Here is a 57671-nt window from a genome sequence, read left to right as displayed (position 1 = left end):
GGATTTTATCAGTGTTGATGAAAAAATAATGGATATCGTAAAAGAGGCCGATGTTTTTTTCTATGGAAGCCTTGCCTGTAGAAATGAGGTTTCCCAAAAGACACTTTTCTTGCTATTAGATTCCAATGATACAATGTTTAAAGTTTTTGATGTGAATTTAAGAAAGCCATTTTATAATATTCAGCTTCTGGAAAAGCTTATGAACAGGGCAGATTTTATCAAATTTAATGATGAGGAAATCTTGGAAATTTCTGCAGGGATGGGATTTGAATCTGAGGATCTGGAATCAAATATCAACTTTATATCAGAAAAAACAGACACTAAGGCAATCTGTGTAACTTTAGGAAAACACGGTTCTATCCTGCTATGGAATAATCAATTGTATAGACACGAAGGTTATCCTGTGAAAGTAGCAGATACAGTAGGGGCAGGAGATTCTTTTTTGGCCAGCCTGATTGCGAAATTGCTTTCAGATCAAAATCCTGTTGATGCTCTAAATTTTGCAAGCGCCGTAGGTGCTTTGGTAGCGAGTTATTCCGGTGCAAATCCTAAGATAGAAAGTTCTGAAATCGATGTATTTCTGAGACAGAATGCTTTTTGATTTAATCTTTAATATTCCGATAATAAAAGAAAAAACTCCATAAACAATGGAGTTTTTTTATTTAAGATAGCTATATATTGAATGTACCAAAATTAGTCATTTGTTCTAAATCTTAATCCGGTAAATTTTTAGTGGATTTTTAATCAATTGAAAATTAGTGATTTAAAAACAGTTGTTTTCTGGCATTAATGTCCTTTACTGCTTATTTTAAAGATCTTCAATTTAGCAATCCATTAATTATTCTAACAATTGATTCCTTGACTAAGTTGGTGCAAACATAATTTTTATATCAGTTGATTATAGTCATGTTTTTTTAAAATTTTATTTACGAAATTCGGTTTAATGATAGTTAGTATCATGTTTAGCAAGAATAAAGTTTAATAGTTGAAGTAAATTATTATTATGAAAAAGAACTTTTTTGACAGGTTTGCAGATTGAGCTGCATGTTTTGCAGGAAGCGCAGAAGCTTTTATCGGAGCTAGTATTTTGGTTGTTATCTGGGCAGCAACAGGACCTGTATTTAAATTTTCAGAAGTCTGGCAGATGGTGATTAATACTGGAACTACAATTATTACTTTTTTAATGGTTTTTCTAATCCAGAAGGCACAGAATAAAGATTCAAAAGCAATTCAGATAAAATTGAATGAACTTATCGCTGCACATAAGCATGCCAACAACCGCATTGTTGATATCGAAGATCTTACAGAAGATGAATTAGATGAATTGCACAAGCTCTATGAAAAGTTTGGAAAGCTTCCAAAGAAAAAAGAAGATTCTTCATAGCTTCAAAGAATAACCAACTTCATTTTTTACAATGAATATCTTTTATTCTGAAGATTTGCAAGAGTTTATTGGTAGGTATTTGCATACAACGCATCAAACCATTTCTACAGCAGAGAATACTGCTGTGGGTTTTCTGCAGTTTTCTTTTTCTCAGATAAAAGGTGTTTCAAAATTCTTTAAAGTGGAATAACCGTTTATACTTCAGAAGGAAAAGTGAAATTTTTACACGTAGATGAAAAAAAAGACCGTGAATATAATTCTGTTTCTCAGAATATTTCGAATACAATAGCAACCCATGTAGAGACTCCACTATTAAACTACCTATTTAATAATAAAATTATTTTTTTAACATATTTTTGTTATCTAGGATGCAAAAATGGTAATGAAAAAAACAATCTTACAAGGTATTTTCACATTAAAAAGTGTAAAAAATACACTTTTTAATGTGAAAAAAAATATTTATTTTAATTTTTGTTATCATATTATTTTACCTGAAATTTCTTTTTTTCTTTTTATTTCTATGTGCACATAATCATTTGTTAATTCATGTTTTACAATCCTGTTAAGTGTAATTTTAATGATAACCTTATCATGTTTTTTATGTAATTAATATCATTAAAAATCGATATGTAAATTGTTGATATTTAGACAATAGCATAAAATTTATTTTTTTTATTCAAATGAATTTTTATATTTGTGATGTTACGTAAATGTTAACATTGTAATGAGTCCGAATTTTATACATACATATGTTTCTGTCGATTGTGTCGTTTTTGGCTTCGACCATGAAAACAGATTAAATATTTTACTGGTAGAACGTCATCTTGATGCGGAAAGACAGATAAAGCTTCCGGGAAGTTTGATTTTGAGTGATGAAGATGTGGATGATGCTGCAGAAAGAGTGCTTCATGAACTGACAGGAATTAAGAAAATGGTTCTGAAGCAATTCAAGTGTTTTGCAGATCCTATGAGAGCAAGCAGTCAGGACGACATCAAATGGATGGGAATGGAGTATAAGCACCATATTGACAGGATTATTACGGTGGCTTACCTTTCTCTTTGTAAGATCGACCACAAAATCAACAGTACGAAATACGATACGGTAGATTGGTGCCCGATTGATTTGATTCCATTACTGCCTTTTGACCATAATAAAATTATTAATGAATCTTTGGTTGAGATCAGAAAATGGATCGAATCGGATTTCTCGATTATTTTTGAACTGCTTCCGAAAAGGTTTACGATCAGACAGCTGTATCAATTGTACGGTGCATTAAGTGAAAAATATATTGATATTAAAAATTTTCATAAAAAAATATCATCATTCAACTATATTGTTCCGTTGGATGAGATTGAAAAAAATGTATCGCATCGTGCAGCAAGATATTACAAATTCGATGCTAAAATCTACAAGAAAAACAATACTAAACTAATCAAATAACACCCACTTTTTGAAATTATGTACTTACTAGGCTATGATATTGGCAGTTCTTCTGTGAAAGTTTGTCTCATCGAGGCATCCAGCGGAAAAGTGATCGCATCAGAATTTTCTCCTAAAAAAGAAATGAAGATCACTGCGATAAATCCGGGTTGGGCAGAGCAGAATCCGGGTGATTGGTGGATCAACCTGAAGCTGGCTCACGAAGCTGTCATGCATGAATCCGGAGTACATGCAGAAGACATTAAAGGGATTGGGATTACGTGGCAGATGCATGGGTTGATTTTGGTAGATAAAGACCAGAATTTATTGAGACCTTCAATTATCTGGTGTGATAGCCGTGCTGTTCCGTATGGTGAAAGGGCTTTCAAAGAAATTGGAGAAGAAAAATGTTTATCACATTTATTGAATTCGCCTGGAAATTTTACTGCTTCAAAATTAGCGTGGGTAAAAGAAAACGAACCGGAAATTTTTGAAAAAATTGATAAAATAATGCTTCCGGGAGATTATATCGCCATGAAACTTTCGGGACAGATCGGAATGACGATTGAAGGTTTATCGGAAGGTATTTTCTGGGATTTTAAAAATAATTGTATTTCAGAAGATGTTATTAATTATTATGGAATTCCTAAGAGCTTTTTCCCGGAAATTGTACCTACTTTCGGAATTCAATCGACGGTTTCTGCCGCAGCAGCTCAGGAATTAGGATTGAAAGAAGGAACCCCGATTTCTTACAGAGCAGGAGATCAGCCTAATAATGCTCTTTCTCTTAACGTTTTCAATCCGGGAGAAATTGCTTCTACAGCAGGAACTTCAGGTGTTGTATACGGAGTTTCAGATAAGCTTGAATATGATAAATTATCAAGGGTAAATACTTTTGCTCATGTTAATTATACACCGGAACAGGTGAGATTGGGAGTTTTGCTTTGTATTAACGGAACAGGAATTTTAAATTCTTGGTTAAAACACAATTTCGCCACTTCACTGTCTTCTTATGGAGATATGAATGATATGGCTTCACTTTCACCGATCGGTTCTAAAGGTTTAAGCATCATTCCTTTCGGAAATGGAGCAGAAAGAGTATTGGAAAATAAAGATACAAGCTGTTCGATCCACGGAATTAATTTTAACATCCATTCAAAAGGAGATATTCTGCGAGCGGCGCAGGAAGGAATTGTCTTTTCTTACGAATACGGAATGAATATCATGAGAAATATCGGGATGGATATTCAGGTGATTCGTGCAGGAAATGCCAATATGTTTTTAAGTTCGATTTTCCGCCAATCACTTGCCAGTGTAAGCAATGCGGTTATTGAGCTTTACGATACCGACGGAGCGGTAGGAGCTGCGAGAGCTGCGGGAATGGGAATAGGGTTTTATGCAGATTCTAAAGAAGCATTTTCATCACTCGAAAAAATAGCAGTGATAGAGCCCGAACATGAGAAACAGGAACAATATATAGAAGCTTATTCGAGATGGAAAAATCATCTTAAAGAAATAATCTAAGCCAACTACAACGGAAATTTTCCATTGCACTTATTGACTCTTCTGAATCAATGAGCAGGGAATTTTTACGCTAAATTTTAAAACAAACTAAAAATTAAAACAGATAAATATGAACACTTTAACAGGTACAAAAGAGTTTTTTACAGGTGTCGACAAAATTCAGTTTGAGGGAAAAGAAAGCAGAAATCCTCTGGCTTTCAGATATTATGATGCTGAAAAAATCATCATGGGAAAACCAATGAAAGACTGGACGAAATTTGCAATGGCTTGGTGGCATACTTTGTGTGCAAACGGAAGCGATCCATTCGGCGGACCAACTATTCATCATCCTTGGGATATAGGAAATGATGTCGTGACAAGAGCCATGCACAAAATGGATGCAGGTTTTGAATTTATGTCTAAAATGGGCTTTAATTATTACTGTTTCCACGATATCGATTTGGTAGATCCTGCAGATAACTGGAAAGATTACGAAAAAAATCTTCAGACAGTTGTAGAATACGCAAAACAAAAACAAGCTGAAACAGGAATCAAGCTTTTATGGGGAACAGCCAATGTTTTCACGCATGAAAGATACATGAACGGAGCTTCTACCAACCCGAATTTTGATGTGGTAGCTTGTGCAGGAACTCAGGTTAAAAATTCTATCGATGCAACCATTGCTCTTGGCGGTGAAAATTACGTTTTCTGGGGTGGAAGAGAAGGATACATGAGCCTTTTAAACACAGATATGAAGCGTGAAAAAGATCATTTGGCGCGTTTTCTTTCAATGTCTAGAGATTATGCCCGTCAGCAAGGTTTTAAAGGGACTTTCCTGATTGAGCCAAAACCAATGGAGCCTACAAAACACCAGTACGACTACGATTCTGAAACCGTAATCGGATTCCTAAGACATTACGGATTAGATAAAGATTTTAAATTAAATATCGAAGTAAACCACGCTACTTTAGCTGGTCATACTTTTGAACACGAACTTCAGGTTGCTGTTGATGCAGGGCTTTTAGGAAGTATCGATGCCAACAGAGGAGATTACCAAAACGGTTGGGACACCGATCAGTTTCCGGTGGATTATTACGACATGGTTCAGGCTTGGCTGGTTCTTCTTCCGGCGGGAGGTTTAGGAAACGGTGGAGTTAATTTTGATGCTAAAATCAGAAGAAATTCTATTGATGCTGAAGATTTATTCATCTCTCACATTTCAGGAATGGATGTTTTTGCAAAAGGATTATTGGCAGCAGCCGATATTCTTGAAAATTCGGATTATAAAAAATTAAGAACAAACCGTTACGCTTCTTTCGACAACGGAAACGGAAAAGCTTACGAAGAAGGATCTCTTACTTTGGAAGACCTTCAGAGAATTGCTCACGAAATAGGCGAACCTCAACCAAAAAGCGGAAAACAGGAATTGTTTGAAGCCATCGTAAACATGTATATCTAAAAAAAATAAAAAGGCTGCTAAACACTAAGGATTTTCACAAATTATAATTATTAATAGCCTTTTATTTCAACCCTAATATTTAAAAATAATAATTATGAACCGATTTTATTTTGGTAGTAATAAAGCTGCATTGTTTTTTGCAATGGCTTTGTTACCTTCAGGCATGGTTTATTCCCAGGTTAAAAAAGATACGGTAACAAAAGAGAAGAAGATCGATGAAGTTGTTGTTATTGGATATGGTACACAGAGAAAAGAAGCAGTTACAGGATCTGTTGCTACCGTGAAAGGAGATGTTCTCCGTGAGGTGCCTACTGCTAACATTACGCAGGCATTGCAGGGAAGAACAGCGGGTGTTGATATTTCCCAGACTTCATCAAAACCGGGAGCTACCATGCAGATCCGAATCCGAGGAGCGAGATCTTTAACAGGAACTAATGATCCTTTAATTGTTTTGGATGGTATTCCATTTGTGGGATCTTTAGGTGACATTAGTTCTAATGACATTAAAAGTATTGATATCTTAAAAGATGCTTCTGCAACGGCTATCTACGGATCAAGGGGAGCGAATGGTGTTATCTTGGTAACAACAAACAGAGGTTCAAAAGGACAAAAACCTAGATTCAGCTACAATTCATTCACAGGAGTCCAAACACTATTTTCAAAATATCCGATGATGGATGGTCCTAAATTGGCTAAACTTAGAGTTGACGCAGGAAATGTTTATGGACTAGGAACAGATGAAACGTTGGACACCAATACAGATTGGCAAAAGTTATACTACAAACCGGCTATGATTACGAGCCATGATGTGGGGGTTTCCGGCGGAACAGATGGGGGTAATTATAATGTAGGTTTATCTTATTTTAAGCAAGATGCTCTAATCCCAATTCAAAGTTATGAAAGATTTTCATTAAGAATTGGTTTAGATCAGCAGGTTGGTAAAAGTTTTAAATTCGGATTTACAACCAATACAAACTATACCGTATCTGAAGGAAATGGCGTATCTGGAGCACCAACATTAGGTTACTCTCCTTTAGCCAATCCTTACAATCCGGATGGTACTCTTAAGAGAACAATGAGTACTGCATCAAATATTGATCAATCTTGGATCTATATAAGAAAGACACTTGAAAATCTGGGTGATAAATATGTTGACGAAAGCAAAGGTTTTTCTTCATACAATAATATATACGGAGAAGTAAACCTGCCTATTACTGGTTTAAAATACAGATTGAATGTCGGATTGGATTATCTAACGTCTAACAGCGGAAACTATACAGGGGTGGGTGTATTTAATGTAAATGCAGCAGCACCTTCCAGTGCAGGAAAAGGAAACAATCAGACCTATCATTGGACTTTAGAGAATTTATTAACTTATGACAGAACCTTTGGGAAGCATAAAATTAATGCAGTAGCTTTATATTCGGCAGAAGGAAACAGGTATATCAGCTCATATATGAGTGCTAAGAATGTACCTGCAGACTTTTTCCAGTATTATAATTTGGGACAGTCACCACAGGCTGATATATCCGTAAAACCTGAAGATCAAGTTTATCAAAAAAGAGGACTTTTGTCTTATATGGGACGCGCCATGTACACTTATGATAATAAGTATATGATTACAGCCACGCTCCGTGCAGACGGTGCTTCTGTTTTGGCACCGGGTAACAAGTGGCATACATATCCCGCAATATCTTTAGGTTGGAATCTGGCTAATGAATCTTTTATGCAGAGCATTAAATTTATTAACCAGTTTAAACTAAGGTATGGATGGGGACAAACTTCCAATCAGGCGGTCAGTCCTTATACAACATTAGGATCTTTACAGGTGACTCCTTATAACTTTGGATCTTCAAATACAACAGGAGTTTATATATCATCTGCACCAAATGCAGGTTTAGGATGGGAATATTCTAAAACCAATAACTTCGGAGTTGATTTTGGAATATTCAACAACAGAATCACTGGAACAGTGGAATATTACAAAACCAATACTGAAAAAGTGTTGGCGGGAACAATTTTACCTCCGTCAGGTGGTATTGGAAGTATAACTAACAATATTGGAGAAATAGAAAATAAAGGTTGGGAAGTTTCACTTAACGGAAGTATCATCAATAATCCGGATGGTTTTAGCTGGGATGCAGGAATAAACTGGTATGCTAACAGAAATCAGATTTTAGCCTTATCTTCAGGGACTACACGTGATGAAATTAACAATTGGTTTGTAGGACACAATATTAACGCTATATACGATTATCAAAATATTGGTTTGTGGCAGCAAGGTGATCCATATCTCAATATATTGGAGCCGGGTGGTAACGTAGGTATGATCAAAGTGCTTTACACAGGAGGTTACAATGCAGATGGTACTCCTGTAAGAGCAATTAATGCATCCGATAGACAAATTATTGATACAGCTCCGGATTGGCAGGGTGGCTTTAATATGAGATTTTCATATAAAAACTTTGAACTGAGTACAGTAGGTGCATTTCAACATGGTGGAGTTTTAATTAGCTCTATTTATGGCTCTTCTGGATATCTTAATAGATTAACAGGAAGAGGTAATAACGTAGATGTGGATTATTGGACAGCAGATAATCCAAATGTAAGATATCCTAAGCCAGGTGGTATGATGAGTGGGGACAATCCAAAATACGGTTCTACACTTGCTTATTTTGACGGATCATATCTTAAACTGAGAACAATAACTTTGGGATATAATGTAAAGAAAGAATTTCTGGATGATCTGAAGTTGAATAGTTTTAGAATTTATGTAACGGTGACTAACCCTATTGTGCTATTCTCACCTTATCATAAAGAATCTGGTATGGATCCGGAACCGAACTCTTACGGTAATCAAAATCAGGCGGTGAATGGTAGCCTTCCTTATAACAGCCGTCAGCTGATTATAGGAGCGAATAATCCGTCAACACGTAATTATCTATTGGGAATAAATTTATCTTTTTAAAAAATTACAAAATCATGATCAAGTTTAATAAAAAAATAGTTATAGGAGCATTCTTCTTATCACTTTGCTTATCCAGCTGTAATGAGATTCTGGATGAACAGCCAAGATCAAATTATACGGTTGATTATTTCAACACTCCGGATGGAGTTACAGCAGGTGTTACATCTTTATATAGAAGTTTACGCTTATTGTATGGTAATGGTTACTTTATGAGCAATTGCCAGAATGGTACCGATGAATCTACCTGGGCGCAAAGTGCGGATGGAAACTTCAAGGAACTGGATTTTTCAGGAAATGGTAACGTTACACCAGCTTCCTTTCCACCCAGTATGATTTGGGGGTCTGTTTTTCCTTATATTAATACAGCAAATGGAATTGTAGAGAGAGGTCCAAAATTTGGGGTACCGGAATCATTAATTTCAGAAGCAAGATTCTTCAGAGCATTCGATTACTTTATGCTTGTTCAGACCTACGGAGGAGTTCCATTGGATTTGGGAGCAGGAGAGCTTGCACTCAATGTCAATGCTGTAACAACTTCTAAAAGAAATACTGTTCCGGAAGTTTATACACGAGGAATTTTTCCTGATCTGAAAAAGGCCATAGATAATTTACCAGCATCTCCGAGAGTTACCGGAGGAGTAACTAAAAATGTTGCAAGATTATTTTTGGCTAAAGCTTATCTTACTTATGGATGGTGGCTACAGAATCCAAACAATATCCCGACTTATCCTGAAACTCCGAGAACTGACCCGGATGGTCATAATGCGCAATGGTATTTTCAACAGGCTTATGACACAGCTATGCAGGGAATAAGTACTCCTGGTCCATATTCTTTACAACCTACATTTTATGATGTAAATGTAGGGTCAAACGATAGAAACAATGAGTGTATGTTGTATGCAGATCATACCCAGTCCAGTGTATTTTATAATGAATCAGATCCTGTTGGTTTTGGTTCCGGATGGGCTCCTGACAACTTTGCTGCATGGATGCAAACATGGAACTATGCAAACCTGAAAAGTAGCAGTTCTGCAACAAGCTGGGCTGCCGTAAGTTCTGTACAACGTGCTGCAACACAATCGCTGGGACGTCCATGGGTACGTATGTGTCCTCCAATAGGTGTCATTCAGAATACATTTGCTGATAAAACAACTGACTCAAGATATGATGGAACTTTCGTAACTACCTATAGAGGTAACTGGGATAAAGCAGGGGTTACTAATCCTGTTCTATACAATGCCAATAGTTTAGCTGTACAACCGGGAGGAGCTATTTTAAGTTTTCTTAATGATGATACTCAAGCACCAACTTATCCTTCAGATGCAGGACAAAACGGTGTAGGAGCAGGAACATTGCCGGGAAGAGCTGATTGGGTAATTGCACCAAACGGAATCAGCAGAATTGTTTATCCTGGACTATGGAAAATCGGAACTTACCGTACAGATGATCCTAATGGACTAGGATATCCGAATGCAGGTTTAACAAGACCTTTCAATGTGGCGAAATTCTCTGAGTTCTATTTTATCGCGGCAGAGGCTGCAGTAAAAGGAGCGTCAGGAACAATGAGTGCAAGAGACTTGATCAATGTTATCCGTGCAAGAGCAGGAAAATGGAAGTTTAATAATGCTCAAAATACGACATATATTGCTGATAATAGTGCGGCTATGATTGCGGTAACTCCTTCAGCGATTACCATTGATTATATCCTTGGAGAAAGATCGCGTGAATACTATGGTGAGTTTTACAGATGGTATGATTTAGTTCGTACACAGAAATGGGGAGAATATGCTGCTACTTATAAAATCGGAGGAACTGCTTATGGAAACCATACACCACAAACAGTAACACGTAATATTCAGCCATTCCATTATCTGAGACCAATCCCTCAAGGACAGATAGATGCAATGAGTGGAGCTACTGCTGAAGAAAAAGCAAAATATCAGAATCCTGGTTATTAAAATTAGTTAATTTCACATTCATATATAGTTGACAGGGCAGATCCTAAAAATGTCTGCCTTGTTTTTTAATTAAAATTTTAAAAACTATGGAAAAAACCTGGCGTTGGTTTGGTAAAAAAGATAAAATACAATTAAATATGCTCCGTCAAATTGGGGTGGAAGGTATTGTTTCTGCGCTTCACGATATTCCCAACGGGGAAGTTTGGTCGTTGGAGGCTATCAACGATTATAAAAATTATATAGAAAGTTTCGGTCTTCGGTGGTCTGTTGTAGAAAGTCTGGCAGTAAGTGAAGCCATAAAATATGGAGGGAAAAACAGAGATCAATTAATAGAAAATTATATTCAGAGTCTTGAAAATCTGGGGAAAGCTGGCGTAACAACGGTTTGTTACAATTTTATGCCGGTTCTGGATTGGGCTCGTACAGATTTGTTTTATCAATGGGAAGACGGTTCGTCATCACTATACTTTGATAAAGCCAAATTTGCTTATTTTGAAATTCATATTCTGCAAAGAGAAGGTGCAGAAAACGACTATAATTCAGATATTCTTCAAAAAGTAAAAGAATTAAAAAATACACTGACAGAAGAAGACAACAATAATTTGATCGATTCTGTTATTGTAAAAACACAAGGCTTTGTTAACGGAAATATCAAGGAAGGAGACCTTAATCCGGTAGCTATTTTCAAAAGTTTATTGGCATTGTATGATGGGATTGATAAAAATCAGCTCCGTCAGAATATGAAATATTTCCTTGAAAAAATAATGCCCGTCTGCGAAGAATGGAATATTCAGATGTGTGTACATCCCGATGATCCGCCATTTTCATTATTAGGCTTACCAAGAATCGTGACCAACGAAGAAGACATCGACTGGTTCCTGAATGAAGTTGATAATCCACACAATGGATTGACATTTTGTGCAGGATCTTTGAGTGCCAATCTTCAGAATGACGTTCCGAAGCTGGCTCAGAAATTTGCGCACCGTACAAAATTTGTACATTTAAGAAGTACCAATGTTTTTGAAAACGGAGATTTTATCGAAGCGCATCATTTGGGAGGAAGAGGGAGACTGATTGACGTTATCCGCGTATTTGAAAAAGAAAATCCGGATCTGCCAATGCGAATCGACCACGGAAGATTATTGACAGATGATATTGATAAAGACTACAACCCGGGATATTCATTCCTCGGAAGAATGCTTGCTCTAGGACAAATCGAAGGCGTAATGGCTGCCGTACAAAACGGAATGTCAAAACAATAACATCCGGAACCCGAAGGGCTCAACAACAATGCCGCAGGTGCAACCTGTGGAATTATCATTTATAAATCATCATTGATCAATTATAAAAATAATGAACAACATATTCAACATAAAAGATAAAGTAGCAATCATTACTGGAGCTTCGGGTGTTTTAGGCGGCAGTTTAGCCAAAAGTTTCATTGGAGCCGGTGCAAAAATAGTAGCTCTTGGAAGAAATCAGGAAACTTTGGATGCTCGTGTAAAAGAGCTTACAGAATTGGGTGGTGATGCATTCGCTGTGGAAGCTAATGTAATGAACGTCGAAAGCCTTGAAGCCGCTTCAAAAAAAATCCTTGAAAAATACGGCAAGATCGATATTCTGCTTAATATTGCCGGTGGAAATATTCCTGCTGCAACATTATCTCCGGATCAGTCCTTTTTTGATTTGAAAATGGAAGCCTGGAACGAAGTAACCGACTTAAATATCAACGGAACGGTTTATCCAAGTTATGTCTTCGGAAAAGTGATGGCAGAGCAGGGAAATGGAAGTATTGTGAATATTTCCTCAATGGCGGCTTATTCTGCAATCACAAGAGTTGCTGGCTATTCAGCAGCAAAATCAGCAATTACCAATTTTACACAATGGCTGGCTTCTGATTTAGCTTTGAAATACGGTGATAAAATCCGTGTAAATGCCATAGCTCCGGGATTTTTTATCGGAGATCAGAATCGCGCAATTTTATTAAACCCGGATGGTTCTTTAACTGATCGAAGCAAAAAAGTCATTGCAAAAACCCCAATGGGACGTTTCGGAAATGCAGATGAACTCAACGGAGCTGTTCAGTTTCTATGTTCAGACGCCGCAAGCTTCATTACGGGTGCATTACTTCCTATTGATGGTGGTTTCAGTGCATTCAGTGGTGTTTAGATGAATATTATTTCTTCATATAGTTGCAAGGTCTTAGATGATGTTATAAATTTCAATTAAGGTCTTGTTTTTAAAGGTTTTATAAAATCAAATCAGTTTTTCGACCATAATGAAAAAACAGATGAAACTAAAAGACAATTCAACAGAACCCGAAGGGTTCAATATTAATAGCCGCAGGTGCAACCTGTGGAAAAGAATGGGAAATTTCTGTGATTGGCTTTGGCGGAATGCTGGGTTCGGCAACAGGAATTATTTTTCCGCTTTTCATTTGAAAACTTAAAACATTAAAAACTAAATAATAATCTAAAAAATATACTATGAGACAGAGAATAATGAATCCGATATTTTTAAAAAAGAAAAAAACGTTGACAGCCGCTGTTGCCCTATTAGCTTTTGGTAGCATTTCAGCACAGACTTTTTCAGACTTTTCCTATCATGGAAATGATAAAATATACACAAATAATCCTTTGAAAGATGACGAATTTTATTCTCCAATTCTTCAGGGCTGTTATCCGGACCCGAGTATTACCAGAAAAGGAGACGATTATTATTTGGTAAACTCTTCATTTTCAATGTTTCCGGGTGTTCCGATTTTTACTTCTAAAGATTTGGTAAACTGGAAGCAGGTTGGTCACGTTTTGGACAGGCCTTCTCAGCTTAAAGTGGAAAAAGGTGGCGTTTCTCAGGGAATCTACGCTCCGGATATCAAATATAATAAGCACAACGACACTTTTTATATGATCACCACACAGATTGCTGGCGGAGTAGGAAATATGGTCGTGAAAACCAAAGACCCTGCAAAAGGCTGGAGCGAAGTTCAGAAACTGAATTTTGACGGTATCGACCCTTCGATTTTCTTTGATGATGATGGAAAAGCCTATATCGTTCACAATGATGCACCGCCAAAAGGAACTGAGCAGTACAACGGTCATCGTGTGATCAAAATGTGGGATTACGACTTGGAAAAAGATCAGGTTGTTGCGGGTTCAGATAAAATTATTGTAAACGGTGGTGTTGATCTTTCCCAAAAACCAATCTGGATAGAAGGCCCGCATTTGTACAAAAAAAACGGAAAATATTTTCTGATGTGCGCAGAAGGCGGAACGGGTGGCAATCACAGCGAAGTTATTTTTATGGCTGATTCTCCGAAAGGTCCTTTTGTTCCTGCAAAAAATAATCCTATTTTAACTCAGAGATATTTTCCGAAAGACAGAAAAGAGAAAGTAGATTGGGCAGGTCACGCCGATTTGGTGGAAACTCCGGATGGAAAATATTACGGGGTATTTTTAGCGATTCGTCCCAACGAAAAAGGACGTGTGAATCACGGAAGAGAAACTTTCATTCTTCCCGTAGACTGGAGCGGAACATATCCTGTTTTTGAAAACGGTCTAGTTCCGATGAAACCAAAATTGAAATTACCGGAAGGCATAAAAAATCAGACCGGACAAAACGGATTTTTCCCGAACGGAAACTTTACTTACAACGATAAACTGACCGATAAAAACCTTGATTTACGATGGATTGCAATGCGTGGACCACGAGAAAACTTTATTGCAACAGCTAAAAATGGGGTGAAAGTAACTCCTTTTGAAACCAATATCAAAGCTTTGGCTCCGGTTTCGGCATTATTCCACAGATTACAGCACGAAGATTTTGAAACTTCCGTAACACTGGATTTCAAACCGAAATCTGAAAAAGAATTAGCCGGAATCACTTGTTACCAAAGTGAACGATTCAACTACGTATTCGGAATTACGAAAAAAGATAAAGACTTTTACATTGTTTTAGAAAGAACCGAAAAAGGCGAATCCAAACTGATTGCCAGCGAAAAGATTTCACTTTCAAAAACCATCAAATTGCAGGTGGTTGGTGAAAAAGATGATCTTAATTTCAATTACTCTTTGGATGGTAAAAACTTCAAAAATCTTGGCGGTCCGGTTTCCGGAGACATTCTATCCACAGATGTTGCAGGCGGATTCACAGGAAGTCTGATTGGTTTGTACAGCACATCGTCTAATGATATTGTGCCAAATTAAAGAAATTATCAATAGGAACGGGCTTTAGCCCGTTTGATAAAAGGAAAATGAAATAGGCTTTAGCCAAAACCTAATATACAAATGCAGGTTTTGACTGTAAGCTTAAAAAGTTCAAAACCAACGTTATTATCAGCATTGTCACACTGAGCTTGTCGAAGTGTTCTATTTTAAAATTGGATTAAAAATTTAAATCAACCAATCAAATAATAAAAATTTGAAAATTAATAAATCATTTTATATAGTTTCTTTATACGGATTTATCGGGTTGAATCTCCTTTCGGCCCAGGTAAATCCTGCCCAGAAACAACAGACGACGGCCTTCACCAATCCAATTATTTGGGCAGATGCTCCGGATTTGTCGGTCACCAGAAACGGTGATGATTTTTATCTCATCAGTACCACGATGCACCTGATGCCGGGAGCGCCCGTAATGCATTCCAAAGATCTGGTACATTGGGAAATGTCAAGTTATGTTTTCAATACATTGAATGATAATTCTAAATATGATTTGCTTAATGGAACAGTTTACGGTCGCGGACAATGGGCTTCTTCCATCCGCTATCACAAAGGGAAATATTACGTTTTGTTTTCCCCGAATGACGAGCCTTTCAAATCCTATTTCTATGTGACAGATAACCCCGAAAAAAGAAACTGGAAACTCATTACCAGAACCAGACATTTTCACGATGCTTCGCTGCTTTTTGATGATGACGACAGGGTTTATGTTTTCACCTCCAACAAAGTTTTTGAATTAAGTTCTGATTTTAAAGAAGTGATCGGGAATCCTGAAGGAACGATGGTTTTTGAAAAGGATTCTTCGGAAACCGGACTTCTGGAAGGCAATCAGATTATTAAAAAAGGCGGAAAATATTATATGATGATGATTTCCTGGCCAAAAGGTGGAAAACGTCGTCAGGAAGTTTACAGAGCGGATAAAGTGACCGGACCTTACGAGAAAAAAGTCATTCTGGAAGACAACTTTTTAGGATTTTCTTATGCCGGGCAAGGTGCTTTGATCGATGATAAGAACGGCAATTGGTATTCTCTGATTTTTCAGGACAGAGGCGGAGTAGGACGCGTCCCGATTTTGATTCCCGTGAAATGGGAAAACGATTGGCCTGTTTTGGGCGACAATGGGAAAGTTCCATTAAATGGCGAAGTTCCACTTCCGACATTTAAACCGAAAAATAATATCGTGGAAAGCGATGAATTTTCAGATAAAAAACTGAAAATCCAGTGGCAATGGAATCATAATCCTGTGAATGAAGCCTGGTCTTTGTCCGACAGAAAAGGTTTTATGAGATTGAAAACGAGCCGTATTGTAGATAATATTTATGCCGCTCCGAATACTTTAACACAAAGAATGGAAGGTCCAAAATCCAGTGCGATAGTCGCCTTGGACTTGAAGGGAATGAAAGACGGTGATGTTGCGGGGTTCAACGCTTTCAACGGAGATTCAGGGATTTTATCGATTTCAAAAGAAGGTAATCAGAAGTTTCTCACTTTTTCAACGAATGAAGTCAGTCTTGATAATAAAACGAAAGCGATTACCGGAGTGAAAAAAGAAGAAAAAAAACGTGTTGAAATTAAATCAGATAAGATTTTCCTCCGTATTGAAGCTGATTTTAACCTTGGAAAAGACCTGGCAGATTTTTCTTACAGCACCGACCAAAAAAACTGGACAGAAATGGCAAAAGACTATAAAATGATTTTCGATTACAGAAGGTTATTTATGGGATCTAAATTTGCGATTTTCAATTATGCAACGAAAAGTATTGGAGGTTTTGTGGATGTTGATTTTTTCCGAATTACAGATTCTTCAACCATAAAATAAAATTAAAAAAGGAAAAAATAGTTCTGCTGGATATTATTTTTTTATCTAAATTAATAAGTGTAAAAAATACAAATAAAAATTATGAGGAAGTCAATTATATTTGTTTTAGGTTTTATCTTGTCAGGAATGTCTGTTTCTGCACAAACATTTGAAAAACAGGCTCCACAAGGTTTTGATGTCGAAAATAAAGAAGTTCCACACGGAAAGATTGATACCATAAAATATGATTCAAAAACGGTAGGAACGCAGAGAAAAGCTTTGATTTATACACCGCCGGGCTTCAAAAAAGGAAATAAATATCCGGTTTTGTACCTGCTTCACGGCATTGGCGGAGACGAAAAAGAGTGGTTCAAAAACGGAACGCCACAGATTATTCTGGACAATCTCTATGCACAGGGAAAACTGACACCGATGATTGTTGTTTTGCCCAATGGTAGAGCGATGAAAGACGATAGAGCGACAGGAAATATTATGGCAAAAGATAAAGTGGAAGCATTCGCAACCTTTGAAAAAGATTTGCTGAACGATCTTATTCCTTTTATTGAAAAAAAATATCCAGTAAAAAAAGACCGAGAAAACCGTGCGATTGCCGGACTGTCAATGGGAGGCGGACAAACCCTAAATTTCGGATTGGGAAACATCGACAAATTCGCTTGGGTTGGTGGTTTTTCTTCCGCTCCCAATACTAAAGAACCTCAACAGTTACTTCCGAATCCTGCCAAAGCTAAAGAATTAAAACTGCTTTGGATTTCCTGTGGCGATCAGGACGGATTGATGCCTTTCAGCAAAAGAACGAGCGATTATCTCACTCAAAATAAAATTCCGCACATCTTTTACATAGAACCGGGCGGTCACGATTTCAAAGTCTGGAAAAACGATTTGTATATTTTTTCGCAGTTGCTATTCAAACCTGTTGATAAAAGCAAATTTTTAGAATTTACCGTTTTTGGAAGTCCAGCCGAATCAAACATTAGAAATGCACAGTTTCCACAGATTTTACCCAATGGAAAAGCGATTTTCAGAGTAAAAGCGCCGGATGCACAGAAAGTTCAAATCGATTTAGGAAAAAAATATGACCTCAAAAAAGAAATGGACGGCGTTTGGACAGTTACCACGGATTCTTTGAGCGAAGGCTTTCATTATTATTCTTTACTAATTGATAATGTAGCGGTTGCAGATCCGTCAAGCAAAACATTTTACGGAATGGGAAGACACGCCAGCGGAATTGAGGTTCCTTTTGCAGGAGACGATTATTATGCCCTGAAAGATGTTCCTCACGGAGATATTCGTATTCAGAATTTGTATTCAAAAATAACGAATTCGTGGCGAAGAATTTTCGTTTACACACCTCCGGGATATGATAAAAATTTGAATGAAAGTTATCCGGTTCTCTATATTCTTCACGGTGGCGGCGAAGATGAAAGTGGTTGGACAATGCAGGGAAAAACAAACCTGATTCTGGATAATCTGATTGCAGAGGGAAAAGCAAAACCGATGATTGTGGTAATGCCGGATGCGAATATCGGACCTGCCGGATTTGGAAATTTTGGTATCAGAAACCTCCAGATGTTTGAAAAAGAACTGAAAGAATCTGTGATTCCATTTACGGAATCGGGTTTCAGAGTTAAAAAAGATGCTGCACACAGAGCTTTGGCAGGATTGTCAATGGGCGGAATCTACACATTGTACATAGGAATTCAGAACTCGGAAATGTTTTCTTCTTTGGGCGTATTCAGTTCTGGGTGGATGCTTCCTATGTTGCAGAATGTCGCAGATGATGAGTATAAATTCCTTGCCGAAAACAAAACGAAATTTAATTCCAATATTAAAAATTTCTGGATTGCAATGGGCGGAAAGGATGATATCGCTTACAAAAATGGTCAGATGATGAATAAAAAATTGGATGAGATCGGGATTAAATATTCCTATTCCGAATATCCCGGTGGTCACACCTGGCCGGTTTGGAGAAATAATTTGTATCAGTTTGCCCAGTTGCTTTTTAAAAATTAAAATTAGGCTGAATCTTCAGTTTTTTGAGAAACTGGTCTGTAAAATTTAATTCAAATCCACAATCACACAATATGAATTTCACAAAAATAAATATAAAAGCTTTCATTATCACGATTATCATTATATCGGGAATAGAGCAGAATGTGAGCGCGCAATCTTATAAAAAAACAGATTCAGGTTTGAGTTTTTCTGCAGATAAAATGAATATGGAAGTAAAGTTTTACGGACCAAATACGGTAAGAATTATCAAATATCCTTTGGGAAAATCATTTGTAAAAAACAGCCTATCCGTTGTCAAACAGGAACAAAAAACAAAATTCTCTGTTACAGAAAATAAAGATATTTTATTATTAAAAACTAATAATTTACAACTTTTCATCAATACAAAAAGCGGAGAAATAGCCTATAATACATTATCAGGAAAAGAACTTCTGAAGGAAAGTGGAAGTGATTTCAAACCTTTTAATGATGCCGGAAATCCAACTTATTCAGTAACCCAATCTTTTCAATTGGAAAAAGAAGAGCCAATTTACGGCTTGGGAATTCTTCAAAACGGAAAATTATCCCAACGGAATCAGGACATTAGAATGGTTCAGAACAATACTTGGGATTTTGTGCCTTTCTTCCAGTCTGTAAAAGGTTACGGCATTTTTTGGGACAATTATTCTCCGACTCAGTTTACCGATAATACTCAGAAAACATCTTTTGCTTCCGAAGTTGGAGAAGGCGTTGATTACTATTTTATGTACGGCGGAAATGCTGACGGCGTAGTTACTGAGATGCGCGACCTTACCGGAAATGTTCCGATGTTTCCATTATGGACTTACGGTTTCTGGCAAAGCAAAGAACGCTATAAAAGTCAGAATGAAATTGTAGATGTGGTCAAAAAATACCGCGATCTGAAAGTCCCTTTGGACGGAATCATTCAGGATTGGCAATATTGGGGAAATAATTACCAATGGAATGCGATGGATTTTATCAGTCCGGATTTTCCTGATGCCAAAAAAATGATTAATGACATCCACGGAATGAATGCGCATTTGTCTGTTTCCATCTGGTCGTCATTCGGACCGATGACCAAGCAATATCGTGAAATGGACAAAAAAGGAATGCTTTTCAATTTTGGGACGTGGCCGGAATCGGGCAGGGAAGTCTGGCCTCCCGATATGAATTATCCTTCCGGAGTGCGTGTTTATGATGCTTACAATCCCGAAGCAAGAGACATTTACTGGAAATATCTGAACAAAGGCGTTTTCAGTCTTGGCGTAGATACCTGGTGGATGGATTCTACGGAACCCGACCATCTCAGCCAGAAACCGGAAGATTTAGATACCAAAACCTATTTGGGTTCTTTCAGAAAGGTTAGGAATGCTTATCCATTAATGGCTGTCGGTGGCGTTTATGACCATCAGCGGGCAACGACGAGTGATAAAAGAGTTTTTATTCTCACAAGGTCTGCCTTCGCAGGTCAGCAACGTTATGGTGCAAATACCTGGTCTGGAGATGTTAATTCTTCCTGGGAATCTTTACGCAATCAGGTTCCTGCCGGTCTTAATTTTACCCTGACCGGAAATCCCAATTTCAATTCAGATATCGGAGGATTCTTTGCCGGAACTTATAAAAAAGGGTGGAATGAAAGTTCGGGTTCAAAAAATCCTATGTTTCAGGAATTGTATGTTCGCTGGCTGCAGTACGGAACTTTTACACCAATGATGCGCTCCCACGGAACCGATGTTCCGAGAGAAATTTATCAATTCGGCAAGAAGGGATATGTGGTTTACGATGCTGTGGAGAAATTTATTAGATTAAGATACAGTATGCTGCCTTACATCTATTCCGTTTCGTGGGATGTTTCCAAAAATCAGTCAAGCTTTATGCGATCGCTTACAATGGATTTTTCTTCTGATAAAAAAGTCTGGGACATCAATAACGAATATATGTTCGGGAAATCATTTCTGGTCGCCCCTGTACTGAATGCCCAATATACACCTGAAAAAATAGTGAAAACTGATGAAAATGAAGGTTGGGACAAAAAGGATGAAAGTAAAAAAGAGGGTTCAGTTTCCAATATAGATTTTACGCAAAATAAATCGTTCAAAGTCTATCTTCCGTCTGGTTCTGAATGGTACGACTACTGGACCAATACAAAATATAAAGGCGGACAGGAAATCGAGAAAACAGTCAATATTCAAAGCATTCCATTGTATGTAAAAGGTGGAAGCATTATTCCTTTCGGTCCCGATGTTCAGTATGCAACAGAAAAAAAATGGGATAATCTTACTATAAAAGTTTACCTAGGTTCAGATGCAGATTTTGTTTTATATGAAGATGAATTCGACAATTACAACTACGAAAAAGGCGACTATACCGAAATACCGATGCATTGGAATGACAAATCCCGTACACTAACTATTGACACTCGAAAAGGAAAATATAAGGGAATGATTGAGAACCGAAATTTTACCATAATTCTTCCAGATGGTCAACAGAAAACGGTGGCTTATTCGGGTAAAAACGTTAAAGTGATTTTTAAATAGGATAGTCAAATTCTTGAAATACTAGGACGGAAGAATTACATTCAAAAAAAAAAATTATGATTAACAAAACAGTTTTAAAATATACTTTAAATATCGGGTTGATGCTCACAGGATTATCGCTGTCTGCCCAAAATCCCATCATTCAGACCAAATTCACAGCCGACCCTGCACCGATGGTTTATAAAGACACTGTTTTTCTTTATACCAGTCACGACGAAGATGATGCATTCGGATTTAAAATGAAGGACTGGCTGTTATACACTTCGACCGATATGGTCAACTGGACGGATCACGGCGTTGTGGCTTCTCTAAAGGATTTCAAGTGGACAGACCCGGAAAACGGAGCTTGGGCACCTCAGGTCATAGAAAGAAACGGTAAGTTTTATATGTATTGCCCGATGCCCGGACAGAGAGGAATCGGTGTTTTGGTAGCCGACAGTCCGTATGGTCCTTTCAAAGACCCAATTGGAAAACCGTTGGTTAAAAATTCAAGTGATGATATCGATCCGACTGTTCTCATTGATGATGACGGACAGGCTTATTTATATTGGGGAAATCCCAATCTTTGGTATGTAAAGCTTAATAAAGATATGATTTCTGTGGATGGGCCAATTGTGAAAGACCCGTCGATTGCCAAAGTCAAAGGTTCTCCCGACCCATTTCATTATCAGGAAGGTCCTTGGGCGTGGAAACGTAACGGAAATTATTATATGGCGTATGCCTCAACGTGCTGTCCGGAAGGAATCGGTTATGCAATGGGCAAGTCGGCAACCGGTCCGTGGGAATACAAAGGAATGATTATGGACAGTGACAAACGCTCCAACGGAAATCATCCCGGAATCATTGATTATAAAGGAAAATCTTACGTTTTCGGTTTCAATTACAATTTGGGAAAACAAACAATAAGTAAACATTATGAGCGCCGCTCCATTTGTGTGAGTGAACTGATTTATAATGCCGATGGAACCATTCAAAAGTTACCTTTTTGGAATCCTGAAGGCGTAAAAAGAATTGCAACATTAAACCCTTATGAGAAGGTAGAAGCTGAAACGATTGCGTACAGTGAAGGTTTAAAAACAGAAAAAATGACCGAGTGGGAAAGAAATAATCCTTACGACACCGGCAAAAAAATTACTGACCGAATGGTGATTTCATCTATCAACAATGGCGATTATCTCAAAGTTCAGGGCGTTGATTTTTCTAAAGGAACAAAATTTCTGGAAGTATCAGTTGCCTCAATAAACGGCGGAAGTATAGAAATTCATACCGATGCGGTGGACGGATCGATATTAGGAACTGTTCTGGTAACCGGAAAGGCGGAAGGAGATATTTTTAAAACGATTAAAACTTCCATAAAAAATATTAAAGGCGTGCACGATGTATATTTTGTATTCAAAGGAAACAAAGATCTTTTCTATTTTGATTGGTGGAAATTCAGTTCAAATTAAAATCAAGATTTAAAAAAGATTGAATTATTATGAAAATAAAAAAAAATACCCTAAAAACAATACTGAATGGTGTGCTGATTTGTTGTGGCGGAATTTTGTCTGCACAAAATCCCATCATTCAAACGGCTTACACCGCCGATCCTGCTCCGATGGTGTTCAATGACCGTTTGTATGTTTATACCAGTCACGACGAAGACGATTCTACGTGGTTTACGATGAACAATTGGAAACTGTTTTCAACGAACGATATGGTCAACTGGACAGATCACGGCGTAATACTTTCCTACAACGATTTCGATTGGGCAAAGCGTGATGCTTGGGCAGCACAATGCATCGAAAGAAACGGAAAATTCTTTATGTACGTTCCGATGATTTCCAAAACCAATAACAAAGGTGCAATTGGAGTCGCAGTTGCCGACAGTCCGTTCGGTCCATTTCACGATCCGCTTGGAAAACCACTTGTTCAGAGTGAATGGGGAGATATTGACCCGACGGTTTTCATTGATGATGATGGTCAGGCACATCTCTATTGGGGGAATCCGAAGCTTAAATATGTAAAATTGAATGAAGATATGATTTCCTATTCCGGCGATATTGTTGAAGTGCCGATGACCGAAGAATCTTTCGGAAAACGGGAAGGCAATCCGGAAAGACCAACAAAATACGAAGAAGGTCCGTGGTTGTACAAACGGAAAAATCTCTATTATCTTTTCTGGCCGGGCGGTGCATTACCTGAATTTATCGGCTATTCCACCAGCAAAAGTCCGCAAGGTCCGTGGAAATATGGTGGAATTATAATGCCTGCAGAAGGAAAATCTTTTACCAATCATCCCGGCGTGGTTGATTTCAGAGGGAAAACTTATTTTTTTTATCACAATGGTGCATTGCCGGGCGGAAGTGGATTCACACGTTCAGTAAGCGTGCAGGAATTAGAATTTAATAAAGATGGCTCTATTTCACCTTTCAAAATGACCAATGGTATTACGAAAGCTATTGCAACCGTTAATCCTTACGCATTCAATCAGGCGGAGATGATTTCGTGGTCAGAAAATGTAAAATCTTATCAAAATAAAGTTGCGGGAGTTTTCATTAAAGCAAAGAAAAACGGAGCCTACACAAGCGTAAAAAATGTAGATTTTGGAAAAGATGGCGCAACAAATTTTTCTGCAAGAGTAGGAACCACGCATAACGGCGGAGTTACAATGGATGTTCATTTGGACAGTTTGGACGGACCGATTGCGGGAACTGTAAAAGTCCCGATGACTGGAGGAGATGACCGCTTTGAAACGGTTAAAATCAATTTATCTAATTCGATTAAAGGCGTTCATAATCTGTATTTCGTGTTCAATGGCAAAGCGGAAAAAGACATTATGTTTTTCGATTATTGGATGTTTTCAAAATAAATCAGAATGAAAAAATTTACACTTTTATTTATATTATTAATAAGTTTCTGTTTTTTATCGGAAGTCAAAGCACAAGTTGCCGAAGTTTTCAGTCCGGACGGAAAATTGAAACTGAATGTATTCTCAGAAGAGGGAAAAGCATTATATTCCGTGACTTTTCAGGGGAAAACGATGCTTGAAAAATCTCCGTTGGGTTTAATCACCAATGAATCGGATTTTTCTAGGGGTTTAACATTAATCAACAGTAAAAAGGATTTCGTTTCCAAAAAATACAGCAACGAAAAAATCAAAAAATCCGAAGTTGAGTATAAAGCCAATACGCTGACTGTCAATTTTATCAATGCAGACCAATTCAATATTGGGATTGAATTTCAGGTAAGTAACAATAATATTGCTTTTCGATATGACATTCCGCCAATGAAAGACCGTCTCAGCGTTGTCGTCCAATCGGAAGTGACAGGATATCGATTTCCTTCACAGACCACGACATTTCTCTCACCAATGATGAAGCCGATGACCGGTTTTGCACGCACAGCGCCAAGCTACGAAAGTGGGTATAAAGCCGATGCAGAATTAGGAACAAAAGCCAATTATGGTTATGTTTTCCCAGGACTTTTTCATATCGGAAATGACGGCTGGATTTTACTTTCAGAAACAGGAGTGAGCAGTTTGTACTGCGCTTCTCATCTTGACACCACTTCAGATAAAAATATTTACCGGGTTGCTTATCCGAATATGGCTGAAAACAATGGTTTCGGAAGTTCGGGAGCAGCACTTTCCCTGCCGGGAAAAACACCGTGGAGAACTATTACGATTGGTGATTCCTTGAAACCAATTGTGGAAACTACCATTCCTTTTGATGTGGTAGAGCCACTTTACGAACCTTCGCAGAAATATCAGTTCGGAAAATCTACCTGGAGCTGGATTCTATGGCAGGATAACAGTATGAATTATGATGACCAAAGTCTGTTTATTGATTTGGCATCAAAACTTGGTTATAAATACATTTTGATGGATGCGCTTTGGGATAAAAATATTGGCAGAGAAAGAATGAAAGAACTCGTTCAATACGCAAAATCCAAAAATGTGGAGGTGATGCTTTGGTACAACTCCAATGGAGCTGCCAATGATGCACCAATGAGACCGAGAAACAAGATGAGCACTTCTGTAGAACGCAAAAAAGAAATGAACTGGCTGAAAGAAATCGGTGTAAAAGGTCTGAAAGTTGATTTTTTTGGCGGAGACAAACAGGAAACATTGCGTCTGTATGAAGATATTTTGTCGGATGCCAATGATTTTGGGTTGACAATCATTTTCCACGGAGCCACTTTGCCGAGAGGCTGGGAAGTAATGTACCCGAATTATGCAGGAAGTGAAGCTGTTTTAGCCTCGGAAATGCTTTATTTTTCAGAGGATGTCCGTAAGCAGGAAGCGTTCTTCGCAACCTTACATCCTTTCATCCGAAATACGGTCGGAAGTATGGAATTTGGTGGTACTTTTCTCAATAAATTTTTAACCAAATCCAATAAAGAAAAAAATAAAAGACATACAACAGATGGTTTCCAATTGGCAACAGCTGTTCTTTTTCAGAATCCTGTTCAGATGTTTGGAATAATGCCCAATAACCTGACCGATGCTCCAAAATTTCAGCTTGATTTTATGAAAGAAGTACCTACACTCTGGGATGAGACGGTTTTCATCGATGGCTATCCCGGAAAATATTCGGTCATTGCAAGAAGACATCAGGACAAATGGTATGTAGTAGGCGTGAATTCTGAAAAAACTTCAAAAAAACTTAAACTTAATCTTCCAATGTTGGTAGACAAAAATATTGAACTCATCAATGATGATAAAACCGGAAAAACCTTTACAAAATCAATTTCCATCAATAAAAAAGGAGAGTTTGAAATTGAAATTCAGCCGAATGGCGGATTTGTATTGAAGAATTAATGCAGGAATAATTTGGGCAGCTAATCCGCCTTCCACTCCCAATCTTTTTGTTTTTGAGAAAAACAAAAAGGATTTCCGCTCAAGTCGGGCTGCGTATGATTCGCAACCGATAAGTATTAGACTAAACCTTATAGGTTTTTAAAACCTATAAGGTTTCTATCCAATCAAAATAAAATATAGATTATGAACAGATTACCAATACTATTTCTCATTGTTTTATTGTTGGGTGCTTGTTTAAATGTACAGGCAACAGAACCATTTATCACAACAGAAAAAACAAACGATGCCATTCTTCTGAAAGATAAATCGGTCAAAATTTCATTATTTACAAACAATAATATTGATGCAGGAATATTAAGAGCTGTCAAAAATCTCCAAACAGATTTCCAGAAAGTCACAGGTGAGCAACCAACGATTTTGAATCAGATTTCAGGAATGAATGCTCCTTTAATCATCATTGGAACCGTAGGAACAAATTCTGTGGTTGACGATTTAATTAAACAAAAAAAGATTGATGGAAAATCTTTAACCGGAAAACGAGAAAAATACATCATCCAAAATATCAGCAATCCGTTTCCCGGCGTTTCCGAAGCGATTGTGATTGCAGGAAGCGACAAACGTGGAACGATTTACGGGATTTATGAAGTTTCTCAGCAGATTGGTGTTTCGCCCTGGCATTATTGGGCGGATGTTCCGGTAGAAAAGAAAGAAAATTTGTACTTCAAAAAAGGAATTTATACCGATGGAGAACCTGCTGTAGAATACCGAGGAATTTTCCTGAATGATGAAGAACCTTCGCTTGGCGGTTGGGCAAGAGCAACTTTCGGAGGAATCAATTCAAAATTTTACGAAAAGGTTTTTGAACTGCTTCTTCGCTCCAAAGCCAATTATCTATGGCCTGCGATGTGGGGAAAAGCTTTTTACGATGATGATGCGTTGAGCGGACCTTTAGCCAACGAAATGGGAATCATAATGGGAACTTCGCACCACGAGCCGATGGCACAGGCACAGACCGATTGGCACCGATACATCAAAAGAAATAACTTGCCAAATGTCTGGGATTATTCTAAAAATGCTAAGGTGTTGCAGGAATTTTGGAAAGCCGGAATTGTGAGAAGTAAAAACTGGGAAAAACTTGTCACAGTCGGAATGCGTGGCGATGGTGATGAGGCGATGGGAGAAGGAACTAATATTTCTTTGCTTGAAAATATTGTAAAAGACCAGCGTAAAATCATACAGAATGTTACAGGTAAAAATCCGGATAAAACGCCGCAGGTTTGGGCGTTGTATAAAGAAGTTCAGGATTATTATGACAAAGGAATGAGAGTTCCGGATGATGTGATTCTATTATTTTGTGATGACAACTGGGGTAATGTAAGAAAACTTCCGGACCCTTCAAAGCCTTTACACAAGGGCGGTTACGGAATGTACTATCACTTCGATTATGTGGGTGGTCCGAGAAATTCCAAATGGATTAATATTAGTCCGATACAACGGGTTTGGGAGCAGATGAATCTTTCGTACGAGCATAAAGTTGATAAAGTTTGGGTTGTGAATGTGGGTGATTTAAAACCGATGGAATTTCCAATCAGTTTCTTCCTCGAAATGGCTTGGAACCCGAAACAGTTTAATTCTAAAAATCTTTTGGAATACACTGAAAAATGGTCTGCACAGCAATTTGGAGAAAAACATTCAAAGGAAATTGCCAGAATGATTAATCTCTATGCCAAATACAACCGCAGAGTAACTCCGGAAACTCTTGACAGCAAAACATTTAGTCTTGAAAATTATAATGAATTTGAAACAGTTTTGAATGATTACAGAGCTTTGGCAGTAGATGCTTTACGTTTGAAAGATCAGATTCCGGCAGAATATCAGGATGCGTATTATCAGTTGGTTCTTTATCCTATTGATGCGTGCAGCAATTTGTACGAAATGTACTATGCAGTGGCAAAAAATAAAGAATTGGCAGTCAAAAATGACCTTAAAGCCAATTATTATGCAGATAAAGTAAAGGAATGTTTTGAAAGAAATGCTTACCTCGATAATAAATACAACAATGAGATTGCAGGCGGAAAATGGGCGCATATGATGGACCAGATGAAGATAGGTTACAAAGCCTGGTTCGATGGAAAAGAAAATATAATGCCTGAAGTTACTTATGTTTCTGAAGCAAATGTTTCGAAGGAGAAAGTATTTCAGGAGAAAAACGGTTACGTTTCTATTGAAGCGGAAAATTTTGCAAGAATGAATAATTCTGACCGAATCCATTGGGAAGTTATTCCTGATTTTGGAAAAACAAAATCCGGTATTACGACTTTTCCACAGAATGCCTATCCGAAAGCTGATGAAAATATCTATCTGGAATACGATATTAATTTCGAATCCAAAGGAGAATTTGAAGTTCAGCTTCTTTTAGCTCCGACTTTAAATTATAATCACAATAAAGGATTGCGCTACGAGATTTCCTTTGATGGCGGAATTCCTCAAACTATTAATTTCAATGGACATTACAAAGGCGAATTAGGACAATGGCAGTCTGAACATATCATTAAATCAATCACAAAACATCAGATTTTACAATCCGGAAAGCATACACTCCGTTTCAGAGTGTTGGAACCGGGAATTGTACTGGAAAAGATTCTAATTAATACAGGAGGTCTTAAACCAAGTTATTTGGGTGCGCCTGAAAGTGAGCTTCTTCACTGACAATTACATTAAAACTAATTTACAATCAAATACATTAAATATATGAAGCATCAATCCTAATTACATTAAATTTTTTTAAATACTGTTTAAAACAAAAATGCAAAGGATAAGACTGTTGATTTTGTAAGGACTTTATTTATGTGATAGTTACCTGAAATAAATTCAGGGTAAGTTCTTGATGGTTAGCAAACGTGTTAACTGCCTTGAAAGGGAATTTATTATCTATAAATCAGCTATTTCTGCTGAAAATAAATCGCGGAATATTCGCAAAAAACTAAAACATTATGAAAAAACTTGTAAATCTTATTGTAATACATTTTATATGGCTATTTTTTGGCGGTTCTTTATATGGACAGCTTACAACGGTTAAAATTGATAAGAACATTACTTATCAGAAAATAACCGGATTTGGAGGATTTGTTTGTAGTCCCCAATTTGCTTACAATCACATGTCTACATCAGAAATTCAGACACTTTGGGGTTCTGGAAGTGAGGCTGGATACAATATTATGCGATTATATATTCCTGAAAACAGCAGCAATTGGAGCTCTGTATTACCTACTGCTCAGCTTGCAAAATCTTTGGGACTTACTATTTTTGCCAGCCCGTGGACAATGCCTGCAGCATGGAAAACCAATAATCATGTCAACGCCGTTTACACTGATACAAACGGAGTACAGCAGATAGGGTATCTGAAGCCTGAAAATTATCAGGATTATGCGCTTTATCTTAATAGTTTTGTAACGTATTTGCAGACCAACGGAGTGGATCTTGATTATATTTCAATTCAGAATGAACCGGACGAAATGGCTCAGTATCAAGGTTGTATATGGACTCCGACACAGATTGCTACATTTATCAAAGATTATGGGAATCTTATTAATTGTAAGGTAATTGCACCGGAAAGTGTAGGATTAACAGATAATTTTGCCAACGCATTGCTGAATCCTGCGACAATGGCCAATTTCGAAGTGTATGGTGGTCATCAGTATGGTCTGATGCAGTCCGCTTACAAACAGTTTCAAAATTATAATAAAGAAATCTGGCAGACAGAATATCTTATCAACTGGAATTCATCAAGCAGCCAGACTCCGCGTGATTTTAGCTGGAATATTGATGCTTTTTCTTTTGCTTCCAGCGTAAATAATGCTTTATTGGGAAATGTAAATGCATGGATTCATTATGCTTCAAAGCGATATTACGGATTAATGGGAGACGGAACTTACGGAACTCCTGCAGGAATTATGACTAAAAGGGGTTATATACTTTCGCATTATGCCAAATATACTACAGGGAAAACAAGAATAGATGCCAAATGGGATGATAAAACAGGAGTGTTACAAGGTTCTTCTTATATTTCTACGGATGGTAATCAGGTGGTTCTTATGGTTATTAATTCATCTTCCAACACTTATAATCTTAAAGTGGATTTACCTTTTTATACGACTTCCGGTACAAAAGTACTTACAAATACTACATCCAATATGGTTACATCTCCAATGTCAATGGCTACACCTACATTTCGTCCCGGGATTGAGATCAGTCCTTCAAGTGTGATGACCTTTGTTTTCAATAAAAGTGGCGACAGACCGGTTTCTCTTATGACAGGCAGTAACATTCATTATAATAAAATTGAAACGCAATCGACAACCAACGCTGCTTTTGGTACGGCATTCAATATGAGTAATACGACTGTAACTTTTTCAAATCCGAGTCCTCTTATTAGTAATAATATGACTTCTGCCAACGGATATCTTCAGCTTAATGACAGGTTTAATAAATTAATATTGCATGTTAACAGCTATACAACAGCCGGGCAGAGTTATTCGGATAATACAACATTATATTATATCAATAGTCAGGGGATTGCAAAATCTTATAATTATGGAAGGATAAATTTTCCGACAGGTGGAAATTTCGATATCGTACTGGATATTTCAAGACAGATCCTTACAGACGGATGTAAAGGAATTCTTGGACTTAGGAACTCCAATTACGGTTCTGTTCTCACTCTGAATTTAGGGGATGTTTATTTTAATGTAGGAAACGAAAATGCCTCTAAGTTCGGAGGAACATATTCAGACAGCGACAGTAATCTGATGGATGCTCTTGAAAACGGATATTATACTTCTTTGGACTTCAGAAATACATCGGCAATTACGTCGGCAAATAATTGGCAGCCGGCAAGTGTCAATACAAACAGTATATTTTATATAAATTCCAGTGTAACTTCGTCTGCCAATAATGTAATTTCCGGAACTACGTGCTCGAATCTTGTTCTTTCTGATCAGGGTAAAGATTTTCAGGTTCCTTTTCCTTTTAATGGGAGTACAGCTTCTTATACTAGAGTTTTTAACGGTTACGATATACTTTTACTGCCTTTTGAAGCAAATATCCCTTCAGGAGTGAATGTCTATCTTATGTCACCAAGCTCAACGGGTGTATCCTGCACCGCAGTTTCCAACGGCATAATTCCGGCCAATACACCGGTTCTTGTGAATGCAACGGGAAGTATTACTTTCAATGGTACAGGAAATGTTTCAACGCCGAAAGCAATTACTGTTAATCAGATGAACGGAGTTTACCATTCCATTAAAGTTCCTGCCAACAGTTATGTTTTAAAAAACGAAAGTGGAATAACTGCATTTTATAAAGTTGCAGCAGGAATCGAACCTATGATTAATCCTTTCAGAGCTTATCTTTCAGAAGAAAATATATTTTCAGCAAGCGTTCTTCCTCTAAACTTTACAGTATTGGGTACGGAAAGCAGCATTGTAAATAAAAATGACGTGAAAATATATCCGAGTCCTGCAAAAACGGAAATTTTTATAGAGCTTAAAACTTCAGATGCAACGGCTTCAGTTTTTGATTCAAGAGGCGGACTGATTAAATCCGGATTGAGATTGACTTCAGGAAAAAACCGTATTGAAATAAGTGATCTTTCTGCGGGAGTATATTTTATTGAGGTTTCATCTCAAAATAATAAGATTACCTCACAGAAATTTATTAAACAATAAATAAAGCTACAATTAATTAATTTTCCACAAAGTCATCATATCATACTGATAATGATGGCTTTGTTTTTTAAAGCATAATTAATATTGATTTCTTTATTTTTAAATAATAAGTGTTGTATTTACATTTATTTAAAATAGAATCTTATATTTGTCTTTTATCATAACAGTGTAATAATATATAAACTTTCTTTAACCATAATCTGTTTTTTATATCAATCTTATGAAAAAAATTATATTAAATATATCTATCTTTATTTGTGCATTCTCATCTGCACAAAATTACAAGTATCCCTTCCAAAACCCTAATCTTCCCGTCGAACAAAGAATCGAGAATCTTCTCGGATTATTAACAGTTGATGAAAAAATAGGGATGATGATGGATAATTCCAAAGCAGTTCCAAGACTCGAAATTCCCGCTTACGGATGGTGGAACGAAGCGCTTCACGGTGTTGCAAGAGCCGGAACAGCGACTGTTTTTCCGCAAGCTATTGGTTTGGCAGCAACCTGGGATGTTCCGGAACATCTCAAAACTTTTGAAATGATTTCTGATGAAGCCAGAGCAAAATATAATAAATCTTTCGATGAAGCCAGTAAAACCGGACGTTACGAAGGTCTGACATTCTGGACTCCGAATATCAATATTTTCCGTGACCCTAGATGGGGAAGAGGTCAGGAAACTTATGGAGAAGACCCTTATCTGACTTCTGTTTTGGGTGTTGCTGCAGTAAAAGGTTTGCAGGGAAATGACCCAAAATATTTCAAAACCCACGCCTGCGCTAAACATTTTGCCGTTCACAGCGGTCCGGAATGGAATCGCCATTCTTACAATGCGGAAGTTTCCAAAAGGGATTTGTACGAAACCTATCTTCCTGCTTTCAAATCTTTGGTTTTAGAAGGAAATGTAAGGGAAGTGATGTGTGCTTATAACGCTTTCGACGGACAGCCGTGTTGTGCAAACAACACCTTACTCACAGAAATTCTCCGTGGAAAATGGAAGTACGATGGGATGGTAGTTTCCGATTGTTGGGCTTTGGCAGATTTTTATCAGGAAAAATATCACGGAACACATCCCGATGAAAAGACAGCAGCATCAGACGCATTAAAACATTCGACTGATTTGGAATGCGGAGATACATATAACAATCTTAATAAATCTCTTGCCAGCGGATTAATCACCGAAAAAGACCTCGATATATCAATGCGCAGAATTTTGAAAGGCTGGTTTGAACTCGGAATGCTGGACCCAAAATCGTCCGTGCATTGGAACCAGATTCCATATTCGGTGGTGGATTCGGATGAACACAAGAAACAGGCTTTGAAAATGGCTCAAAAGTCAATCGTTCTGATGAAAAACGACAAAAATGTTTTGCCTTTAAATAAAAGCATTAAAAAAATTGCGGTTGTGGGTCCCAATGCTGATGACGGAATTATGCAATTGGGAAATTACAACGGAACACCTTCTTCAACGGTTACAATTTTAGATGGAATCAAGGCAAAATTTCCAAACGCTGAAATCATTTATGAAAAAGGAAGTGAAGTCGCAGATCCTACGGCAAGAACTTCGCTCTATCAAAATTTTGTCAGTCAGAAAAACGGACAAAAAGGGATGAAGGTAGAATTTTTTAACAATAATGAATTCAAAGGTCAACCGGTCAATACATCAGTCAATAATACTTCAATCACGTATAATAGTTTTGGAGGAACACAACTCGCTGCAGGAGTTGCCAGAGAAAATACTTCAGCAAGAATTTCCGGAATTTTTAAAAGCAGTTATTCTGGTGAAGTGATATTTTCTGCTGCGACATCAGATATTTACACGCTTTTTGTTGACGGCAAAGAAATCGCTACCAGAAAAGGTCCTGACGCAAGACATCCTTCGGAATTTCCTGTGAAAATGGAGAAAGGGAAAGAATATCAGATAGAACTACGTCACAGCCAGAAAGGAAAATATGTAAGCATTGCCTTTGAAGTGTACAGAAAAGACCCGGTAAATTTCGCTTCAGTAAAAGAAAAAGTAAAGGATGCAGATGTCATTGTCTTCGTAGGCGGACTTTCCCCAAATCTTGAAGGCGAAGAAATGTTGGTAAGTGCCGAAGGTTTCAAAGGAGGTGATAAGACCTCGATAGAACTTCCAAAAGTTCAGCGTGAATTATTAGCGGAATTAAGAAAAACGGGAAAACCTGTTGTTTTCGTTTTGTGTACAGGAAGTTCGCTTGGTTTGGAGCAGGACGAAAAAAATTATGATGTGTTGCTGAATGCATGGTACGGCGGGCAATCCAGCGGCACTGCAGTTGCAGATGTTTTGGCAGGCGATTACAATCCGTCTGGAAAGTTGCCGATTACGTTTTACAAAAATCTCGAGCAATTGGATAATGCACTTTCTAAAACCAGTAAGCATCAGGGTTTTGAAAACTATGATATGCAGGGAAGAACTTACCGCTATATGACAGAAAAACCCTTGTATCCGTTCGGTCACGGTTTGAGCTATTCAAAATTTACTTATGGAGATGCTAAATTGAGTAAAAATTCTATTAATTCTAAAGAAAATTTGACTATCACCATTCCGGTTGCCAACATTTCAGAAAGAGACGGCGAAGAAGTTGTTCAGGTTTATGTGAAAAGAAATAACGATGCTTTGGCGCCTGTAAAGACTTTAAGAGCTTTTGAAAGAGTTTTGATTAAATCTAAAGAAACAAAAAACATCCAACTCACAATTTCTCAGGAATCATTCAAATTTTACGATGAAAAAGCCGATGATTTGGTTTCAAAACCCGGAGATTACACCATTTTTTACGGTGGAACGTCTGATAATGCAGGATTGAAAAGTATGCAGTTAAAAGTCAAATAAACTATTCTCAATTTAGGAAACCTTATAGGTTTTTAAAACCTATAAGGTTTATCAATAAACAGAAATACCATTCAATTTAAAAGTTCATTATTAGAGATGTCACACTGAGCATAGTCGAGGTGTCTGTTTGAACAATCAAAAAATAGTATCAATGAAAACTAAAAATAAAATCTTCACCCTTCTTCTTTCAGGTTGCGTTGCATTTTCATCGGCACAAACCTCAAAGTTTACTTTAGATTTGGACGGAACATCTACCAACATCAAAATCCAGCCAACGATGTACGGAATTTTCTTTGAGGACATCAATTTTGCAGCAGATGGCGGTATTTATGCCGAGCTCATCAAAAATCGAAGTTTTGAATTTAATGAACCGTTGACGGGCTGGAAACAGCAAAACACAAAAACACTTTCTCCCAATCTGGATTCCGGTTTTTTGACGATTTATTCGGATAATTCCAAAACCAATAAAAACTACGCGAGAATAACAGTTTACAATGATAAAAATTATATTTTGGGAAATGAAGGTTTCAGGGGAATCGGACTTCATCAGAGCTCGAAGTATGATTTTAGTTTCGACTTGGAAAATGTATCCGGAAACATTTCTGCCGTCAACGCAAGTCTGATTGATGAAAACGGAAAGATAATCTCGACAGTTCCCATTCTCATTAAAGGAAAAGGATGGCAAAAATATACGGCTGTTTTTTCTCCATCAAGAACAGTTGAAAAAGCAAAACTTCAAATCACTTTTACCGGAAACGGCGTGGTAAATATGGATATGATTTCGCTCTTCCCGCAAGACACTTGGAAGGGACGAAAAAGTGGTTTGCGAAAAGATTTGGTTCAGAAATTATATGATTTGCAACCTGGGTTTTTACGTTTTCCCGGTGGCTGTATTGTCGAAGGAAGAACACTTGCAGAAAGATATCAATGGAAAAAAACTTTAGGAAATTTCGCCGACAGGGAATATCTCATCAACAAATGGAGTTCCGGATTTGCCCATCGCCTGACTCCCGATTATTATCAGTCGTTCGGATTAGGTTTTTATGAATATTTCCAGCTTTCCGAAGATTTGGGAGCAGAACCTTTACCGATTCTAAGTTGTGGAATGGCGTGCCAGTTCAACACAGCCGAATTGGTTCATTTGGAGGAATTAAATCCTTTCGTTCAGGATGCTTTGGATTTAATTGAATTTGCCAACGGTGATATAAATACAAAATGGGGTAAAATTCGTGCTGAAATGGGACATCCGAAACTATTCAATATGAAATATATCGGTGTTGGGAATGAGCAATGGGGAGAAGATTATATCGAGCGTTACAAGATTTTTGAAAAAGCCATTCATTCCAAATATCCTGATATTAAAATCATTTCAGGAAGCGGACCGTCGCCCGACGGAGAATTTTTTGAATACGGTTGGAAAGAACTCAAAAAACTCAATGCACAAATTGTCGATGAGCATTATTACAATTCACCGGAGTGGTTTACAAAAAATGCCGGACGCTATGATGTTTATGACCGTTCCGGACCAAAAGTTTTTGCAGGAGAATATGCTGCACAATCGGTTGGTGTAGTAAAACCTGACAATAAAAATAACTGGCAAACGGCATTATCAGAAGCCGCTTTTATGACAGGGCTCGAAAGAAATGCAGATGTGGTAAAGATGACTTCCTATGCACCGCTTTTTGCCCACGCAGACGGTTGGCAATGGACACCGGATTTGATTTGGTTTAATAATTTGCAGTCTTACGCAACACCGAATTATTATGTTCAAAAACTTTTTTCAAACAATAAAGGAACTGATTTAATTAAAATTTCTGAAAACGGGAATGCTGTAAAAGGTCAAAATCAACTCTTTGCATCGGCGGTGAATGACAGGAAAAATAATGAAGTAATCATTAAAATTGTCAATACAGATTCTCACGAAAAATCAATTGAAATCAATCCAAAAGATATCAAATTAGGAAGCAAACTGACTAAAACAACCTTGACAGCTTCTCAACTTTCTGCCGAAAATAATTTCCAAACAGAAAACATAAAACCTCTTGAAGAGAATTCTGTGATTAAAAAAGGGAAATTTTCTGTTCAAATCCCAGCCAATTCTTTCGTTGTTTTAAAGATAAAATAGCTGTTAAATACCATCAATAAAAGAAAAATAAAAAATAAGTGTAATATTTACATTTATTTAAAATAAAAATTTATATTTGTTTAAATCTCTTAATAGAAATGCAACGATTTCGTTCAACCTAGACATTTAGTATTAGAGATGCCACCCTGAGCCAAGCTTGTGCTGAGCCTGCAGAAGTAAAGGGTCTACCAAAATAAAAATTAATAAAAATTAATTCATCGCAACAATGAAGAAATATGTTATCGGGTTAGACTATGGAACAGATTCCGTTCGTGCAGTCCTGATTGATACAGAAAACGGAGCCGAGCTCGCAACATCCGTAAGCTACTACCAAAGATGGAAAGAAGGAAAATTCTGCCAGCCGGAACAAAATCAATTCCGTCAACATCCTTTAGATCATATTGAAGGCTTGGAAAAAACCATTTCCGATATTGTCAAAGAAAGTGGAGTAGCACCCGAAAGTATTGTCAGCATTTGTATTGATACCACTGGTTCATCACCGCTTCCGGTAAACAAAGAAGGAATTGCATTGGCTTTGACTCCCGGATTCGAACAAAATCCAAATGCAATGATGGTATTGTGGAAAGACCATACTTCAATTTCAGAAGCCGAGGAAATCAACCATTTGGCGAGAAATTGGGGCGGCGAAGATTATACCAAATTTGAAGGCGGAATCTATTCCTCCGAATGGTTTTGGGCGAAAATTCTCCACATCAACAGAGTTGATGAAAATGTGAAAAATGGGGCTTACAGCTGGATGGAACATTGCGATTATATCACATTTCTACTTTCCGACCATCAGGATTTGGCAACTTTCAAAAGAAGCCGTTGTGCGGCCGGTCACAAAGCGATGTGGCACGAGTTGTGGGACGGACTTCCGTCAAAGGATTTCCTCGGTCAGTTAGACCCGTCATTGGCTGAACTTCGTGACAGGTTGTACGATAAAACTTACACTTCTGATGAGGTTGCAGGAAATTTAAACCAGGAATGGGCAGCAAAACTAGGCTTGACAACCAACACAGTGATTGCCGTAGGAACTTTCGACGCCCATTCCGGAGCAGTCGGCGCAAAAGTGGAGGAGAATACTTTGATTAGGATTATGGGAACTTCCACCTGCGATATTATGGTTGCACCTAACGAAATTATCGGAGACAAAACGGTCAAAGGAATCTGCGGACAAGTAGATGGTTCGGTTATTCCGGGGTTGATGGGTCTTGAGGCTGGTCAGTCGGCGTTCGGAGATTTGTTGGCTTGGTACAAAGATATTCTTACTTGGCCAGTCCATAATATTCTGATGAATTCAAATATCATTGATGACAATCAAAAACAACTTTTAAAAGAAGAAATAGAAAACAATCTCATCCGAAATCTCACTTTAGAAGCCGAAAAAATTCCTCTTTCCGAAGCCGTTCCTATCGCATTGGATTGGGTGAACGGACGTAGAACTCCCGATGCCAATCAGGAATTGAAAGCTGCTATCAGCAATCTTTCACTCGGAACAAAAGCACCGCATATTTTCAAAGCATTGGTGAATGCCATTTGTTTCGGTTCCAAAAAAATCGTTGACCGTTTCGAAGAAGAAGGCGTGAAAATCGAAAAAGTCATCGGAATCGGCGGTGTTGCCAGAAAATCTCCGTTCATTATGCAGACTTTGGCAAACGTCCTCAATATGCCTATTGTCGTAGCTGCATCCGACCAGGCTCCGGCATTGGGAGCCGCAATTTACGCAGCCGTTGCAGCAGGAATTTATCCGAATGTCCAAGACGCAAGCCAGAAAATGGGTTCCGGTTTCGAAGCAGAATATTTCCCGCAGACAGAACACGTGGAAAAATATACGGAATTAATGAGTCAATATCAGATTCTTGCAGACTTCACGGAAAACAATATCAAATCAAAGAAGAAGTTGATTGTTGACAGTTTATAGTTGATAGAAATCACATTCAATTTTAAAATAACAACTAATAACCAAAGATTTTATGGCAGCTTTATCCGCCCTCCGTTCCCGCTTTTTTGTTCCGCTTTGCTACACAAAAAGAGCTCCACTCAGGTCGGGCTGCAGATTCAACATAAAAACAACGATTAACATAAAAACACAATTTTGTCATTCCGTAGGAATCTAAGTAAATTTTGTAGAGATTCCTACGGAATAACAAAGGCAACTTTAAAAAATAAATAAAAAAACTTTGCGCTCTTTTTGCGTTAAAAAATATAATAAAATGAGCATCTATAAAGAACTTCAGAGAGAATGTTACGAAGCCAATATGCAGTTGGATGCCTTGAAGCTTGTCGTTTACACATTTGGAAACGTAAGTGCGGTCGACCGTGAAAAAGGAATCTTTGCCATCAAACCAAGCGGTGTTCCTTACGAATTGTTGAAGCCGGAAGACATCGTGATTTTAGATTACGATGCCAATGTGGTCGAAGGAAATTTAAGACCATCTTCCGACACCAAAACCCACGCTTATCTTTACAAAAATTGGGAAAACATCGGCGGAATCTCACATACTCACGCTATTTATTCGGTCGCTTGGGCGCAGGCTCAAATGGACATTCCTATTTTTGGAACGACTCACGCAGATCATCTGACAACAGATATTCCCTGTGCACCGCCAATGCGTGATGATTTAATCGAAGGAAACTACGAGTACAACACTGGAATCCAGATTCTGGACTGCTTCAAAGAAAAAAAACTGTCTTACGAAGAAGTAGAAATGGTTCTCATCGGAAATCACGGACCGTTCACCTGGGGTAAAAATGCGGACAAAGCCGTTTACAACAGCAAAGTTCTCGAAACCATTGCAGAAATGGCGTATCGCACCAGACAAATAAATCCCAATGCACCAAGACTGAAAGATTCGCTCATTAAAAAACATTACGAACGAAAACACGGCAAAAATGCCTATTACGGACAGTGAAAACTTTTTGCGGTAAACAAACCTTCAAGGTTTTTAAAACCTTGAAGGTTTAATTATAAAACAAAAACCATTATTATCATTTATCATTTATCATTTATAAAATATGTTAACACCTCTCAATACAAAAGAAATCTGGTTTATCACCGGAAGCCAGCATTTATACGGACCTGAAACATTAGCGCAGGTTGCAGAACATTCACAGAAAATTGTTGAAGCGCTTAATATTTCTTCATCAATTCCGGTAAAAGTTGTTCTGAAACCAACGGTAAAAACTACGGAAGAAATTTTTGAAACCCTTACAGCTGCTAATTTCTCAAAAGACTGTATCGGAATTGTAACCTGGATGCACACGTTTTCACCTGCCAAAATGTGGATTCGTGGCTTGACCGCTTTGCAAAAACCAATGCTGCACCTACATACACAGTTCAATCAGGATATTCCGTGGTCTACGATGGATATGGATTTTATGAACCTGAATCAGGCAGCGCACGGCGATCGTGAATTCGGGTTTATGGTAAGCCGTCTCCGCAAAAACAGAAAAGTAGTTGTAGGACATTGGGCTGATGAAAGAGTTCAAAAACAAATCGGGGACTGGAGCCGTGTTGCGGCAGGTTGGGACGATTGGCAAGGTGCAAAATTCGCTCGTTTTGGCGACAATATGAGATATGTTGCCGTAACCGATGGTGATAAAGTAGAAGCGGAAACCAAATTCGGATTTTCGGTAAACACTTGGGGAATCGGGGATTTGGTAAGCGTTGTCAATTCCATTGGCGATAGCGAAATCAAAACTTTAATTGAAGAATATGAGGCCTCATACAAAATGGCTAAATCTCTCCTTTCAGGCGGAAGCAACAGAAAATCTCTTGAAGCCGCTGCAAGAATAGAATTAGGATTAGAAAAATTCCTGAAAGATGGAAATTTCAAAGGTTTCTCAGATACTTTTGAAGACCTTCACGGTTTGGAACAACTTCCGGGAATTGCCGTTCAGAGGTTAATGGAAAAAGGTTATGGTTTTGCAGGAGAAGGTGACTGGAAAACTGCCGCTTTGGTTCGTGCGATGAAAACGATGGGACAAGGTCTTGAAGGAGGAAATGCCTTTATGGAAGATTACACCTATCATCTCAATCCTTCAAATCCTTCGGTTTTAGGCTCTCATATGCTGGAAGTTGACCCTGTTTTGGCGGTTGACAAACCGTCTTGTGAAATTCATCCGTTGGGAATTGGTGGAAAAGCAGACCCGGTTCGTTTGGTTTTCAATTCAAGAGGAAATCTTGATTCTCTCAATGCTGCTCTTATGGATTTCGGAAATCATTTCAGGCTGTTAATTAACAAAACAAAAGCGTTGGAAATCACTGAAGAATTACCAAAACTTCCTGTGGCAAGAGTTCTTTGGAAGCCGCTTCCTGATTTGTACACGGCTGCAGAAGCCTGGATTTTGGCTGGTGGAGCGCATCACACGTGTTACAGTGAAAACATCAGTGCAGAGCAGCTGGAAGATTTTGCAGAAATTGCAGGAATTGAATCTCTTGTTATCGATGAAGACACAAAAATCCGTGATTTTAAGAATACCCTTCGCTGGAATGAAATTTATTATCGTTAATCTTGCAAAATCATTCAGACTATGAAAAAAATAACTTATAACCTGATTATTATTGCGCTTTTATGTATTTTCGGGTGCAATAAAAAAGAAAATAATAATCAGCCTCAAAAAGAGAATATGGAAAACATACAGGTTTCAGATTACGGAGTAACAGCGAAAGGCGATTCCATCAAAAAATATACTTTAACGAATAAAAACGGGATGAAGGTGGAAGTCATCAATTTTGGAGGCATTATCACCTCACTCACAGCTCCCGATAAAAACGGAAAATATGAAGATGTCGTTTTAGGTTTCACAAAACCGGAAGATTATTTCAACGGAAATCCTTACTATTTCGGCGCTTTGATTGGTCGTTACGGAAACAGAATTGCCAATGCAAAATTCACTTTGGAAGGTAAAACTTACGATATTGATAAAAATGACGGACCCAACAGTCTTCACGGTGGAAAAGAAGGTTTCCATACCAAATTCTGGAATATTGAGCCTGTAAAAGATGCGAAATTTCCAACTTTGAAATTGACTTATACAAGTGCAGATGGCGAAGAAGGTTATCCTGGAAAATTAGCAACAACTGTTTTATATACTTTGACAGACGACAATGCTTTGGAGATTTCTTACGAAGCTACAACGGATAAAGCAACGGTTGTGAATCTTACCCAGCATTCGTACTTCAACCTTTCAGGGAATTTCTCAAAAACGATTACCGATCACGAATTGCAAATCAATGCAGATAAATTCTTACCTGTAAATGAAACATTGATCCCGACTGGAGAGGAAAAAGCGGTAAAAGGAAGTCCTTTTGATTTTACCACTTCAAAACCGATTGGAAAAGATATCAACGCCGATGAAGACCAATTGAAAAAAGGAAAAGGCTACGATCACAACTGGATTCTGAACGGAAGCGGACTGAGAAGTATAGCAAAAGTGTATCATCCTGAATCAGGTAGAGTGATGGAAGTTTTGACAGATGAACCAGGCGTTCAGTTCTATTCCGGAAATTTCTTAGATGGAAAATTCGATACCAAAACCGGCGGAAAAAATGAATTCAGAACAGGTTTTTGCTTAGAAACCCAGCATTTTCCGGATTCTCCGAACCAAGCTTCTTTCCCTTCAACAGAATTGAAGCCGGGACAAAAATATCAGACTAAAACGATTTATAAATTCTCAGTTAAAAAATAAATTATGGGAAACTTAGCAACGATTGATATCATCATATTTCTTGTTTATTTTGTGGTGGTAGCCGGTTACGGAATCTGGATTTACAACAGAAAAAAATCTGCAGCTACTGGCAGTAAAGATTACTTCCTTGCCGAAGGTTCACTTACCTGGTGGGCGATTGGTGCCAGTTTGATTGCTTCCAACATTTCGGCGGAGCAGTTTATCGGGATGAGTGGGGAAGGATTTTTCGTAGGAATTGCTGTGGCAGCTTACGAATGGATTGCAGCGATTGCATTGATTATCATTGCGGTTTGGTTCATTCCGATTTACCTTAAAAATAAGATTTATACAATGCCCCAATTTCTGGAAACCCGTTACAACAAATCGGTTTCGCTGATTATGGCTGTTTTCTGGCTGTTTCTGTATGTAATTGTAAACCTTACTTCAATTCTTTATCTTGGAGCTTTGGCAATTGATACATTGTTGGGTGGAGATAATCTTCATATTATAATGGTCGGATTACTTCTTATGGCTTTACTGATTGGTTTAGGAGGAATGAAAGTAATCGGATACACCGATGTGATTCAGGTAGCAGTTTTGATTATCGGAGGTTTTGCAACGGTTTATATGGCTCTTCAGATTGTTGACCAGAGAATCAACGGCGTGGCTGTAGGAAATGCTTTTGCAGGTTTTCAGACTTTGATGAACGAAGCACCGCAACACTTCAAATTAATGCTTGATAAGCCAACGACAACTACTACAACTTTGGCAATGCCGGAAAATCTGAATGTTCAGAAATATGTGGTTCTACCGGGCTTGGCGATGTATTTTGCAGGGCAATGGATTGTTAACCTGAATTATTGGGGATGTAACCAATACATCACACAACGTGCTTTAGGTGCTGATTTGAAAACCGCAAGAACCGGAATTTTATTCGCAGGATTTTTAAAATTATTTATGCCGATTATCGTAATGCTTCCCGGAATTGCAGCGTATGTTTTATATACAAAAGGGCATTTGCCTAGTTTCAATGGGGTAAAAGATGGTGCTTATTCGGCTATTTTAGGATTTTTGCCAACGGGGCTTAAAGGTCTTGCAGTTGCAGCATTGACGGCAGCAATCGTAGCGTCTTTGGCTGGAAAAGTAAACAGTATTTCGACGATTTTCACTTTAGATATCTATAAAAAATATCTGAAAGCAGATGCAACCGAAATCCAGATGGTAAGAACAGGACGTTGGGCAATTATTATCGCAATGGCTGTTGCTTTGGCATTTACGTGGACGGATGTTTTGGGAATCGGAGGAGAAGGTGGTTTCACATTCATCCAGAAATATACAGGATTTATCAGTCCGGGTGTTTTTGCGATGTTCCTTTTGGGAATGTTTTGGAAGAGAACAACAGGAACAGCAGCTTTGGTCGGCGTTCTTCTTGGCTTTTTACTGGCGATTTTCTTCAACAGTTTTGCTGTCGATATTTTCGGGAAAGAGACTTGGTTGTACACAGCTTTCACGTATGAAAAATTAGAAAACGGCGTGGTTCACACGATTACAGAAATTCCGTTCTTGATTAATATGGGTTGGTCATTCTTTATCACAGTTGTTGTGATGGTGATGATAAGTTTATCCGGCCCGAAAGTGAATCCGAAAGCTTTTGCGATTGATGCAACGATGTTCAAAGTAGATAACAGAACTTTGGTTATGATTGTCGTAACGGTTCTTTTACTGACCGCACTTTATGTGAGATTCTGGTAATTTTAAAATCAATAAAAAATAGGATGTCATTATTGGCGTCCTATTTTTGTTTAAAACAAATAGCTAAGTCTTATAATCAGACAAATTTCTCTAAATTAGTTGTGGGAGATAATAAATGATACGATGGAAGATTTCGATAAATTGATGCAAGAAAATTTTGGACAGCTTACTCATCAGGAATTGGCTTTAATTTATTCATATTTTCACGAAGAAAAACTCAATAAAAATGATTTCTTTACAAAATCTGACGAGATTTGCGATAGATTAAGCATTGTAAAATCAGGAATCTTACGGGTGTATGCTTTGTCTGAGGGAGGAAAAGAAATTACCCAATGGCTTTCTACCGAAAATTTTTTGATGACAGAAATCAGGGGTTTCTTTTTTAATCAGCCTAATCGCTGGACCATACAGGCTTTTACGGATGTAGAATTATTAACGATTACCAAAAAAGACTATCATCAACTGTGTAAAGAATTTCCCAAATGGAATGAAATTGAGAAAAAGTTTATTGTTAAATGTTTTGCAATGATTGAGGACAGAATTTTTTCTCATTTATCAATGACGGCGGAGGAAAGATATGCCTTGTATTTTGGACAGAACAAAGCATTGTTTAATCAGGTTCCTTTGCAATACATTGCTTCGGTTTTAGGAATGACGCCTGAAACATTCAGCAGAATAAGAAAACGGCAAACCGAAAGTTCTTGATTTTTATCAAGAGATATTGATTTTAAGTTTTAGACTTTTGTATGGTAATAAAAATCAACGAATATGACAAAGTCAATGAAAAATATTTTAACTCTTGAGGAACTTGGACAATTTCTTCTCTCAATATTTCTTTTCAGTCGGTTAGAATATGCGTGGTGGATTTTTCCTGCCTGTCTTCTTCTGCCTGATTTATCAATGATTGGTTATCTGGTCAACCCGAAGATTGGGGCAGGACTCTATAATTTTTTCCATCATAAGTTGGTTGCAGTTTTCATTTTTGTGTTGGGTTTCTGGCTAAATAATCATCTATTCTCATTGGTGGGAATCATTTTATTTGCTCATTCATCAATGGATAGGATTTTTGGTTACGGACTGAAATTCAATGATGATTTTAAACACACTCATTTGGGCTGGATTGGGAAAAAAGATTAATTCATTCTTGAATAATTTTAAAAATTATTAAACAAAAACTTTGAAAAAACATCTCCTTTTTATCGACACCGAAACCACGGGAATTCCAAAACGTTGGGATTTACCTTATTCGGACACAGATAACTGGCCTTCAGCAGTTCAGGTTTCGTGGATTATTTATGATGAAAACGGTAACGAAATTAAAAGAGAAAATTGTTATATTGATGTTGATGATTTGAAAATTAGTACCAAATCATTCAAAATACACGGAATTACTAAAGAATTTTTAAGCAAAAACGGACAAGCAAGAAGTTTTGTTTTAGAAAAACTTTCAGCAGATATTCAAAAATATCAACCGTTAATCATTGGACATTTCACAGAATTTGATATTGATACGTTGAGCTGTGACTTTTATAGAGCTAATCTGGAAAATCCTTTTCAGCAAAGTCATTTTTACTGTACAATGCTTAAAAGTAATGACTATAATTTGAATCCAAACGTCAATTATCTTCGCTTGAACCAGCTTTTTGAATTTCTTTTCAAGGAAAAAATGGAACGCTCTCACGATGCGATGATTGATGCGGAAATGACGGCAAAATGTTTTTTTGAAATCCGTTCCCGTGGAGAAATACCGGAAGACGAATTTCAGAAAATACATCACGAAATCGAATCTAAATTGAAATTTTTAACAAATAAAATGAAATAATAACTATGCAGGAAAAAGTTGTTTCGTTATTAAAAATAACAGAACCTTTCCATCTTTTGCCAGAAACGGTTCTTGTAGAAATTTCTGAGTACCTTACAAAAACCGAGTTTGCTAAAGATACCCTTATTTATCGTCAAGATGTGACGGAGATGACAGGCGTAAGCATTATTGCATCCGGCGAGTATGAAACTTTTTTTTTCGATGCCTCAGAAAACAAAAGAGCGGTAACCAAACATCATAAACCTTATTGTTTTGGCGGAATTTCCATTATTCTGAACAGGGTTCGTGCATTGAAATCTGCCATAGCCAAAAAAGGAACCGTGGTTTACACCTTACCCAGAAAGGAATTTTACGAATTGTGTAATGCTTACGAAGATTTTTTTCACTATTTCACTTCAGATTTTGGTAAAAAAATGTTGGATGAGGAGTTTTCTCATTTTGTAAAAACACCCGCCACTTTCGAGGAAAGTTATTTCGCAGCCGACCAGTTGTATTCCAGAAAAATTGAAGGCATTGCTTACAAAAGCATCGTTTCGTGTGATGAAAATACGCCTGTCTTTGAAGCTGCTAAAATGATGGCAGTCAATAAGGTAAGCTGTATTTTTATCAAAAAATCGGAGAGTGACGAGATTATTGGTTATGCGACAGATATTACTTTAAGGGATAATGTCATCGCTCGTTGTCTGGATTCAAGAATAGCCATTTCGGAAGTGATGGATAATCCGATTGTTAGTATTTCCAGCGATGCCTATCTTTATGAAGCGATTCTGATGATGTTCAAAACCAAATCAAGGTATCTTTTGGTAAAAAATGAGGAAGAATATGTCGGTTTTCTGAGCAGAAACCGTTTGCTGAGCGAGCAGGCGCAGAGTCCGCTCGTGTTTATTCAATCCGTAAAGCAGGCAGAAAATACAGAGGAACTCCGCAAAAAATGGAATCAGGTTCCGGATATTATCAATCAGCTTTTGGGAAGGGGAGTGCACGGCGAAATTGCCAGTCAGGTCATTACTACGATTGCCGACACCATCACCGGAAAAGTGATAGAAAAAGTTATAAAGGAAATAGGAAAACCACCTGCGAAATTTGCCTTCATTGTCACCGGAAGTGAAGGAAGGAAAGAGCAGACGCTGAGTACCGACCAGGATAACGGAATCATCTACGAAGACAAGGCCAATGAACACAGGGAAATGGTTCGGGAATATTTTCTGGATTTTGCCAAAAAAGTTTCAGACGACCTCAATACGATTGGTTTCGAATACTGCAAAGGCGGCTTTATGGCAAGCAATCCCAAATGGACACATTCTCTTTCTCATTGGAAAAGAAATTACAGCCAATGGATTGAAGAATCTGTACCGGAAAATGCAATGAAATTTTCCACTTTTTTTGATTTTCGTTTCATTTACGGTGACGAAAATATTGTACGCGAACTGAAAACTTTTATCAAAGAAAAACTCGTTTCGCCCAATCAAATTTTCTTTGCACATATTGCAAAAAATGCATTGCAATACGAACCACCTTTGACTTTTTTTAAAAGAATAAAAACCCAGACCATCGGAAAATCAGAAGTTTTCGATATCAAAACGGCAATGTCTCCAATTGTGGATTTGGTTCGTGTTTATGCATTGAAAAACCATCTGGAAATGGAAAATACAGGAGAAAGAATGAAAAAACTGACGGAAATTGGTATTTTCACGCAGCAGCAGTATAATGAAATGCATCAATCGTATTATTACTTGATGGCGCTCCGCTTAAAAAATCAGGCAAATCAAATTAATATCGATAAAAAACATCCCAATAATTATGTCGAAATTAGTAAACTCACCAAAATAGAAAGGGTAACCTTAATCGAAATCTTCAAGACGATTGCCAATTTTCAGTTGGGAATTAAGGTGAAATTTACCGGAAGTTTCTAATCTTAAATTTTAAACATAAAACCTTCCGCAATTTTTTTATTGTATTTTTCCTCGTCAAAAGTGTAGAGAAAAGACCCTTTTTTAGACGAACTCATATCTTTTTCGCTGGTTTTTACCAATACATCTAAAGCATTGATTTTGCTGGTAAAATTTCGCTTGTCGTATTTTTCGTCAAAAATAGCTTCGTAAAGATTCTGCAGATCTTTCATTGTGAATTTTTCAGGAAGCAGTTCAAAGCCGATCGGTCTAGTGGTTGCTCTTCTTCTCAGTCTCAGGACAGCATCTTTTACCATTGCATTGTGATCAAAAATCAAATCCGGGTGACCTTTTAAATCAAACCATTTAGCGCTGTATTTCTCATTGATTTGAATAGAATCCTGAATGTTAATCAATGCATAATGCGATATCGACATAATTCTGGCACTGGGATCGCGGTCAACCGCGGTGTAAGTATTCAATTGTTCAAGATAGATATTTTCCAAACCTGTCAACGCATTTAGAATACGATTGGCCGCTTGATCGGAACTTTCTTGTTCATTGATAAATCCTCCCATCAATGACCAATCTCCTTTGTTGGGTTCAAAATTTCTTTTAATCAAGAGAATTTTAAGATTTTCTCCATCAAAACCGAAGATAATACAGTCTACTGCGACAAAATGTTTAGAATAATTCTCTTCCATCAAAATGATTTTATGCAAAGTTAAAGGTTTTAAAGTAGATTTTAATATGAAAAATAAATAAATGTATGTCGAACACTTTATTTTTCCACCATCACCATTTTTTTAATAATTTGCGGGTTTAAGGAAGTGTTTTGGGGAATTGTTTTCATCTTTTGAGCAATTTATTTGCCAAAATTACTATGAATCCTATATGAATGCAATGTTAAAATTGTGTTAAAATTTTATTTTGAATTTAAGTTAAAAATTTATTCGACATATTATTTAAAATACGATAAGTGTAAATATAAATTTTTATTGTTTTTTATAAACCCACTCTATCTATTTTGATAATGACGAAATTACATTTATTTAATTGATATTCTATGGTTTGTCTATTCTTGTTTTTTATGATAAGGTAAAGCTTTTTTAGGCTTTTTTTCATTGCCACAAAATGCTTTTTCAATAAGATTTATTTCCAAATGATGAAAATTGTTTGCCATATAGATACTTTCTTTTATTTTAGAAATGTAGAAATAACATTTATTAATGAACAAAAAATCACTGATATTATTTTTAAGCTTTACTTCGCTTGCTTTTGGGCAGGTAAAGAAAAATGTTAGCTACTTTCCGCTCAACAAGGTTCATCTGTCCGAAAGTGTTTTCAGCAAGGCAATGCAGACCGATGAAAAATATATCCTTTCGATGGATGCAGACCGACTTCTTGCACCTTATTTGAAAGAAGCGGGACTGAAACCTAAAAAAGAAAACTATCCCAATTGGGAAAATACCGGGCTTGACGGTCATATCGGCGGTCATTACATTTCGGCTTTGGCGTTAATGTATGCTTCCACAGGCGATCCAAAAGTCAAGCAGCGTTTGGATTATATGATTAATGAATTGGAACGTTGCCAGAATCTTTCAGAAAACGGTTATCTTTCAGGTGTTCCGAACGGTAAAAAAATCTGGAAAGAAATTGCCGATGGAAACATTCGTGCTGCAACTTTCGGTTTGAACGACCGTTGGGTTCCTTTATATAATATTCACAAAATTTATTCTGGTTTACGCGATGCCTATTGGTATGCAGACAGTGAGAAAGCAAAAAAAATACTGATAAAGCTTACAGACTGGATGGCTGATGAAGTTTCCGGACTTTCCGATGAACAGATTCAGGATATGTTGCGCAGCGAACACGGCGGCCTGAATGAAGTTTTTGCCGACGTGTACGATATTACAAAAAATCCGAAATATCTAAAACTCGCTCATCGTTTTTCACATCTTGCCATTTTAAACCCATTGCTGAATGGTGAAGATAAACTCACAGGAATCCACGCCAATACACAGATTCCGAAAGTGATTGGTTTTAAAAGAATTGCAGATTTAGAAAATAACAAAGAATGGAGCAATGCTGCCGATTTTTTCTGGACGAATGTCACGCAAAAAAGATCAGCGATAATCGGAGGAAACAGTGTAAGCGAGCATTTCAATCCCATCAATGATTTCAGCGGTATGATTAAAAGTATCGAAGGTCCGGAAACCTGCAATACGTATAATATGCTGAAACTTTCTAAAGAATTGTATGCAACCAATCCAAAATCCTCTTACGTAGATTATTACGAAAAAGCTTTGTACAATCATATTCTTTCCACCCAAAATTCCGACAAAGGCGGTTTTGTCTATTTCACGCCGATGCGTCCCGGCCATTACAGGGTTTATTCTCAGCCGGAAACCAGCTTTTGGTGCTGCGTAGGTTCGGGAATGGAGAATCACGCCAAATATGGTGAAATGATTTATGCTTATTCTGATGAAGATTTATACGTGAATCTATTTATTCCTTCCATTTTAAAATGGTCTGAAAAGAAATTGGTTTTGAGACAGGAAAATAATTTCCCTGAAAATCCATCAACAAAACTAATCTTTGACGTCGCTCCGAAATCAAATATAAATTTAAAATTAAGATCTCCTGAATGGGCAAATGCTTCTGAAATTACAATTTCAATCAATGGTAAAAATATCAATGTTCCGGTTGATGCCGAAGGCTATTTTACCATTAATAAAAAATGGAAAAAAGGAGATGTTATCGAAATGAAAATGCCGATGCATCTTTCCGCAGAGCAGCTTCCTGACCATTCGGACTATTTTGCGTTTAAATATGGCCCGATTGTTTTGGCTGCGAGATACGGAAAAGAAAATCAGGACGGACTTTTCGCTGATGACAGCAGAGGCGGACATATCGCGCACGGATCACAAATTCCTTTGAATGAAATCCCTACAATTTTGGGAAGTTCAGATTCGGTTTTAAGCCATTTGAAACAAGTTAGTGATAACGATTTAACATTCAAACTGACAGGTTTATACCCCGAAAATAAATTCAACAGAGGATTAGAATTAGTTCCGTTTTATAAAATTCAGGAAGAACGTTATATTATTTATTTTCCGCAGGCGAATCAGGATAAAATCGAAATGATTCAGAAACAAAAAGCCAAAGAAGAAGAGGAAATCAGAAAACTGGACAACATTACAACTGATAAAATTCAGTTAGGGGAACAGCAACCGGAATCAGATCATTTCATCGACAGCAAAGATTCCAACACCGGATATATGGAAGACCGCCATTTCCGTGAGGCAAAAGGTTGGTTCAGCTACCAGATGAGAAACAAAGATAAGAATGCAAAATACCTTTATCTTATTTATTTTGATGCCAACAATAACCGTACTTTGAATGCAGAAATCAATGGAACAAAAGCAATTTCTAAAAATTTCGACGGAAAGCTGGGCAACTCTCCACAATCATTATTAATCCCGATTCCTGAATCTGAAAGTAGGAAAGAGATTCTTAATGTAAAATTTAATACAAATGAAAAATCGCTTACACCGAAAATCATCGAGGTAAGATTGCTGGCAGAATTACCAAAATAGAGTAATAAGATAAATATCAATAGGGGCGGGCTTTAGCCCGTCTTGAAGAAATAAAAAATAATAGGCTTTAGCCAAAATTTATAATAGATTTTGGCTAAAGCCTAGAAAAAAATAATCAGACATCGGGCTAAAGCCCGACGCAATTGAAAAAAAATAAACGTTGCTGAGTTTGTAGTTTATACTGAGCTTAGCCTGTAGTGAGCTTGACGAACTATAGAAGTGCCTTTGCGAATCTTAAAAACAGTTAGTTGTATGAAAAAATATTTGCGAACTGTGCGTTTAAAAAAATATAAAACTGATTTAAATATTTAAAATAAATATGAACAAGAAAAATTTTACCAAAGTTCTGGTTTTACTTCTTTGTATATTCTGCATTTTCATTGAAGCCAAAATCAAACTTCCGGCACTGGTTTCAGATGGAATGGTTTTGCAGCGTAACCAAAAACTGAATGTTTGGGGAAAAGCTGATGCAGGAGAAAAAGTGGAAGTGAAATTCCTCAATAAAAATTACAAAACCATTGCCGACCAAACCGGAAACTGGAAAATCACACTTCCCGAGCAGAAAGCCGGAGGTCCTTACACGATGACTATCAATGAAATTACATTGAAAGATATTCTAATAGGTGATGTTTGGCTCGCTTCCGGACAATCGAATATGGAACTGCCGATGCGCAGACTGACTCCGCTTTATGCTGACGAAATTAAAAATGCAAATAATCAGAACATCAGGTTTTTTACGGTTCCTCAAAAATATAATTTTAAATCACCTCAAACCGAGCTTGATGGCGGAAAATGGGAAGCTACAAATCCACAAACGATTCTTAATTTTTCCGGAGTTGCTTACTTTTTCGCAAAAGAATTAAGTCAGAAAAATAAAGTGGCCGTTGGAATTATCCACGCAAGTTTAGGTGGTTCTCCGATTCAGGCGTGGATGGATGAAAATTCTCTGAAAAAATACCCTGAATATCTGGACGAAGCTAAAAAATGGCAAAATGATGATTTAATAAAATCTACCGAATCCGGCGAACAGGCATTGAGCAAAGCTTGGTACACAGAGCTCGACCAAAGCGATGTTGGATTAAACCAACATTGGGAAAATTTCGACCTAGACGATTCTGACTGGAAAACAATGAATATTCCCGGTTCTTGGGAAGATAAAGAAGGTTCTTTCGAAGGTTCTGTCTGGTTCCGAAAAGAAATTAATTTAACCAAAAATCAGGCAGGAAAAGCCGCTTTTTTAAATTTAGGAAGAATAAAAGATGCTGATGTTACCTACATCAACGGAACAAAAGTCGGAAATGTAACTTATGAATATCCGCCTCGTTGGTATGATATTCCAGCAGGTGTTTTGAAAGAAGGTAAAAACATTATTGCTGTAAGGATTACTAACGGTAGCGGAAAAGGACAGTTCATTGCTGACAAACCTTATTACCTCGAAATTGACGGAAATAAAATCGATTTAAAAACCGAATGGAAATATAAAATCGGTGCCAAAATGGAAAAAATGGCTCCGGGAACTACTTTCATCCGCTGGAAACCGACCGGATTGTACAATGCAATGATTAATCCGCTTATCAATTATAACATCAAAGGCGCCATTTGGTATCAAGGCGAAAGCAACACTGGAAAACCAAAAGAATACGGCGATTTGCTGACCACAATGATTCTGGATTGGCGAAATAAATGGAATCAGAAAGAGATGCCTTTTTTCACAGTACAATTAGCCAATTTTATGGAACCAAAAGCGCAGCCTATTGAAAGCAATTGGGCAGAATTAAGAGACCAACAGCGTCAGGTTTCTCTGAAAGTTCCGAACACCGGACTTGCTGTAATTATCGACATAGGAGAGTGGAACGATATTCATCCTTTAAACAAGAAAACAGTCGGAGACAGATTGGCTTTGCAGGCACTGAAAGTTGCCGACAAAAAGAATATCATCGCAGACGGACCGGTTTATCAGTCAATGAAAGTAGAAGGAAATAAAATCATTCTTTCCTTTAAAAATGGAACCGATGATTTTGCACCCGTTTCTGAACTGAAAGGTTTTGCCATCAAAGGAAAAGACGGAAAGTATGAATGGACAAAAGCAAAAATCGATGGCAATAAAATCATTGTCTGGAACGAGACGATTTCAAATCCAATTTCAGTAAGATACGACTGGGCAGACAATCCCGACGGAAACCTGAAAAACAAAACCGGACTTCCTGCATCACCATTTACTACAGAATAATCAATTATCATTTATCAATTATAAATTATTAAAATGAACAACTCATCTCAAAAAATATCTGTCGTTGAGAAAATCGGCTACAGTTTAGGAGATTTAGCCGCCAATCTGGTTTTCCAGACTTTGGTGACGTATTTAGCTTATTTTTACACCGATATTTACGGTTTAAAGCCGGAAGATGCATCCATCATTACACTTACGGTCGGTTTATTGGCTGGTTTTGTTTTTAATCCGATGATTGGAGCTTTGGCAGATAGAACCCGCACAAAATGGGGGAAATTCCGTCCTTGGATTTTGTTAACGGCAATTCCGTTGGGTGCTGCGGCACTTTTTGCGTTCAGCACACCCGATTTTTCTTATAAAGGAAAAATGATTTATGCAGCAGTTACTTACTCAGTTTTATTATTGCTTTATGCAGCCAATAATTTACCTTACGCAGCTCTAAGTGGCGTAATTACAGGCGATATGAGCGAAAGAAACAGTATTTCATCTTACCGTTTTGTTGCCGTTATGTTTGCGCAGTTTTTCGTTCAGGTATTTATGTTGCCGATTATTTTGTCTGCGGGACACGGTGACAAAGCAGCCGGAATCGAGGTTGTAATGACCTGGCTTGCAATTATCGGAACAGTAATGTTGCTCATCACTTTTCTCACAACCAAAGAAAGAGTGATTCCAAAACCGGAGCAGGAATCTACTTTAGGAGCTGATTTAAAAGATTTAAAGAAAAATAAGCCGTGGATTATTATGTTAACGGTTACCGCATTGATTTTCATTACATTGGCAATGAAAGGCGGTTCGTATGTGTATTATTTTAACAATTATGTAGATGAAACTTCGCTTCAGCAATTTATATCACCGATTACCAATTTCTTCAATTCCATTGGGATGAATTTCTTCGGAGAAGACCCTCGTTCAGCAGGTTTCGGGTTATTCAATGCAGGTGGAATCATTATGATGATTGTTGGAATCACTTTCTCGAAAAAGTTTGCAGATAAATATGGCAAAAGAGATGCATTCATCGCTTCACTTTTTATTTCAACACTATTCGTTTTAGCATTTATATTTTATCCGCCAAAATCCGTCGGATTAATGTTTTTATCCCAGGTTTTACACGGTTTCTTCTACGGAATCGGAACGCCATTACTTTGGGCGATGATTGCCGACGTTGCCGATTATTCAGAATGGAAGAACAACAGACGTGCGACAGCAATTATTTTCTCGGCAATGATGGTCGGTTTGAAAGTTGGTTTAAGCATTGGAAGTTCATTAGTTGCATTAATTATCGGAAAATATGGTTACATTTCCTCAGAAGGTACAGTCAACGTGATACAGCCGGAAACCGTTTCCACAGGTGCCAAAATGCTGGTCAGCGTATTCCCGTCAATCCCGTTCTTTTTAGCGTGCGGATTGCTGATGTTCTACGAAATCAATAAGAAAAAAGAAATCGAAATCGAGCACGACCTTAAAGAAAGAAGAAAAGCGAAAGATTAATGATATAATAAAAATTTGGGCAGCTATTTCCGTCTTCCACTCCCAATCTTTTTTGCCAAAGCTTTTCCAGCTGCAAAAAAAGGATTTCCGTTCAAGCCGGGCTGCGAGTGATTCGGTGTATTAAAAATAATTAGAAAAATAAAATTATGAAACGAATTATAGCATTATTAGGAATTTTAACCTTAACTGTTTCGTGCAAGACAGCCAACACGGCAACTTCCAACGATTCCCTGAAAAATGCATTCAAAAACAAATTCTATATCGGAACAGCGATGAGTCTTCCGCAGATTTATGAGAAAGATGTAAAATCTGTAGAAATTATTAAAAACCAGTTCAGTTCCATTGTTGCCGAAAACTGTATGAAATCGATGTTTTTGCAGCCAGAGGAAGGAAAGTTCTTTTTTGATGATGCCGATAAATTTGTGGCTTTCGGAGAGAAAAACAAAATGTTCATCATCGGTCATACTTTGATTTGGCATTCGCAGTTACCCAAATGGTTTTTCGTAGACAAAGACGGAAAAGATGTTTCTGCTGAAGTCTTAAAACAAAGAATGAAAAATCACATTACCACCGTTGTCACCAGATACAAAGGTCGCGTAAAAGGTTGGGATGTGGTTAATGAAGCTATTATGGAAGATGGAACTTACCGTAAAAGTAAATTTTATGAGATTCTTGGCGAAGAATTTATTCCGTTGGCTTTCCAGTACGCTCAGGAAGCAGACCCGAATGCAGAACTCTATTACAACGATTACAACGAATGGCATCCCGGAAAAGTAAAAACTGTAAGCAAAATGGTTCAGACTTTAAAATCCAGAGGAATCCGAATCGATGGAGTAGGAATGCAGACCCACGTTGGTCTTGATACACCAACCCTTGACGAATACGAAAAAGCAATTCTTGACTACACAGCAAACGGTGTAAAAGTAAATGTTACTGAAATGGAAATCAGCGCACTTCCCTCACCGTGGGGAACTTCTGCCAACGTTTCCGATAAGGTAGAATATGAAGCAAAAATGAATCCTTACACAGCCGGACTTCCCGAAAATGTAAAAACAGAATGGGAAAACCGTTATCTGGATTTTTTCAGATTATTCCTGAAACATCAGGATAAAATCAGAAGAGTAACCTTGTGGGGAACTACTGATGCACAATCCTGGAAAAATGATTTTCCGGTAAAAGGCAGAACCGATTATCCTTTACTTTTTGACCGGAATAATCAGGCAAAACCTATAGTAGAAAAAATCATTCAGTTAACAAAAGAAAAATAATGCAGCTTCAAACCTTATAGGTTTTCAAAACCTATAAGGTAAAAAAATAATCTGCAAATCACAAAAATGTTTCTCTCGCAGACTTAGCGAATTAAGTAGATTTTTATTTAAATAATCTGAAAATCTGCGAGAAAATAAAATTTATCAATCTATTATCTTAACATCTAAATTAAAATGAAAAAAGCAAAATATCTATTCCCGAAAGATTATATGGCAGACCCTTCCGTACACGTTTTTGAAGGCAAAATTTACATTTATCCATCACACGACCGTGAAAGCGGCATCGAAGAAAATGACAACGGAGACCATTTCGATATGAACGATTATCACGTTTTCTCGTTGGATGATGTAGAAAACGGCGAAATCACAGACCACGGTGTTGTCCTTTCGGTAAAAGATATTCCTTGGTCGGGAAGGCAATTGTGGGATTGTGATGTGGCATTCAAAAATGGAAAATATTATATGTATTTTCCGTTAAAAGATAAAAATGACATCTTCAGAATCGGTGTTGCGGTAAGTGACAAACCTTACGGACCATTTATTCCGGAGAAACATCCGATGTTGGGAAGTTATAGCATCGACCCTTGTATTTTTGAAGAAAACGGAAGACAATATATGTATTTTGGTGGAATCTGGGGTGGACAATTGCAGCGTTACAGAAACAACAAAGCCTTAGAAGCTGCAGTAATTCCAAATGATAACGAACCGGCAATTCCTTCAAAAGTTGTTTTATTGAGCGATGATATGCTGGAGTTTGAAGAAGAGCCGAAAGATGTTTTAATTCTTGACGAAAATGGAAATCCATTGCTTCACGGCGACAAACACCGCTTTTTCGAAGCGTCCTGGATGCATAAATACAACAGCAAATATTATTTCTCATATTCTACCGGCGATACGCATTTGATTTGTTATGCCACAGGCGACAGTCCTTATGGTCCCTTTACTTTTCAGGGAGAAATTCTGACGCCTGTCATTGGATGGACAACTCATCACAGCATTGCTGAATTCAAAGGAAAATGGTATCTGTTTTTCCACGACTCTGTTCCGAGTGAAGGAAAAACCTGGCTCAGAAGTATGAAGGTAATCGAATTGGAATATGACAACGATGGTAAAATTAAAACCATTGAAGGTTTAGAAGAATAATCTATAAAAAGTCCCGAAGGGACGATTTA

Annotated in this window: 36 protein-coding genes and 1 pseudogene (1 of these 37 only partly in view); 35 read left to right on the top strand and 2 right to left on the bottom strand. The window is 37.5% G+C overall.

The window, feature by feature from the left end:
• The 10 genes and pseudogenes from ABD745_RS12820 to ABD745_RS12780 all read left to right on the top strand — a co-directional run.
• Positions 1 to 601, top strand: the 3' portion of a protein-coding gene (locus ABD745_RS12820) for a carbohydrate kinase family protein (protein WP_344830400.1). It extends 311 nt beyond the left edge of the window; the window shows 601 of its 912 coding nt (coding positions 312-912); its start codon lies off the left edge, out of view; the stop codon is at positions 599 to 601.
• Between the two features lie 459 nt (positions 602 to 1060).
• A pseudogene (locus ABD745_RS12815) lies at positions 1061 to 1384 on the top strand (low affinity iron permease family protein); the annotation flags it as partial.
• Positions 1385 to 1415: 31 nt separating this feature from the next.
• Positions 1416 to 1574, top strand: a complete 159-nt coding sequence (locus ABD745_RS21570; protein ID WP_425549795.1) for a CinA family protein — start codon at positions 1416 to 1418, stop codon at positions 1572 to 1574.
• Between the two features lie 534 nt (positions 1575 to 2108).
• Positions 2109 to 2825 (top strand): NUDIX hydrolase, encoded by a 717-nt coding sequence (locus ABD745_RS12810; protein WP_344830398.1) that lies wholly within the window; start codon positions 2109 to 2111, stop codon positions 2823 to 2825.
• Between the two features lie 18 nt (positions 2826 to 2843).
• Positions 2844 to 4328 carry a xylulokinase gene (locus tag ABD745_RS12805; protein ID WP_344830396.1) on the top strand — a complete coding sequence of 495 codons (1485 nt, stop codon included), beginning with the start codon at positions 2844 to 2846 and terminating at the stop codon, positions 4326 to 4328.
• Positions 4329 to 4437: 109 nt separating this feature from the next.
• Positions 4438 to 5766, top strand: coding sequence for a xylose isomerase (xylA, locus tag ABD745_RS12800; RefSeq protein ID WP_344830394.1), 1329 nt, complete (start codon positions 4438 to 4440; stop codon positions 5764 to 5766).
• A gap of 94 nt (positions 5767 to 5860) precedes the next feature.
• A complete protein-coding gene (locus ABD745_RS12795) occupies positions 5861 to 8734 on the top strand; it encodes a SusC/RagA family TonB-linked outer membrane protein (protein ID WP_344830392.1) in 2874 nt (957 codons plus the stop codon).
• Positions 8735 to 8748: 14 nt separating this feature from the next.
• Entirely contained in the window at positions 8749 to 10692 is a 1944-nt protein-coding gene (locus tag ABD745_RS12790; RefSeq protein WP_344830389.1) for a RagB/SusD family nutrient uptake outer membrane protein, read from the top strand.
• A gap of 86 nt (positions 10693 to 10778) precedes the next feature.
• Positions 10779 to 11954 carry a mannonate dehydratase gene (uxuA, locus tag ABD745_RS12785; RefSeq protein ID WP_344830388.1) on the top strand — a complete coding sequence of 392 codons (1176 nt, stop codon included), beginning with the start codon at positions 10779 to 10781 and terminating at the stop codon, positions 11952 to 11954.
• A gap of 91 nt (positions 11955 to 12045) precedes the next feature.
• Positions 12046 to 12861, top strand: coding sequence for an SDR family oxidoreductase (locus ABD745_RS12780; RefSeq protein WP_344830386.1), 816 nt, complete (start codon positions 12046 to 12048; stop codon positions 12859 to 12861).
• Between the two features lie 139 nt (positions 12862 to 13000).
• Here the strand turns inward: ABD745_RS12780 and ABD745_RS12775 are convergent, their stop codons facing one another.
• Positions 13001 to 13129 (bottom strand): hypothetical protein, encoded by a 129-nt coding sequence (locus ABD745_RS12775; RefSeq protein WP_344830384.1) that lies wholly within the window; start codon positions 13127 to 13129, stop codon positions 13001 to 13003.
• Between the two features lie 49 nt (positions 13130 to 13178).
• On the opposite strand from ABD745_RS12775, the gene ABD745_RS12770 reads away from it, so the two are divergent.
• The 20 genes from ABD745_RS12770 (at position 13179) to ABD745_RS12675 (ending at position 47938) form a co-directional block, all read left to right on the top strand.
• Complete coding sequence (locus tag ABD745_RS12770; RefSeq protein ID WP_344830381.1) at positions 13179 to 14897, top strand: glycoside hydrolase family 43 protein; 1719 nt, start codon at positions 13179 to 13181, stop codon at positions 14895 to 14897.
• Positions 14898 to 15111: 214 nt separating this feature from the next.
• Entirely contained in the window at positions 15112 to 16731 is a 1620-nt protein-coding gene (locus ABD745_RS12765; protein ID WP_344830379.1) for a glycoside hydrolase family 43 protein, read from the top strand.
• 81 nt (positions 16732 to 16812) lie between these two features.
• Positions 16813 to 18741: an alpha/beta hydrolase-fold protein gene (locus tag ABD745_RS12760; protein WP_344830377.1), complete on the top strand. Its 1929-nt coding sequence runs from the start codon at positions 16813 to 16815 to the stop codon at positions 18739 to 18741.
• Positions 18742 to 18812: 71 nt separating this feature from the next.
• Complete coding sequence (locus tag ABD745_RS12755; protein ID WP_344830375.1) at positions 18813 to 21278, top strand: glycoside hydrolase family 31 protein; 2466 nt, start codon at positions 18813 to 18815, stop codon at positions 21276 to 21278.
• Between the two features lie 56 nt (positions 21279 to 21334).
• The gene (locus ABD745_RS12750) at positions 21335 to 22726 is read left to right on the top strand and encodes a glycoside hydrolase family 43 protein (RefSeq protein WP_344830372.1); all 1392 of its coding nucleotides are present in this window, start codon (positions 21335 to 21337) and stop codon (positions 22724 to 22726) included.
• 29 nt (positions 22727 to 22755) lie between these two features.
• Positions 22756 to 24129, top strand: coding sequence for a glycoside hydrolase family 43 protein (locus tag ABD745_RS12745; RefSeq protein ID WP_344830370.1), 1374 nt, complete (start codon positions 22756 to 22758; stop codon positions 24127 to 24129).
• Positions 24130 to 24135: 6 nt separating this feature from the next.
• Positions 24136 to 26079, top strand: a complete 1944-nt coding sequence (locus ABD745_RS12740; protein ID WP_344830368.1) for a glycoside hydrolase family 97 protein — start codon at positions 24136 to 24138, stop codon at positions 26077 to 26079.
• 183 nt (positions 26080 to 26262) lie between these two features.
• On the top strand, positions 26263 to 28788 hold the full coding sequence (locus tag ABD745_RS12735) for a glycosyl hydrolase 115 family protein (RefSeq protein WP_344830365.1): 2526 nt from the start codon (positions 26263 to 26265) through the stop codon (positions 28786 to 28788).
• A 284-nt stretch (positions 28789 to 29072) separates the two neighbouring features.
• On the top strand, positions 29073 to 31805 hold the full coding sequence (locus ABD745_RS12730) for a T9SS type A sorting domain-containing protein (RefSeq protein WP_344830360.1): 2733 nt from the start codon (positions 29073 to 29075) through the stop codon (positions 31803 to 31805).
• A 220-nt stretch (positions 31806 to 32025) separates the two neighbouring features.
• Positions 32026 to 34653 carry a glycoside hydrolase family 3 C-terminal domain-containing protein gene (locus tag ABD745_RS12725; RefSeq protein ID WP_344830356.1) on the top strand — a complete coding sequence of 876 codons (2628 nt, stop codon included), beginning with the start codon at positions 32026 to 32028 and terminating at the stop codon, positions 34651 to 34653.
• A 151-nt stretch (positions 34654 to 34804) separates the two neighbouring features.
• A complete protein-coding gene (locus ABD745_RS12720; RefSeq protein WP_344830354.1) occupies positions 34805 to 36778 on the top strand; it encodes an alpha-L-arabinofuranosidase C-terminal domain-containing protein in 1974 nt (657 codons plus the stop codon).
• Positions 36779 to 37004: 226 nt separating this feature from the next.
• On the top strand, positions 37005 to 38702 hold the full coding sequence (locus ABD745_RS12715; protein WP_344830351.1) for a ribulokinase: 1698 nt from the start codon (positions 37005 to 37007) through the stop codon (positions 38700 to 38702).
• A 292-nt stretch (positions 38703 to 38994) separates the two neighbouring features.
• A complete protein-coding gene (locus ABD745_RS12710) occupies positions 38995 to 39693 on the top strand; it encodes an L-ribulose-5-phosphate 4-epimerase (RefSeq protein ID WP_344830349.1) in 699 nt (232 codons plus the stop codon).
• A 103-nt stretch (positions 39694 to 39796) separates the two neighbouring features.
• Positions 39797 to 41293 carry an L-arabinose isomerase gene (gene araA / locus ABD745_RS12705; protein ID WP_344830347.1) on the top strand — a complete coding sequence of 499 codons (1497 nt, stop codon included), beginning with the start codon at positions 39797 to 39799 and terminating at the stop codon, positions 41291 to 41293.
• A 21-nt stretch (positions 41294 to 41314) separates the two neighbouring features.
• Complete coding sequence (locus ABD745_RS12700) at positions 41315 to 42472, top strand: aldose epimerase family protein (protein ID WP_344830346.1); 1158 nt, start codon at positions 41315 to 41317, stop codon at positions 42470 to 42472.
• Between the two features lie 3 nt (positions 42473 to 42475).
• The gene (locus tag ABD745_RS12695; protein WP_344830343.1) at positions 42476 to 44203 is read left to right on the top strand and encodes a sodium:solute symporter family transporter; all 1728 of its coding nucleotides are present in this window, start codon (positions 42476 to 42478) and stop codon (positions 44201 to 44203) included.
• Between the two features lie 144 nt (positions 44204 to 44347).
• A complete protein-coding gene (locus ABD745_RS12690) occupies positions 44348 to 44908 on the top strand; it encodes a Crp/Fnr family transcriptional regulator (RefSeq protein WP_344830340.1) in 561 nt (186 codons plus the stop codon).
• A gap of 75 nt (positions 44909 to 44983) precedes the next feature.
• Positions 44984 to 45340 (top strand): DUF4260 domain-containing protein, encoded by a 357-nt coding sequence (locus tag ABD745_RS12685; RefSeq protein ID WP_344830338.1) that lies wholly within the window; start codon positions 44984 to 44986, stop codon positions 45338 to 45340.
• A 40-nt stretch (positions 45341 to 45380) separates the two neighbouring features.
• On the top strand, positions 45381 to 46025 hold the full coding sequence (locus tag ABD745_RS12680) for a 3'-5' exonuclease (protein WP_344830336.1): 645 nt from the start codon (positions 45381 to 45383) through the stop codon (positions 46023 to 46025).
• A gap of 5 nt (positions 46026 to 46030) precedes the next feature.
• Positions 46031 to 47938, top strand: a complete 1908-nt coding sequence (locus ABD745_RS12675) for a DUF294 nucleotidyltransferase-like domain-containing protein (RefSeq protein ID WP_344830335.1) — start codon at positions 46031 to 46033, stop codon at positions 47936 to 47938.
• 2 nt (positions 47939 to 47940) lie between these two features.
• On the opposite strand, the gene ABD745_RS12670 is transcribed toward ABD745_RS12675, so the two are convergent.
• Positions 47941 to 48618: an NUDIX hydrolase gene (locus ABD745_RS12670; RefSeq protein WP_344830333.1), complete on the bottom strand. Its 678-nt coding sequence runs from the start codon at positions 48616 to 48618 to the stop codon at positions 47941 to 47943.
• A gap of 525 nt (positions 48619 to 49143) precedes the next feature.
• Here ABD745_RS12670 and ABD745_RS12665 point away from each other — a divergent pair.
• The 5 genes from ABD745_RS12665 (at position 49144) to ABD745_RS12645 (ending at position 57642) form a co-directional block, all read left to right on the top strand.
• On the top strand, positions 49144 to 51513 hold the full coding sequence (locus ABD745_RS12665; RefSeq protein WP_344830331.1) for a beta-L-arabinofuranosidase domain-containing protein: 2370 nt from the start codon (positions 49144 to 49146) through the stop codon (positions 51511 to 51513).
• A 319-nt stretch (positions 51514 to 51832) separates the two neighbouring features.
• Positions 51833 to 53743 carry a sialate O-acetylesterase gene (locus tag ABD745_RS12660; RefSeq protein WP_344830329.1) on the top strand — a complete coding sequence of 637 codons (1911 nt, stop codon included), beginning with the start codon at positions 51833 to 51835 and terminating at the stop codon, positions 53741 to 53743.
• Positions 53744 to 53776: 33 nt separating this feature from the next.
• Positions 53777 to 55231, top strand: a complete 1455-nt coding sequence (locus ABD745_RS12655) for an MFS transporter (RefSeq protein ID WP_344830327.1) — start codon at positions 53777 to 53779, stop codon at positions 55229 to 55231.
• Between the two features lie 146 nt (positions 55232 to 55377).
• Positions 55378 to 56499, top strand: a complete 1122-nt coding sequence (locus ABD745_RS12650; protein WP_344830324.1) for an endo-1,4-beta-xylanase — start codon at positions 55378 to 55380, stop codon at positions 56497 to 56499.
• Between the two features lie 174 nt (positions 56500 to 56673).
• The gene (locus ABD745_RS12645; RefSeq protein WP_344830322.1) at positions 56674 to 57642 is read left to right on the top strand and encodes a glycoside hydrolase family 43 protein; all 969 of its coding nucleotides are present in this window, start codon (positions 56674 to 56676) and stop codon (positions 57640 to 57642) included.
• The last annotated feature ends 29 nt before the right edge of the window (positions 57643 to 57671 follow it).

It is taken from the genome of Chryseobacterium ginsenosidimutans (assembly GCF_039536845.1).
Taxonomy (GTDB): Bacteria; Bacteroidota; Bacteroidia; order Flavobacteriales; family Weeksellaceae; genus Chryseobacterium; species Chryseobacterium ginsenosidimutans_B.
Note: the sequence above shows the minus strand (reverse complement) of the source record. Positions and strands in the feature narration are given on the sequence as shown.

What these genes read in the sequence shown, in the direction of transcription:
- ABD745_RS21570 (WP_425549795.1), top strand. Translation starts at nt 1,416, where the DNA reads ATGAATATCTTTTATTCTGAAGATTTGCAAGAGTTTATTGGTAGGTAT.
- ABD745_RS12810 (WP_344830398.1), top strand. Translation starts at nt 2,109, where the DNA reads ATGAGTCCGAATTTTATACATACATATGTTTCTGTCGATTGTGTCGTT.
- ABD745_RS12805 (WP_344830396.1), top strand. Translation starts at nt 2,844, where the DNA reads ATGTACTTACTAGGCTATGATATTGGCAGTTCTTCTGTGAAAGTTTGT.
- xylA (WP_344830394.1), top strand. Translation starts at nt 4,438, where the DNA reads ATGAACACTTTAACAGGTACAAAAGAGTTTTTTACAGGTGTCGACAAA.
- ABD745_RS12795 (WP_344830392.1), top strand. Translation starts at nt 5,861, where the DNA reads ATGAACCGATTTTATTTTGGTAGTAATAAAGCTGCATTGTTTTTTGCA.
- ABD745_RS12790 (WP_344830389.1), top strand. Translation starts at nt 8,749, where the DNA reads ATGATCAAGTTTAATAAAAAAATAGTTATAGGAGCATTCTTCTTATCA.
- uxuA (WP_344830388.1), top strand. Translation starts at nt 10,779, where the DNA reads ATGGAAAAAACCTGGCGTTGGTTTGGTAAAAAAGATAAAATACAATTA.
- ABD745_RS12780 (WP_344830386.1), top strand. Translation starts at nt 12,046, where the DNA reads ATGAACAACATATTCAACATAAAAGATAAAGTAGCAATCATTACTGGA.
- ABD745_RS12775 (WP_344830384.1), bottom strand. Translation starts at nt 13,129, where the DNA reads ATGAAAAGCGGAAAAATAATTCCTGTTGCCGAACCCAGCATTCCGCCA.
- ABD745_RS12770 (WP_344830381.1), top strand. Translation starts at nt 13,179, where the DNA reads ATGAGACAGAGAATAATGAATCCGATATTTTTAAAAAAGAAAAAAACG.
- ABD745_RS12760 (WP_344830377.1), top strand. Translation starts at nt 16,813, where the DNA reads ATGAGGAAGTCAATTATATTTGTTTTAGGTTTTATCTTGTCAGGAATG.
- ABD745_RS12755 (WP_344830375.1), top strand. Translation starts at nt 18,813, where the DNA reads ATGAATTTCACAAAAATAAATATAAAAGCTTTCATTATCACGATTATC.
- ABD745_RS12750 (WP_344830372.1), top strand. Translation starts at nt 21,335, where the DNA reads ATGATTAACAAAACAGTTTTAAAATATACTTTAAATATCGGGTTGATG.
- ABD745_RS12745 (WP_344830370.1), top strand. Translation starts at nt 22,756, where the DNA reads ATGAAAATAAAAAAAAATACCCTAAAAACAATACTGAATGGTGTGCTG.
- ABD745_RS12740 (WP_344830368.1), top strand. Translation starts at nt 24,136, where the DNA reads ATGAAAAAATTTACACTTTTATTTATATTATTAATAAGTTTCTGTTTT.
- ABD745_RS12735 (WP_344830365.1), top strand. Translation starts at nt 26,263, where the DNA reads ATGAACAGATTACCAATACTATTTCTCATTGTTTTATTGTTGGGTGCT.
- ABD745_RS12730 (WP_344830360.1), top strand. Translation starts at nt 29,073, where the DNA reads ATGAAAAAACTTGTAAATCTTATTGTAATACATTTTATATGGCTATTT.
- ABD745_RS12725 (WP_344830356.1), top strand. Translation starts at nt 32,026, where the DNA reads ATGAAAAAAATTATATTAAATATATCTATCTTTATTTGTGCATTCTCA.
- ABD745_RS12720 (WP_344830354.1), top strand. Translation starts at nt 34,805, where the DNA reads ATGAAAACTAAAAATAAAATCTTCACCCTTCTTCTTTCAGGTTGCGTT.
- ABD745_RS12715 (WP_344830351.1), top strand. Translation starts at nt 37,005, where the DNA reads ATGAAGAAATATGTTATCGGGTTAGACTATGGAACAGATTCCGTTCGT.
- ABD745_RS12710 (WP_344830349.1), top strand. Translation starts at nt 38,995, where the DNA reads ATGAGCATCTATAAAGAACTTCAGAGAGAATGTTACGAAGCCAATATG.
- araA (WP_344830347.1), top strand. Translation starts at nt 39,797, where the DNA reads ATGTTAACACCTCTCAATACAAAAGAAATCTGGTTTATCACCGGAAGC.
- ABD745_RS12700 (WP_344830346.1), top strand. Translation starts at nt 41,315, where the DNA reads ATGAAAAAAATAACTTATAACCTGATTATTATTGCGCTTTTATGTATT.
- ABD745_RS12695 (WP_344830343.1), top strand. Translation starts at nt 42,476, where the DNA reads ATGGGAAACTTAGCAACGATTGATATCATCATATTTCTTGTTTATTTT.
- ABD745_RS12690 (WP_344830340.1), top strand. Translation starts at nt 44,348, where the DNA reads ATGCAAGAAAATTTTGGACAGCTTACTCATCAGGAATTGGCTTTAATT.
- ABD745_RS12685 (WP_344830338.1), top strand. Translation starts at nt 44,984, where the DNA reads ATGAAAAATATTTTAACTCTTGAGGAACTTGGACAATTTCTTCTCTCA.
- ABD745_RS12675 (WP_344830335.1), top strand. Translation starts at nt 46,031, where the DNA reads ATGCAGGAAAAAGTTGTTTCGTTATTAAAAATAACAGAACCTTTCCAT.
- ABD745_RS12670 (WP_344830333.1), bottom strand. Translation starts at nt 48,618, where the DNA reads ATGGAAGAGAATTATTCTAAACATTTTGTCGCAGTAGACTGTATTATC.
- ABD745_RS12665 (WP_344830331.1), top strand. Translation starts at nt 49,144, where the DNA reads ATGAACAAAAAATCACTGATATTATTTTTAAGCTTTACTTCGCTTGCT.
- ABD745_RS12660 (WP_344830329.1), top strand. Translation starts at nt 51,833, where the DNA reads ATGAACAAGAAAAATTTTACCAAAGTTCTGGTTTTACTTCTTTGTATA.
- ABD745_RS12655 (WP_344830327.1), top strand. Translation starts at nt 53,777, where the DNA reads ATGAACAACTCATCTCAAAAAATATCTGTCGTTGAGAAAATCGGCTAC.
- ABD745_RS12650 (WP_344830324.1), top strand. Translation starts at nt 55,378, where the DNA reads ATGAAACGAATTATAGCATTATTAGGAATTTTAACCTTAACTGTTTCG.
- ABD745_RS12645 (WP_344830322.1), top strand. Translation starts at nt 56,674, where the DNA reads ATGAAAAAAGCAAAATATCTATTCCCGAAAGATTATATGGCAGACCCT.